Origin of the sequence: Bacillus sp. LLTC93 (assembly GCF_002993125.1) — a bacterium.
GTDB classification, from domain to species: Bacteria; Bacillota; Bacilli; order Bacillales; family Bacillaceae; genus Bacillus; species Bacillus zhangzhouensis.
Map to the genome: position 1 here is coordinate 803,751 of NZ_PVME01000001.1, position 56,187 is coordinate 859,937.

The window sequence follows — 56,187 nt, forward strand, 5'->3', positions numbered from 1 at the left end:
TTTTTCTGCAGCACGTTTTTTCTGCTCTGATCAAGCTCAATGTCTGTAATGTAATATTTTTGATGGTTGTAAACTTTTTCATCCAAGTACAATATGTTCCCTGGAACAAGCAAATCAAATTCCGTTCCGTTATCCTCTGTTCGCATTAACGTAAAAGTGAAACTCTTTTTACCTGTTGTGTCGTCTTGCAGCTCCAACACAGCACCAACGATTTCCACAAGCTCTTTGCCGTCTTTGGTTGAGACGTGCAGCTGCCTGAAATCAATATCAGAAGGTAGTCCGTCATTTAACTCTACGTCCTTACCCTGATACTCTTTACTTGGATAAGAAGGTTTAGTTGGTGTTTCTGGTTCTGGTTCATCCGGCACATCATCAAAGGTGTCATATTGTGTAAGTTTGTAAGTAAAAATGATGCTGTTTAATTTTGTTGCATAGTTTATATCCGTGGCGTACCCAGCTTTTGAAACTGCTGCAGTAGCCTTTTTATAATCTTTTTCACCGACCACTGCCTTGTAACGACTTAAACGAGTGTATAAGCTCCCAAGATCAGCTAAGCTCTCTGCGTAAGATGGATACTTTCTAAACTTTGCTTGTATCCTCGTGACGTTCCCTTTTTTGTCTTGTTCGCTTGTCCACATGAGAACATATTTACCGTTATATGTGCCTTTGATTCCAAATAAATTATTTGCTTGTTTAGAAAGACCACTGGATCCGAAACCACTTTCTAGGCACCCTTGAGCAATGACAAGGCTCGCAAGCACATTATATTTCTTGTAAACCTTCTGCGCTCCCGGTGCTAGTTTCTTTATAAAATCTGCTGCAGCCATGACATCCCCCTTTTACGGAAAATAAAATCTTGTATCGAATACAATTTCAAAATCATTTGTGTTCTGTATCTCAAATTCATTCATACCTTTATCTAAAGACGGCAGCCTTCCTGACGTTTTTAACCTCTTATTGCCGACAACGGTATACTGTTTCAGATTCCTGACCTGCTGTGACTTTTTCAGATCGGCTTCTATTTTCAATCTTTCGTTATTCGTGTGATTGATAATCGTTATGTTTTTTCCCTTTGCATTAAGAAGCACATTATAATCATGCTGCATGGGATTAATAGGTAAGCCCGGATTGAATACACTGAAACGTTTTTTGTTTTTAAAACGGTACTGCAGATCGTCGCGTCTTTGGATGCCCATTCCTGAAAACCATCTTTCACTAGAAAAGTTTTGCGCACTTAAAGACGTGCCCTTTGACTCTGCTAGTCCTGTAATATTGTTAAAATCCACTTGGAATGATACCTGGTTTTTTTGCTTGTCCTTAGGAATCTGAAACCCTCCGTCACACGTAACCGCAAAACGCCTCCCAGGAAGAAGATCACATGAGATGTAATACCAGGAGGGCTGAACGACAAGATCATAAAACTCATGTCTGTACTGATAAAAGTTTGCCGCGATTTTAGCATCAAGCAATATCTCAACCTTGATAGACCTTTCTTTGTACACTATGTCGCGCGGGTGCTGCGTCGGTACAAGTCCGTTAAACCTGGTTAACTGTACAAGCTCCCTGTCAGTGCTCGGCGCGTCAGGTGCAAAGCTAAGCAATTTAAAATAGGGCAGTAACCCCGACAAAGGTCGCTCCCCCATTCCGTCTCTGAAATCAAAATACAGATTCATTATCTTTTCAGCCCTCCTTTATATGCATTCTGTTCGTACTTTTGAGCGCTCTTTTTGTCTAGAATAGATGTGTCTCCTTGATTAAAAACGATGTCTGCTAAATGCTCACCGCCAATAATGACAGGCGCAGGATGGATTTTGATTACTTGCCCTGCAGCACTTACGCTTTCATTGTTGGTCTGTAGATTATTTGACAGAAGACTAATTAGGGCATCTAGCTTCTGATTTAGAATAGGCGTGTCAATTTCATTTTTCACAGTCAGTTCGGCGCGCATTGTGTTTATTTCATCTGCGGCTCCCTGGATGTTAAAAGCCATTCTATTAATTTCAGACTTAAAGGACGTCATAGCACCTTGCGCCATTGCTGCTGTGCTCTTTTTCACGTCCTGCACCTTTTCTCCAAGCCCAATGATAAACCCATCGCCAAAGTTCACACCTTCTGCAATGGTCTTCTTTGCAGGAGACTTAGAATCTATTGATTTTTTAAGTGATTGGATGGCGACTTTACCAATGGTCCAGGCAGCTTTCCAAATTGTCCCGCCTGTTCCTCCCATGCTGCGAATGCCGTTAGCAAAGCCTTTAGAAAAGTCAGCACCCGTGCTAGTTGTTTTCACACTTGATAAGCCTTGTTTTCCTGATTGTGCTACGGTGCTACCCGAATTACTAGCGTTTCCAGCTTGGCTGCGGATTCCCGATGCAAATTGAACCCCTGCTTTTTGTCCGCCCCCGCCATCGGTTGTTTTCGCAAGCTGGGCTGTTGCTGTCGCGCTCACCGAAGATGCTGCAGACGTATTGGCGCCCTTTGTGCTTGTGATGCCCGCACTGTGACTTTGTCCTTTTGTTACACCTGCTTGCGTGGCTTGCGTGGTATTTTTGTTTAGATTGGATAATGCTGTTTGATTTACGTCGCTTGCTGCCATGCTTGTGCTGCCTTTTGTTGAGATTATACCTGCACTGAATGATTGGCCCTTTTGAGAGCCGGATGTATTAGCCTCTGCATTGCCTTCACTTAGCTTTTGTTTTAGTGCTTGCTGCAGCACTGATCCGCTGTTAGATACGTTAACTTTTGACGAATTAATACCTTCACTAAACGATTGACCTTTTTCTTGTCCTGCAATTCTAGGGATGCCGTTTTCCTCTCGCAATTTTTGATCCAGTGTTTGTTTAAGGATTGACCCACTTGCTAACGTGTTAGGCGTGGCAGCTGTTAAGCCGTCCGCAAATTCATCGCCCATTTTCTTTCCTGATTCACGGGCAGATGTTGCACGGTTAAATTCATTTTCAGCATTTATGATCGCTTCGTTTGCTTTACTTGCTGATTCTTCTGCTGAAAAACCCAAACCCTCGTTAAACTCGATGAGTGCTTGCTTCGTTTTTTCTAACGCTTCTTCTTTGCTATCTCCAAGTTTTTGTAAGAACGCTACTTGTCTTTCAGCCCATCGCGCTTGGTATTTTTCTTCTTGTTCCTCTTGATTGGTGAAAATACCCATTGAATTACTTGAGTATTCTATTTGTTTTTCTAGTGCTTTTCCTGTTTCTAAATCCAGCAGTTTCCCGTCTTGAGCCATTTGATCAAATAACGCTTTTGAATTGTTTTTATACGCTTCTAGGTTCTCTGCAAGTGACTGTTGATAGTCAGCGTTACTTTTAGCTTTTAGCGTTTTGTGCTGTGCAGCTGTTATAGCTTCTTTTGCTAGAGCCTCGTCTAAAACTTTATTTCTGTAGTCGCGATCTTCTTTAGCTGCCTTCTGTCCCTCTTTATAAATACTGCTGATTTGATCATTGTAGCTTTTGGCATTTTTAAAAGAGAGTTTTGTTTGACTCTCTGAAACTCTCTGCTGGATGGCTAAAGCGTCCTTTTGGTTTGCGGCAAACTTACTTGTTGACTGTTGAAAAAATGAAATTATCTCTTCAAAAGTTTTCTTTTGTGATGCATTCATTTTCGATGTCATTAAGCCTGTTTCATCTTTCAATTTTTCTAACTGCCGCATCTTCTCGCGTACTTTTTGAACATCTTTGTCAATGTCTCCAACCAATTGATCGGACCAATCTTCTCCGATTTTCTTCGTCTCTTTCTCCTGATCTTCAAAGAGACCCTTGAGAACCGCGATAGCTTCGGTTTTGAATCCTTCTAGCTCTTTAATCAAAGAAGAAGACATTTCTTGATACGTAGACAATAGATTACTAGCCATCTTGTTTGCTTCTTTTCCTGAAACCTGTGTTAACTGAAACAGCTGTGATGTGGCTTTTTCACGTAGACTCACGTATGATCCTGCCGCTTTTTGTGTCGCTTTAGAAACGCCCTCACCATATAGAAGAGCCGATTCTTTTGCTTCTTCTTGTCGTTTCTTTTGGTTTTTCAGCTGTTCATTATACGCATATGTCGCAACGGCAATACCGCCTAAAAGAGCCGTCCCCCCCACAATGGCAAGCCCTACAGGACCTGTAAATGCTAAGAGCGCACCGATACCCATTGTTAGCGTTGCGACTGCTGTTGTGGCACCCAATACACCCGTAGCAAACAACGCAGTTTTAGCAACCGTTTGAGCTGTGGCAGAATCCATTTTGTTAAACATGGAAACGATGTCTGCTCCTTTTTCAGCTAGGTTACCAAGCGCAGGAAGTAGACTTTTCGTTAGTTTGATTTTTGCTCCTTCTACAGCAGAATTAAAGGCAACGATACTGCCTCGTGCATTATCTAGCATCGTATCTGCCATATCTTGAGCAGCACCGTCTGATTCCTTCAAAGCCTTTGTGTTCTCTTTTAAAGCCTTGCTGCCTTTTTGTAAGAGAATAGCCCAATGTTTATAAGACTCAGCGCCTACAATGGTTTTAAGGGTTGCGGCTTGCTGCTCTTTCGTCATGCCTTTCATGCCCTTTTCCATTTCTGCAACGACTTCCGGCATGCTTTTCATATCTCCGGCCGCATCAAAAAATGCGAAGCCTAAGTTATCAATTACCTTCTGAGCTTTTTTTGCAGGTGTTGCCAGACGAATCAATGATGTACCAAACGCTTGACCTGCGATAGAACCTTGTAAACCTGCATCACCAAACGCCATTACTGCGGCCGCTGACTCTTCTAACCCCCATCCCAATGAATTAGCATTAGGTGCTAGAAACTTCATCGCCTCGCCCATCTGCTCAACATTTGTGTTTGCGTTCGCTGCACCGTATGCGATAACGTCCGATGCGTGACCTGCTTCCTCAGCCTTCATCGCAAAGGCTTGCATCATATTAGAGGAGATATCGGCGGCGGCAGCTAAATCTAGTTGACCTGCGGCGGCTAAGTTCAACATACCTGGCATCGCTGCGTAAATGTCGTTTGCTTTAAAACCAGCCATCGCCAGAAAGCTTTGTGCGTCAGCTGCTTGACTGGCAGTAAAGACGGTTGTTGCTCCTAGTTCCATTGCTTGCTTTTCTAGCTTTTTTATTTCTTGAGCTGTACCACCTGAAATAGCTTGGACTTTACTCATTTGCTTTTCAAAGTCCATACCCACTTGTACTGCATCTTTTAGTGGGAGGGCCAAGCCAGCAAAAGCAACACCTGTAGTCATCGCTACCGAAGCACCCGTGCTTCTCATTTTGTTGCCAACTGTATTCATTCTTTGGCCCATTTTATAAAGCGAAGAAGAGGTTCTTTTTATCTCAGCTTCCATCTTCTGAATTTTGTTGGTCGTTTGTGTTAACGCATTTTGCGTTTTATTCATTTCAGCTGTTGCATAGTTCAACCGACGTGCAAGATTTTGTGTCTCTTGCGCGTCTTTCCCTTTCTTGATGGCTGAATCTGCATACGCTCTTTCAAGCGCTTTGACCTTCATTTTATGCTGATCCAATTGTTGTGAAAGGGTTCTGACTTTCGTCTGTGAGGTTTTCAGTTCATTGCCCCACACACCGACGGCAGTCCGATTCTTTTCAAATTCAGACTTTATATTCTTCATTTGAACGGCAATTGCTTTCATTTCCCCGTTAAATTGGGACGAATTAGAATACAGCTTTACTTTAATGTCTTTGCTCAATCCCTCACCACCTTTTTACAGTCCCGGTATCTGATCAATGTACAAAGGCTTATCCGATGCTGCAGCGTTCTTACTTGGCTTTTCCTTGCTTGCTTCTTTCCTGCGTGCAAGGCGTTTCAGATGATATACAATGTCCATTTCGTCAATCTGATTTTGAGTAAAGCCAATGTCCTCTAATGCGTTATACATATCAAGGACAGCATCGGACAAACTTACTCCCCCGGCTCTGCTTCCTCTGCGGTTTCAGGATTCAGAATCTTGCTCGCTTCAACGATATTTCCGATGACATAGTTTGCAGTTGCGTAGATTGTTCTATATAAAAGTCTTGAATCAATGCCTTTTTCAAATTCTTCTGCAGTGAATTTGTTTCCGAACACTTCACAGATAAACTCAGATTGTCTACTTGTATAAATTCTTTCAGGATCATTCGATTCAAGGTCTTCTGTTATTTCTGCCGCAGTCCTAAATAAAGCACCCGTGATAAAGTTAGGTGTGGAAAATTTCTTTTTCTTTCCGTTTAAATGCAAGGTGATTGTCAATGCTTCCATGTTATTGCCTCCCGATTACAAAATAAAAAAAAGAGCGTTATTAAACGCCCTTCCCAATGTCTACTGAACTTGTGGAATCCTCTGTATCTTTTCCCTTTGCAAACGACGCCCCGTCGTACACAACTTGTTTAAACCATTCATCGGGATCAAAGCCTTCGTCGAATTCAGCTTGAGCCTTCCATCGGTTTTTCCCCTTCTTATTTTGAAGCGTCATGAAACCAGCTTTAAATTTTGCTGTTTCAGGATCTGCTTTACCTTCTGTGGTTTTATTTTCATTAGCCAGCAATTCAGGTAGTCCCTTTAAGAACCAATAAAACCTATGCCCGCCTGTAGATGTTTTCGCTCTAAACCCGAAAGCCAAGAAAATAGCCTTATCATCAGAACTGGCAAAAGAAATTCCATTCTCGACCTTATGACCGAAAATCTTGTTTTGCACCTCAATAGGTAAATCTGCTAGTTCAGCTTCAAGGTCAATGTCCCCCATGTTGTTAAATGAATCATAGACGCCATTATCAGCCCAAAATTTAGATTGCTCTGATTTAGGATCTACTTTGACGTTTACAGCTCCTGGCAGTCTTTCAGGCTTTGCATATTCAAGTCCTTTGTCATCATCCTGAATAAGCTCAGCATAATGAAACATGTCTAATCCGTAGATTGTTTTCCCCATCTGTTTTCCTCCTAGAAAAATGTTTTGACGTACCTCATGCCTCTGTGAAAGATTTTTGTATCTGTTTCGTAAAGATCCACTGAATCATATCTTCCGTAACCTAAATCTTTCATAAGACGATCTATTAATTTCGCTATTTCTGTTTCGTTTTTCCGTGTGTCTGCTTTTGAAAATATGCTTAACTGGAATCGAACCTCACTTGCTGCGGAATGGTTGTCTCTGTACTCCTGATCCCTATTTGTAATCTCTGAAAATACAACCCTGGGGAATGCGGCCACATCATCGGCCACAAGATTATGAAATCCACCTGTGACAAGCTGCTTTAATTCATTGTTTTTTATTAACGCTGCACTCAATTCTTTCTTTGCATCAAGACTCATTTAATAGGAGCCGTGATAATTCTTTCCATGATCTTCACAGCTTGTCCCTCCCCCTCGATTGCACTTTTTTCAATGAATGGATGCGGCGGCATTTTAGATGTGCCCCACTCTAAAAATCGCCCTCTGTAAGCGACTTTTCGATTTGGTCCAACGGTTACAAACAGCTCACCATCTTTGGCTTCTCTTGCAGCTGAAACGGTGATGTTATCGACCATGTGAGGCTGTTTTTTTGAACTCTTATTCACGTTACGTTTTTGGTGCTCTGCTATTACTTCTCCGCCAGCTTTAAGGGCAATCTTTTCGGCTTTTTCGACGTCGTCACCTATCTTGTTGAAAAATCTCGTTAGATCATCAAATCCATCAATATCCATATCAGCCATTTATGCCAACCTCATTGCATGTGACTTCAAGCCGCTTCTTTTTATTATCAACGTCGTTAAAATCCATTACTTCGAAAGTGCGGTATATTGGCTCTCCTGCGTCATCGGTTCCCCTTTGATGAAGGATTCGCATGTCTTGCTTAACGTCTTCCCGATATCTTATTGTAATTTTCTTCGGTGACTTGACCCCTAAAGCTCCGGCCACAAGCGTGTCAGATTTTGAGCCGGAAAATCCTTCAATCGAACCCCATGTCTCAAAAACATTCTCATAAGATTCATTCCATTTCATCTCGTCGTCCTGCTCCCTTTTCTTAACTTGAAAAGTTAATCGACGATTCAACTCGCTTATCTTCTTCATCCTCTTCTGCCTCCACATAGCGAAGTTGGGTTAGTTGGTCCCGAATAGTAAAAGGGATGGATGAGCCGGAAACGCCTGACTCATACACCCCTCGATTTTCGTACCAATGAGCAACAAGCATGCCTGTTACAAGCGCATACTGTGCATTTCCTTCCACATAACGTCCTATACCATTTTTGATATATCCCTTTGCTGCAGTAAGTAAGGTTTTAAGCAAGGCGTCATCTTGTTCAGTATCAATTTTTAAATATTCATCTTTCAGCATTTTTAAATCCATAGCAGACCGCCTACTTATTCAGAGTATTTTCTTTCCCCTCAATTTGGTCTAATCGAGACTCTAAATCAGTGATCCTTTTTTGTACCTCTGAATTGATGTTGTCCCATTTAACGCTACCTTTACCGATTGTTCGGGAGTTGACAGATCCATCGCCTAAATGATCATTCTTAATAGACCCAGTTTCAATCACTGCGGGATCTCCTTTGTCACCTTTTGGGCCTTGTTCACCTGGATCACCCTTTAAACCCTTCACATAAAGAGGATTTTCTTCGCTATTGTCTTTCACCGTAACTGCTGTGATAGGTTTACCATCAGGGCCCGCCTCTGCAGACGTGAATACTCCATTACTTTCGTTTAGATAATCTTTTGCCATTTTTAATCCATTCCTTTCAATTGTTTATTCTTTGTTCAGTTTGCTTTTCAGCTCTTTTATTTCGTCTTCCATTCCTTTGAGCCTAGTTTCAATAGACGAATTAAGATGCTCCGGCATGACGCTTCCCGTCCCGATGTTTACCGATCGAACTGCTTTTTCGGCCAGCATTTCATGTGTTACGTTTCCAGGTGCAGCTGATCCGCCGCCACCTAGATTAACTTCCTCGCCGTCTTTGACGATTTTTCCGCCTGCAAATTCTAAAACACCACCGATGACAGTTCGATCCCCGCCGTCAGTGGTGTAGTTTTTTGTTGTATATCCCATCGTGTCCTCCTTATTGGATCGTAATTTGTCCAAATACTACCGCTTCGTCATCCCATTTTCGGACGTCTTCTCGTTCAATCGCTCTGACTTTCGTAGTATTCGTTTCGAAGGCTCCTGCCCCTACGTCTGTAGAAGCGATAGATTGTTGCTGACGATCAAACAGAACAATCGCTTCTTTTAAATTACCGATGATGATTGGCGCTTTACCCTTTTGTGTTTTCAAGACTTTGTTAGAAATATTTACAACAGGTCGGCCGTCAAAAAGTTTCTTTGTTGGATTTGTAGGATCCGGCTGCATTAAATATTTACCTTCTCCGTCTTTAAGTGTATCTAACCAGTTGTATCCGTCTTGGTTAGTCATCACGATAGAACCTGGGGATACAAGAGGATCAAGTGTGACATTTAAAGCTTTTTTAATTCCATCCAATCCCTCAATCTCTACCTTTTTCAAAGATTCAATTACATTCAAAATCAGGCTATTACGGGTAACAACTGATTTTTTTGCAAACCAGTTAGCAACATATCTCATAATCGCTTGATCAGAATCGCTTAACATTGAATTTGATAAGGTCATGATGCCTCCAAAATCTTCAATAGCATAATTCATTTTTGTGAATTTTGGCTGATCAGACTCAGGTAATTCTTCTAATTCTTCAAGACGGGCAAACGGCACCATATCAGAATTCTTTTCTAACAAACGTGATCCTGAACGGCCCGTAACTGGTTCAACCGTTACATATTGCTCTAGTGGTTCATAAGTTCGTTTAAGTTCATGGATTAGCCTTCCAATGTCTTCAGGAATCAAAATCCCGCCATCTTCATCATTTTTGCCTGACATTGCTCTGAATTCCTCACTATCCAAAAGGTCACGCTCTTCATCGGTAAGTCTTTTTCCTCTTAATTTCTTTAGAAAAGTCTTGCGATATTGCTGCTGCCTTTCTTCTTTATCTCCCTCGGCGCCTTTCCGTCCCTCCGGGTTACGTTCTAGCTCAGGCACAAAATTTTCACCGCCAGGTAAATCAGGCACGTTCAGTGATCGTCCTTCTACCATCAATTCAATTTGATTTTTAAGCTCTTTTGCATCATCAAGGAGCTGGCGCGCTTCCTCTGCTCTTCCTTCTGCTAGTGCTTTATCAGCTTCTTCTTTCTTTTGTGTAAACTGCTGACGTAATTCAATTTCTTTTTTTGTCATTTTTATTTTTCCTCCTCATAGAACGCAAAAAAGCCTCACTCTGGAAGATCAAGGCTTAATAGCTCCAATTCAATTTTTAAAGTTTCATCCGTTGGTACGCTTCGTTGTTCTCTCATTTCTTCTACTTTTTCTAAGCTACGTGCACCTACTACAGCTTCGGTATCGCTATAAGCTGGTGTCGTTACAAGAGATATGTCATAAATGCGATGAATGCTGTTTATTCTTCGTTCGTATATGTCTTCATCTTCATTTATGCGCCACTCGTCAGGTTCTTCGCCGTTATAATCCAATGAAAATGCAAAAGAACATTGATTAATAACGCCGCTGCGTATATTCTCACAGAGATCACGCGCGTAAGACGTATCAGTAGGCTTAAATCTAAATTTAAGACCTATACCATCTATTTCTAATTCAAGCCGTCCTGATTCCCCTGAAACGGTGTTTCTTGCTAGTGGAAAATCTGCTCGATGATTGAACAGCGCAACGACGTTTGATAGATCGGTAGATTCTAAAGCATTCCTGCTTATGATTTCCTTGAACCATCCCAAACGCTCGGACCATTTTTCAAATTTCAAAGCATAGCCTTCCACATATTCGGATTGTCCTTCTCCATCGGAACGGATCTCAATTGGCGTCGTGAGCAGCCTTACTTCTTTTTCTTTACTCATTCTTGCTGTCACCTCCCTTCATGGTTGAACCTGCTTTAAGTCGCTGGTACTCTTCCATAAAGTCAAGGAACACATAATTCAAGCTGGAAAGATATTTCTCGCCATGCTCGATAGGGTTTCTCTCAATCAAGTCGCGAATCTCATTTTTATTTAAAAGACCCGCTTCACTCATGGTCTTAAAATACTCTGCTTGAGTTTTACTGTCGCCGCGCAGCTCACTATCAACATTGAATTTTACATAATGGCCCGCTTTTTGATCATTGTCAGTAAACAGCTTAATATTTAATTCTTGTTCAAAATTCACGATCCACGGTTGCAGTGTATTTTTTACGTATTCCAAGGATTGATGCTCAATGTTTGAAAATGTAGCTTTATCAAGTTCATTGAGTTTATGCAAAGGAACTTTGTAAATCATGGCAATTTGAGCTTTATTGAATTTCATCGACTCGACGAATTGTGCTTCTTGTAATGGCATGGCGATAGATTGATATTCTAGTCCATTATCAATAATGGCTATGTTTTCACCTTGGTTGACCCGCAGCCATTCTTTACGGACGTTCTCTTTTGGTTTTTCATCCAAGAAAGAAGGAACCTTTAGGATGCCGCGCGGCGTGGCTTCGTTTTTATATAGTTTTGCGTTATATTTTGTGGCAGCTGCTTGAGCGCCTATATGCTCTCTCACTACCCCTATAGGTGACTTTCCGTGAATACCATCCGTTGATAAACCTTTAAAATGCAGCACTTGGTGTTCATATAGTTCCATCGTTCTTCCGTTAACGTTGGTTTGGTACCATAGCCTCCCTGAGTCGGGATGGATGTATGCTTTTGTTGCATCCGGCCGCAACGGGTAAAGATTTTCAGGGAAACCATGTGCCCCAAATTCAATCATCGAATAGGCATTTCCCCATGTGAGGACATGCGTCATCATCAGCTTTTTCCAGACATAAGCAGTCATGTATGGATTCGGCCTTGCGTAGATCATATAGGCTGATGGATGATTAGGGTTTCTGTTGACTCCTTGAAATTCTTTTTGAAATGTGTGTATCGGCAGCTTTGCGATGTCATCAGAAAGTACGTTGACACATGCGAAAATGTCAGGCTGTTCAAATGAATTACTTTCACTGACTCTTTCACCACTGGCCGTTTCTCTACCTCCAAACAGATTGATCAACTGGCTGAAACCGTCTAACGTTTTTGAGCCGGATCGTTTTTCAAAAAACTTGTCTATAAACATTTATTTCACCTCTCTTTCTGCCGCGCGTGACTCGACAGCAAGTAGGCATAAAACATAAAAAATACACCCGTCAGAAATAGACCGATGTTTGTATTTACCCGATACGCTGCCAGCAGAATAAAGGTGCACCCTCCGATAAACAGCAAGTCGTTTAATATTAATTTCAGAAGAACAATAAATTTTTTCACTCTCTCACATCCTAAAAACTGAAATTTCCTAAAAAGTGATCGTTTAAGTTAACACTCGCGCCCATATTGTGATACATGGCCCTAGCAAAAGCATTCATCACTGCTGCAGCTGGATCTATTCTTTGCGGTGATTTCGCTTTGTCTAACATGATATTTTCTTGCGCGTCTTGTTTAATGATTGCATTATTATACGCAAAAGTTAAAAGAGGATCGTTCCCATGAATGACCTTGCCCTCATATACCTTTTGTCTGTAGTCCTTTGTCGGTAAAGAAAGATGTTGAATCCTTTGCGGCAGCTCAACCATATTAAATCCCTTACTCTCAAGCCGTTGTGCAAGGTGCAGCGCATTCCATTTGTCGTAAGCAGCTTCAATGACCCTCAATTTGTTGACGTGAGCAAATTCAATAATCCACCTTTCGACAAATTGATAATCAACCGCCTCCCCCGGTGTGAATGTCATCCAACCTTGATTGCGCCATAAATCATAAGGCACTTTATCAGTAGCCATTTTTTCTTTTGCTTTTTCTTCTGGAATGAAAGAATGTTGGCCCACATAATAAAAACCATCAAGAACGCCAACCCACCCGACAGAAGTCAAATCCGTTGTCATAGATAAATCTAAACCAAGATAGATTGCCATTTCCTTTAGATCAGGTATTTCACCATGACAGGCCCGCCATTTAGACATTTTCATATAGCCATTGTCTTTTTGGTCAACCCAGCCATTCATGTTTTTTGTCAGAAAACTTCTCATCTTTTCAGGCACATCGAGTGCAACTTTTAACGCTGCCCTTAGTGATTCCATCCCCTCAGGGTAAGTCGCTACAATCGGGTTTGCCTTAATCCAATTAGACTCATCCTTTATATCGTCTTCGGGATCAAGCTCACAGATCATAACAAAATAATCATCGTTTTCAATTTCAATGCCGGGATCTAGAATCTTGGAAACGTACTGATACTCTTTAAAACACGGCCCGTTTAAGTTGAAACCTGCAGTAGTAATGATAATCATCAAAGGGCTACGGCGGGCTACCATACCGCTATCAATAACATCATATATTTCACTTGTTTCATGAGACATATATTCGTCGACTATCCCTAGTGATGGGTTTTTTCCGTCTCCAACCTTTCGTGCTTCACGGGATAACGGTTTGATAATTGAATTTGTTGCGTATTTTGTAACCTGCCCGTTAGCGTCTGTGTATTTCCCCTCTAAAATAGGTGCGTGCTGTAGTTGCTCAAGGATTGCTTGGTAGACTTCATTTGACTGCTCCCTTGACCAACCAGCAATAAACACACGATGCTTTTCTTTAGTGGGAAAGATTTCATATGAAGCCATGATAGCCAGTAATTGTGATTTCGCGTTTTTTCTCGCTAACTGAATATAAGCCTTTCTAAAACGCCTGGCACCATTGATCTTTTTGTAAAACCCATAGATATTAGCAGCCATGAATAGCTGAAAGTCTGTAAGCTCAATAGGTTTACCAGCCAATACGCCTTCAACATGATTAAATTGCTTGGCCCATTCATAAAAATCAAGGACTGCTTCTGCGTCAAAATAATACGGGCAGTCTTCTTCCGCTAGCCGCTCTACGTCTTTGATGAACCTATGAACAGCCCACTTGTGCTTTTTGCCTGCTTTTATGTCCCCTGTTTGAATCTTTTCGCAATATGACCATACACGCTCAATCAAAACCTCTGCGGTCATTTCCTGCGTTAGCATTACATGCGTCCTCCAAAGCGTTCTTCTTCTTTTGACTTCGGTTTCCCATCATCTTTTTTCGGAATGACAAGTTTGCAGCGAGAGGAAATGGTTAATCCTAAATCACTTGATGCTTGTCTGCATTGTTTAAACAGCTTGTCTTGATTTATAAGAAGATCACTATAAGCAGGATTCGCAATTTCAAATTTTTCACCATCTGAATTTTCGGTGAGTGCTGTAATCGGCGTATCCAATATGATTTCTGTTATTTGTAAATATTGTTTTCGAGCAAACAAAAAACGGGCAAGCGCATCTACATCTAAATTTGTCATAATTCCGATGTTTTTGAGCTCGTCCGCTATCTTTTTGAATTCTCTTTTTAAATCTTTTGGTAAATAAGAAGGAGCTTTCACTTTGTCATCTGGTGCCTTTATTTCTTGCTCTCTTCTTTCTTCAATCTCTTTCTTGGTAAGGTTTTTCTTGCCTTTTACTAGCAACAAGTCAACTGGTTGTCTCGGCCTTGCCATCCCCTCACCTCCTTCCGAATTTTCATTTAGGGAATTTCTCGCGATGTTGAGGGAGACGCGGTCTACGGCAAATCGTTTCTAGGGATTTAACCCTGGGGGGTGCCTTCAACATCAACGCGAAGCTGATTCATGTCTCTTTCTAAATCTGCTCGTATTGAATCCATTTTCTTATAATGTTGATCAAGTAAACTTTTATTCCTCGTCATTCGAATGGCAATGTACAGCTTTCTGATTTTGTTTTGCTGCTTTCTGATTTCAGCGTTTGTATAGTAGGATGTGTACTCAGCTTTACACCCTGGACATACAAGAAAGTGACGTTTGATTCCACGGCCGACCTTCATAATCCTAGAACAGTATTTAATTATGAAGATTGTTCCGCAGTGATCACATGTGCATTTTTTATAATCCATTTCCAAACCCTCCATCTTCTTTAGCGGTCTTCCTACTGTGACAGGACGCACACAGCGGCTGCCAGTTAGAAGAATCCCAAAACAATTTTTTATCTCCCTTATGCGGTTTGATGTGGTCTACTACTGTGGCCGCAATACGTTTGCCTTGTAGCATGCAAGTTTGACACAACGGATGCTTTACTAAATAACCTTTACGCGCTTTACGCCATCGGCTATTATATCCACGACGTGCCGATGATTCACGGTGCTGGTCGTATGAAGGCTTCGATGTCTTATGCTGCTCACAATATCCTTCGCGCGTTAGTTTAGGACACCCGAGTTCATTGCATGGCTTTAATGGTTTTTTCATTTGGTTTCCTCCCCAAAACAAAAAGCACCCCGAAGGATGCTACTTTGTGGTTTACCTATATTCCGTTCTACTTTATTCTTTTAATTAAAAAGTTGTTTTTTTAAACACCTACTTCAGAATAATTAATAATAAACCTAGAAGGATCATATTTTTCTATACTTAAGAGCCATTTTATCGGCTCTTCTTTTTTATTAGAGGGGTTTAGCCAACAAACATCTGATATACCCGGAATACAATTATAAAAATGATTAAAGTTATTTCTAGCCTTATCATCGAGAGAGATTATGAACTTATCCTTTAGAATAGCAGCTTCCAATAGATGCATATCTTTTAAGGTTGCCATAACTCGCTGTTTATCTTTAATGCTGTGTATTTTCAGACGAAGATTCTCAACTGTTTCATGATCAGGAATTTCAATAATTCTTCTTTTATTATATAGCCTAGAATAAAACTTTGCTGTAAAAGTTGATTGATGATCAAACCATTCTTTTTTTAGATCTTCAGTCATACCAATTTCATTTTCGGTTTGTAAAAAAATCTCTAAAAAATCTGCTACACGTCTAGAAATTTCAGTTTTTGGTGAAGCAGAAGTTAACACACACGCATCTATGATATAACACTCTGCCATTTAAAAATCACCAGCCTGAATAAATTTAATTTCTGCTTCTAACTCAACGTCGGAGAAGTCTAAGGGCCAATCACCAAAAGTACCATTTGAATCTAGTTCTGTACTTTCAACTTGCGTTTCACCGTTCACCATTCTAAACCAATTTAAACTTACATGTTCACGATTGATTTTTTTATTCGCTACTTCAGTTTGAATACCCTTAATTATCAAAGAGCTATGAGTTTCGATAACAACTCTTACTCCTCGAGAGACAGCCTCTTGGATTATCTTCGAAAAAATATATTGTCCTCTAGGGTGTAAATGTATCTCCGGTTGTTCAATATAAACAATTTGTCCTGGTTGAGCATAGACTAACGCAACCAAAACTGGCAAAGTTTGAGATACCCCTAAACCAACATCAGCAATATTTACAAAATTATCCTCATCATCATCCAGATTTGTGCTTACGTTTATTTCTATTTGAGTGTCATTTATTTTTTTTGTACCAATTTTGTTTGTTAAATCTAACATCCCCAAATATTTTTCGACTTCAATAGCTTTTTCATTATCTTCATTTTTCCACATATTTAATATACTAGCTACGTATCTTTCAAACTTACCAGGAAGATTTACAAAATCATTTTTTCGGTTAAGGCTTGTAACTGGATAAGTTCTTTCCGGGTTCCCTCTTAAACCTGGTAAGTGAATGAGATTCTTGATAACTAACTCTGGACGTGGTAATCCTGGAAAAGAAATTCCTCTTTTTAAATTCTCATCGAGATCAAAAATCAGTTCTAGATTAATAAAGCACCTATTTCTTTTTACCTGTAAATGTGTTTTTTCTTTTTGAGTTTCCAGATGCTCATCAATCATTTTATAAACTCTACTAGGTATTTGTTCTCGCATCTCTTCGATAGTCATATCATAATCAATGCTTACGTGGTCATATCTTGGCTCGCCATCCTTGCCTTTCTTAAGTTTAGTGATATATGTTGCGTTTTTGACAATTAATTCATCATTGGTCTTAGCATATGTAAATTTGCATGTATGCTTATTATCAACTTTAAAGCCTACTTCAAAGTCTTCAGCTTTATTATCCTTTGATTTATGTAGTAATTGTTCAAAATTCGTAAATTTCGCTAAAGGGCCGTTTAGTAATAAAGCTCCTGGATCATAACTTTCTTCAATAGTTTGTTTTAATAATAAAATAGGTTGAATAAAACTAGACTTCCCAGAACTATTGGTACCTACTAAAATTGTTAAGGGTTTCAATTCAATTTCCTGTTCATGATAAATTGATTTATAGCCTTTTATACTTATGTTTGTTAATGTATTACGCAACTTGGGTTTTTTTAGTGGCATGCAAAAGTCCTCCTATAAACATCCATGAATATTTTTATTCTCTTTTATATCGACTCATAAGTGAGGAATTTTATACTCTGCGGAATTTGTCGAACGAAAAAGCGGCCTCTATAATAGAAGCCGCTCTCAATTTACCACTAATACCATCATAACCGCTCTCAGACAAAATGCTTTGCCAAAATCGTGCCAAAAATATGCCATTTATAAAGTGTCTATATCTCACCCTCAAATTCATAGACTGATCTCAACAATATTTCTAAAAAATTAATTATTTTTTCAGTATCTTCCCTTGAAGATTTTTGTGTTTCATGAGCTGCTTCATTCCCGTTTTCCCTAACCGCATCAAGCCATTTTTTTGTACTTTTAGGAACAACAGCATTATCCACTAAAAACTCAACATAATACACAAAATTTTTGCCTTTTTTAGCTTCTTTTTCAATCGCTACATTCATAATCATTTTTCTAGCTAGAATACTTGCACCTGTATAAGCATGGACTGAATAAGAATCACAAACCTCCTTATATAATTCTTGTACATCACTTGGAAGGTGTTTGATATTGCGCATACTATTTGCCGGAGGATACTGCTGGTTGAATTCATCTAAATATGTAGCTTTATTACAATTTGGACATATAAGTATTCTAGGTACAACATGATACTCACTTATATTATATTCACTAGTTATATATCCAAAATTTGGTGCAGTTAAAGAATTACAGTAACCACAGCTAAATCTTTCTCCCTCCATAGCCACAGTGTTTATCCATCTTTCATTTTCATAATGACGCATATTATCCCTTCCTTATCCAAATTATTCATATATTCTATTATCCACATAATCCATCAATTAGCCATATCTATTAGTCTGTCCAACTGGATAAATCGCTGTATCCTTTGCCCCTCTTGCTTTTCAGCAATTCCCTTAAAATGAGTTGGACATTTTCTCATTATGGTTAATTGAAGAAAAAGAACGCAAAAAAAGACCCACCTGCCATTTGAACAGATGAGTCTTATAAGCCGAAATCGTCCATTGCTTTGTCCATTGCGTCTTGTGTAATTCCAATGTATCTCAATGTAATGTCAGGACTAGAATGGTTAAATATTTCTTGTAATAAGGCAACGTCTTTATGTTTTTTATAATTCCAGTAGCCAAATGTTTTTCTGAGCGTATGAGTACCTATACTATCAAGCCCGACATAGTCCGCTGCCTCTCTCATAATGTTATATGCACTGCTGCGGCTGATAGGTTTGTTGAGCCCTTCTCTACTTTTAAAAAGGTATTCTTGATCATCTTTGTCTTTGATATATTGATCTATCGCTTTTCGAAGAGTTTTGTTTATTTTGATTCTTTTTTCTTTGCCTGTCTTTTGTTCTCTTAGCGATACATATTGCCTCCTTACATCCTTCACCCTCAATTCCAGCAGATCGGATATGCGCAAGCCTAAATTGATTCCGGCCACAAAAAGTAGCAAGTTCCTTTTGTTCCGCTCTCCAAGATATTTCTTTATATAATGGATCTGATCAAGGTCCCTTATCGGCTGAACAAAATTCATGATTTATCCCCCTGCTTGTACACTTCTTCTCTCAAAGCAAAGGCCAGTCTATAATATGCTTTATTTTTAACACGATAATAATTCCTTTGGCTGAGACCCATTTCCGCGTAAATTTCGTAATCAAACATTTCTTCATCCTGCATATAGAGCATAACTAATATGCGCCGCTCTTTTTGCGTTAGACGATTAATGCACCTCTCAATTCGCTTCATATATTTTTCCCGCTCAATCTCCCAATCCATTTTTTTAAGCGCTGCTTCTTCTGTGGAGGAGTGGAACTGATTTGAAAAACTCGGCGGCGTAATGGTGTATGTTGTTGTGATCTTTGGAAGAAAGTCTTCCGGCGTTTGCAACCTAAGCATTTTATATTTTCCCATCATCTTTTCCATTTTGAATCTTGTTTTTTCCTCGTCAATTTGAGGGATATCTAAATTCATTTGATCTGTTTGTTCTTTTGGATTCTTATCATTTTTATTAGTCATCCCAATCACTCCTTTTATTTTCGACGCATAGCCCCGCCATTGGCTCGTTTTAACCGCTGCATGTTTTGCCCCATGAGCTCTTTTATCTCTCTTTCTGTAAGCTCCTGCGGTCGTTTCTTCGGCTTTTCCTTCTTCATGGTGCCGCTCCTTTTCGACAAATAAAAAACGGACACCAACCAGCACCCTTAAAAGGTGTTGATCAGTGTCCGCAGGCTCTCCGTCTTGGACTTATTTAAATGTTTGTTAACTCAATTCGATTCCGTAATTCTCTCCAAAATCTTCAATGTACTCTTTCAAAAAAACATCTAACGTAGAGTGAAAAAGCATATCGTCTTCTACACCACATATAAACTTTTCAATGTCTTCTTCGTTTAGTCCTAATTCAATTATTCCTCTCCGTTATCTCGTTGATATTTCATGAAAGCCCTAAATGCTTGTCTTGGATCAATGTTCATTTCTTCACCTCAAAAGCTGGCGTGTAGATATGGCCTTTAACGCCTGTCCAATTGGTGTTCTTGTATAACGTCATCTTGATACGGTGCGTGCCAGCTGTATGGTTGACGATGTAAAACTCTTTTGCAGGCGTGGCGGTCTTGAAAGATCCAACAAGCCTAAAACGCTGATCTTTCCATTTGCCACCTACTTGTTTTTGCAAAGTTAAACGATAATATACCGTTTCAGAACCCGTTTTGCGTGCTGTAACGTCGATTGATTTAGCTCTCGGCGTGTAAGAATTGGCATCCGTTGATACGCTGACTGTATGCCCATCAATTGTTTTATAACCGCTCGTTACTGCCTCAGCAGACTGCGCATAAAGCACCGCCGCAATAATAATAGTTAGTGTGATTAGTAGTTTTTTCATTGTCATTGGCCCCTTTTCGATTTAATTTAATGAGAATGATGGAACTGCTCGAAATTCAATGTTTTTGTGTTGTCTTGACCAATCGTTTATAAATGGTTTGGAATTTCTGTAAAGAGACTCAAACATTTCTTTGAGAATATCTCTATGAAACTTCCATATCATTAACTCTTCATTCAACGATCCTTCAATATCTTTACGTTCCCATAAGTTCCAATCATCCCATGCATCACTTTCCAGCCAACTTTCTAAATCATAATCTGATTCAAAGACGAAGAAAGAATCGCCATCATCGATCGAATACAGTAGAAACAATTCATCGTGCATGTTACCTTCCTCCATAGATTCTGATGCTGAACTAGGGTCCAAGGTTCGAATTACATTTAGGTTTCTTGTGTTTTGCTCATCCGTTTTTTTCAGCTCGGCTTTTATAAATTCAACCGCTTCCCTAAGCGTTTCAAATTCCTTTAACACATGTTTACTCATTCCGTTTCCTCCTAAGCCGCTAGGCTGTTTTATCCTCCGCACATTCCTTCGCATTCGTTCAAAAAGTGGTCTATATCAAGCTGATCCTCGTTAAAATCAACTTCTTCCAAAGGTTTACCTGACTTGTGCAGGAAAGCATTATTTTTAAGTCGTGGTAGTTTCCTTATAAGGCGGTCAATTTCCACCGCATCTTGCCATGACTCTTGATCTTTCATTTTCATATCACGCCACGCGTTGAAGTCATGAAACGGGCATCCGATACAACTTGATTTCGCAGGTGTTCCGAGTCCTTCACGCTCAACATATGTAATGCAGCGTGACCGATCTATAAAAGCCACATCGACCAAAGGATGCTCTGCCACTTGCCAGCTTTCCCGACTTGGCTTAACCCTTTGTATTTCATCGGTGCTTATGCCTTTCCATAGGTGGACAACTTCTTTAATCCTTTGTCTCGGCTTGTACCCAAGCAAAGAACGGATTTTTCGATTTACCGGTAATATCTTGTATTCGTTTGTACACTGGCGGCGAGCGATGCCGATTTCTCCATTCTTATCTTTTGTGAAAAAGGGAATGCTTGCGAATCTATTTCCTGTCTCGGAACCTTCTACAATGTCATCACGAATATTTCCGTTATCACAGAAGATGATTTCCCTGCCGTAAGTAGCCTTTATATGCTTGTTTATTTTCTCGATCCAGTTGTAAACGTGCTTTGGCTCCCATCCGGTATCCGAAAAGATGATGTAGTCTGGTATTACCCCTTTAATCTCTCCTTTCAGAGCCATCAAGAGTAATGCAGTTGATTGAGTGCCGCCGCCGTATGATAAGACGTGTATATGTTTTTTGCCGTCATCGTATTGCTGCTTAATCATTGCATCAACCCAGCGACAGCAATAATCCCCATGAAAGCCAGCAGTGTGAAGACGACAGGTCCGTTTGACTCACGCTTTGCCATAACGACATTCCCCTCAATGATTAGGTCAGGGCAGTAGTCAGCAAGCACTGGTACGAAAAATTTCGGCACGCCTATATATGCAGCTGCATCATCAATCGTCATCGCTTTGTTTTTGCAGGCTTTGACGGCCTGCGAAAGCTCGACATGTTTAGGTAAATTCATGGTATTTCCTCCCCCGCAGGGGATGAACCCCTGCTATCGTTTAGTTTTATAACTGAAATCAAATCTAACTCGGTCAAAACTCCCTTTAATCGTTTCAATGATTGTGTGACCGTGTTCGGGAGCCTCTATGTAATGCGCTGTGTTGTTGATCCCGTCCAGCACGATCACTTGTACCTTGCCTTGTTCAACTAATGTTGTGAAAGGCTCGTTTTTTGTTAATGAGATAGTCTGCGGTCTATTCACAATCTTCACTCCAATGTGATATAATTAAAGTTCCTAAGTTTAATTACTCACATTGAACTGATGTGAATTCTTACCGCTGAGACTCGACGGATTGATCTGTGCGCTGCCAACGCCAGTCTTTACGTTTGAGTCTCTTTTTATATGGCTTGGGTGGATGTTGCTGCCTATAAGCTGTTAGTTCTTCCTCTGACATAACCCACGCTTTGACTGGACCCGATTTGTATGGATTTTTTACTTTTTCCAATAAGCTCACCTCCTCTTATTCGTCACGCTGCGGAACGTTGAGATTATAGATTCTTTCGAGTTCTTTGTCTGATAGTTTTTCGCAATATTCGCGACCAACGTTTGTGAGACTCAACCACTCGATCATTAACTCTCTTTCGTCACTGGTCATCACTTGATGCCTCCTCTCTTTTTGAGGTGGCGAACTGCTGCTGTTTTTAGCTGTGTCGGACAATCTTCATATCTCGCAATCACTTCCAGCTGACGCGCTGTGGCTTTCTCAAATGGCAGCAACAAGGCGCTTTTTTTCTTCACGTAGCTTGTCCCCCTTTCCAAAAATCCCACCCTTACGTGGTTCGATCTTGCCTAACTCGGCTTGATCTATAATCAGCAACAGGATGTCATCGACATTGCGGGCTAAACGATTGGCCATGTGTCTGATCGGCTCATGATCCTGCCACATTTGTCTAAATAAAATGATGTCTTTCTCATCCCATATGAAATCACTGTGCGGACAAGCGTAGTAAACCGGTTGTTGTTCAAACAGCTTGCGTAGATCTCTTTTTTTGTAGCTCATTGCGCTTTTTTTGATATACATAGGCTCGTTTGCGCCGACACCGTTCGGACGCTCCTTGATCTTTCCACGCTTGCTGAAATCAATCATCAGCAACAATACTTCTTCTGCCGGACGGTTAAATAACTCCGCCATTTCATCGACTGATCTTCCTTCGTACCAATAATCAAGAAAACGTTTAAGACCGACAATCGTCCATTCGAAATTCATATGTTCCAAAATGATTCTAGTGACACTCATTTCGCAATTTCCTTTCTGCGCCCAACCTCTTTATGCACAATATGCACAGATGTCGTCAGATTCTTTTCTACGAGCCAATAAAGTGGGTTCAACCCATTTATTACCAGAATCTTCCTTTCGGCTCTTGTGGGCTTTCTACCGCCTTTTTTCATGATGGTTCCTCCTTGTGTTTTTCAAAGTCACTCAGACTTGCTTGCAGGTGATCTATTAAACTATCAACTTTCTCAGATGTGATTTTGCTCATGGTTTACACTCCCTTAGAATGGCAATACTTCTTTGCGCTTGTCCGATGTGTCTTTAAAAATGATGTATTGCTGCTTTTGGGTGATGCGTGATACTAGCTTGCTGTCATACATTTGATACAGCTTTTCGCTAGTGAGGTTTGTTGTATAGATCGTCACTTTATCCTGCCGAGCAGATGTTACTTTGTAGATGAGACGATGAATGAAATCACTGGCTTTACTATCCGAATGTTCTGACCCTGTTTCTGCACCGATGTCATCTATTACGAGATAATCGGCTTCACCCATCAACTGAGTCACATATGCTTCTGTGTACTTGCTCTCTTTGTTGCTGAATGAATCTTTAATAGCTGTAGCAGCATCTTCCATATTGATAAACAAACAGGATCGCCCTTTGTCTTTAGGGTTGTCGGGATCAGGAGGCACATTAAGTTCTCTAAGTGCTGCATATGCAAGGTGACTCTTCCCCACTCCCGGATGGCCCTGCAAAAAAATGTTGAACACTTCACCTTGTTGCAAGTGTTTAACAAGATCCATCATGCGATTTTTATTATTTGTCTCTTCTGGCTCAGAAACATCGTAATTATCAAACGTTGCTCGTGAGACAGTTCGATCCCTGAACATGCTTCGTTTTTCCAACGTGTTAAATTTTTTCTGCCGCTGGCTATATTCAATTTGGCTTTCTAAGTCTTTTTGCAATTTCTTTGACTCTTCTTCCAGTTCACATCGAGGGCAAATAACTTTCCCATTCATGACCATCATTCGGACAGGTTTTACAAAATCTTCACTGCCACGGGTGTATGTATGCTTATTACAGTAATCAGAATGGAAGGTCATTTTGTCGGTTATTTCGGCTGCCACCGCCTTTATGCTGAGCACGCTTTATCACCTCATCACTGTTGTTTAAGTAACCTTCGAATTTTGTTCCGAAAAGTGTTTCGGGACGAAGGAATTTACTCATGTCAGGGTTATCACGCCATTCAAAGCATTTTGCTAAGATGACCTTTTTAAAATCCTCGAATCTGAATCCCTCGTTCCATCTTGCTTTTATTAGTTGCTGTGTCTTTGGTGTTGTGTGACGATAATTTTTGTCAGACATTTGGTTTAGAAGATCCGTTATGAGTTTGAATGGGATTTCTGATTCATCCGCAGTCGGGTTCCCCGACAATATATCTTTATTATTCTTCTTATTCTTCTTATTATTATTCTTCTTATTGTCCACTTGTCGTCGGCGTATCGTTGACGAGTCGTCGGCGTATCGTTCAAACAACACCTTGATACTGTCATTTTTCACGTATTCATAAACCAGTCGAATTAGCGATTTATCTTTGATTTCTCTTAACTCCTTTGCAACACAATCCAGTACTGGTTTTCCACCTTTATTCAGGTTGTATTTAGCCCAATTTTTTATAGCTAATTCTCTTGTTTCGTTGTTATAAACAATTAGTTTATGGTGGTTTTCGAATCGATCCATAAGGCTGTTTATTGATTCGATGGAATACCCTAAATCAAAAGCCATTTGTTTTTTTGTAATTGAGTACACACCAATTTGAGTAGTATTTGGATTAGTAATAAGATACAAATAAAAGTACCTGTCCTCTGGTGTCATTTCTTCAGTAACCTTCGGATCATTCCAAAATGTTGTATAGACTTGGCGAAATTTTGCCACGAGTTACTCACCTCTTTTTATGATTAGGCTTGTCCTTCAAAAAAAGGTGAAACAAATGTTTCAAGCCTCTTTAGTTTTTTTGTTCTTTTCTTTTTTTACTGGTGTGTAATAAGGCGCCACAGCCTCAGTAAAAAGTTTTTCTCTGTCTTCTGTTCCAAAGAAAACTTCTCCGAGAAACAGGTTGCTTTTTCTCTTTTGCTTTTTCTTAGCCATAAAGATCACCTCGAAACATAATATGCAATGTGGACAATAGGACTGCCCTCCGAATTTTGATCACTATAGGAAGCACTCTCTTTAAAAAAAATAAGCCGGTGGCAAATTTAATTTTTCACTTAGTTGAACTAAAGAAGAGTGCGACGGATTAGCTTTCCCTTTTTCCAACTTACAAATATAAGAGCTAGAAAACCCTGTAACCAAGCCAAATTGCCGTTGAGTTTCATTTCTTTCTGACCTTAGTTTTTTAATCTTTTCTGCAAAAGTAGAAGTTTCATGGACCATCGTTTTCACCTCCTAAACGCTTCTTATAGGAAGCGAAAATAAAATATATCATCCTTCTGCTTTTAGTGCAACCATAAATTTCATAAATGTTTCTTATAGGAATCTTAAACATGATATAATTAATATGTTGTTACTAATCAGTGGCGTTAAATCGAGGTGACTTTATTTTATGGATAACAAGAAAAATGAGTTAATCGGAATAAACTTAAAAAGACTAAGACAAGAGTATAAACCCAAACTGTCTATTAGAAAGCTTGCTCAAGAAGTTGGTTTAAGTAACGGCTATCTATCAAAACTTGAAACGGGTAAAATCAAAAGTCCTTCTTTGGAAGCTTTGACAAAACTTGCAGATTTTTTCAATGTTGATCCCACCTACTTTGTGACTGATCCGAGCGAACTTGAAAAAATGGGTAAAGAAGCTGAGAAAGTAGTTTTCGCGAAAGAACTAACTCTTGAGAATATCAAAAATGCAAACATTATAGATGCAGATGGCAAACAAATAACAGATGATGAGCGTAATTTCATGTTAGATGCCCTTAAAAATTACAGAGCTTCTAAGGCTAAATTTTTTGAAGACGATTCACCTGAAGAGGATTGATTTTGATCTTCTTTTTTTATTGCTTCTAAGATTTCCATTAATTCTTCATATTTTATAGCCATTTCTCTTCCCTCCAAGGAACATTTGTTCTGTTTATATTTTAATCCATATTAGAAATATTTAAAATAATTTCCTGTTTTCGTTATTTTTGAAAACAGGAAACTTCCCCAGAAAACACGAAAGACGATACCTGATTATAGGTAGCGTCTTTTTCATATCTTATATTTACATTCCAGGTCTTACGTCTTTTGTTTCATATACTGTCTCTGGGTTGTTAGTGATAAGTGAGTGAATTTCCGAAACAACTATTGTTGCTCCTAGTGTAAGTGTTAAAACAATTACATTGAAACGTTTAGTCATGTATAGCACCCCCTAACTCTTAGAGTGTATACTTAAATCCAATTCTATTCAATTCATTTTTTGGGAAACTTGCCCTAAAATAATCTTTGGTTTTCGAAAAATAATGATGTGATAATAGCAATTTTTCTGTTGAAGATTCTTTTATTCCATCAAAAAAAAGCGCATATTTATTATATCTCTCATCTTTGTAATATTTGCTTAAATCCCCATCATGTTTTAATAACATGGAGAATTCACTTACTGCGAATTCGTCATGAATTCTTTTATTCCAGTACTTTTGAAGAAACGATATTTCTTCTTTATTTTCCAGAATTTCAGCCTGTCTATCAGGAAATTTCGAATAAAGTTCAATACATTTAAGATAATAAGAAATTGACTGTTCATAGGATTCTGGAAAATACGAAAGACCTAAAATGTGATAAGCAGTAATGTTGTGAGCTGTGCTGAAATTCCTATCCAAAATTCTGTTAGCGATTTTTCGTGATTGTATTAATTCTGTTTTTTGCTTCAAGTAAATATTGACTTGAATTTCATCTACCCTAGCACCGTATGCCATTTTTAGAAACGGATCATTAACCTGAAACAACAAGTCATTTATTTGATCAATCGTATAAATAGTTAAATCATAATGGCCGTTCAAATAATAGTAATAGACTTGTAAGACCTTCACCATAATTTCAGTTTCCAAAAAGGTGGTTTTGAAATTTCTCAGGTTATCTAAAAAAGTATTACTTTCGAATATAAATCTTGACTCTAACATTAACGAATATAAAGAACATAATTCCTGAGTTTTTGAATTTCTTTTATTTTTGTACTCCTGTGCAAGAACACTTGTATAATCGTACAATTGCTTGGAATAACAATATTCTAAAGCAGCAGGAAAATTTTTGGAACTAATGCCTTCTCTAAAATAATTAAAAATAAGTTCAACTTCGTTCTCTTTGTCAATGTAATTAATGATCTTATGAACAATCCAGAACGAGACATCCTTGCCATTTAAAAATTTGCTTAAATAACTACTGCTTATACCCAGTTTTGTAGCAACTTGTTTTTGACTTTCTTTAGACATTTCGATTGAGTTCCGTAAATACGTCCGTAAGTCTTTCGCGATTGTACTTGTCATATATGATCACCTTATCATTGTTAAATTTAACATATAGTACAAAAAAATGTTGTCGGAAATTGTCGCAGAAGTATGAATTTTTGCTCTAATATATAAGTAATTATTTCTCATAGTACAATTATAATCCTTTTGTGTAACTTATTAACAGATGACTTTTGGAGTTATTTTAATTGATCGAGGAATTAATTTGCAAAAGGTATGCTTAGCATTCGAAATATGATTTCGAACAGTCTTTTCGCTAATAAATAGCTCGCTTGCAATTTCTTTTGTTGTTTTATCTTGGACGAGCAATTCAAATACTTCTCTTTCTCTTTTGGTTAATAGCGGCTTGGATTGAAACTCTTTCTCCTTCAAGTATTGTAACCCTCCTTGCTAAGGTGAGAGCTCTAGTCTCTATAGAATGGGATTCTGTATAGTCGAGATATCATATGCCGCGTACCAGAGGTAGGTGACGTTAAAATCAAGAATTCCCGCAGATCAGCGTCCAATTTCCTCCCCTTCAACCCGCACAAAAAAGGACGAGTCTCCTACCCGAGACATCGTCCTTTGTCAAACAAGCATTTAAAATATAGAAATGGCTCCTGTTAAAAGCGCAATGAGTGTTGTAAACAGGGCGGTTAACACCGTCCATAACAGTGCGTATTTTTGCAAATCACCAATATCTTTGTTCAGCATACTGACAAGCAGTAAGGTTGAGGCCACAAGAGGACTTAGTAAATGGACAGGCTGTCCGATAATAGAGGCACGCGCAATCTCCACCGGATCAATTCCATAAGCTGCACCGGCTTCAGCCAAGATTGGCAGCACTCCGAAATAATAAGCATCATTTGAAAGAACAAATGTAAATGGCATACTCGTCAAAGCGACAATTAGCGGGAAAAATGAGCTGTAGGAATCCGGAATCATATAAATCACCAAATTGGCAATTGACTCCACCATTTTTGTTCCCGAAAAGATTCCTGTGAAAATCCCTGCTGCAAATACAAGCGTAATAACCGTTAATGCATTCCCAGCATGCGATAAAATTCTCTCGCGCTGGTCTTCAACCTTTGGATAGTTGATCATGAGAGCGATGACGAATCCAATTAAAAAGAGGACAGGAATCGGTACGATGTCTAAGACAAGCGTGGCCATGACAGCAATCGTCAGGAAAAAGTTGACCCAAATCAGATTTGGTCTCTTCATATCCTCAACGCCATCCTCAATTGACGCAGCTAATTCAGGAGAGATGGATACCTCTTCTTTGTGCTGAATCTCAGCAATACCAATTCGCTTCCGTTCTTTTTTCCCAAGTACATATGCAGTAAAAAGTATAAAAAGAGCGCCCCCTAACATCGTCGGGAGTAATGGAATAAAAAATTCAGCGGCATCTAATCCAAGCGCAGCGATTGCACGAGTAGCTGGACCACCCCAAGGCGTCATACCGCTCATAATTCCTAATGATAATAATGAGATCGTTCCTAAAATCAGAGGGTTCATCCCAATTCTTAAGAAAAGTGGCAACATAGCTGACACTGTAATCATGTACGTTGTGGTCCCATCACCATCTAATGCAACAAGCATAGACAAAATCGCTACCCCAAAAGCAATTTTGACAGGATCACCTTTCACAATACGTAGAATGAGTTTAATCAGAGGATCAAATAATCCCGCATCCAGCATGACACCGAAGAACAAAATCGCAAATAACAATAAAGCAGCTGATGGTGCAACCGTTTTGAGTCCATCAAGCATCATGTCCCCTAATCCGCTGTTAAAGCCCCCGATCAATGCAAATATGATAGGTACAACGGTTAGAGCTACCACCGGATGCATACGTTTTGTCATAATGAGAAATGTAAATGTTAAGACCATCAAGATCCCTAAAATAGCTAGCACTTTATATCCCTCCATCCTCTTCTTTACACGATCAACAAGCGCCCCTTTGCACTTGTGATCTGAATGTTAGCGCTTTCTATTTCAAGGATATAATAGCTTTTTTTATAATGAAAATATTGATTTTTTCGTTTATTCAATAAATTTCTTTTATAATCAGCCTTGCTGGCTTCTTAAAAACTCAATGAATGCTTTCACAACAGATAAATGAAGGGAGTCTGGCTGGTACATAAGCCATGTATCTCTTAAAACAGGCTGTCCATCTTTATACGAAAGCCCTTTTACAAATAACTCATCACTTGGTCTGAGACAAATTTCTGGGACAATGGCATAGCCCAGTCCATGCTTCACCATCTCTTTCGATGTATCCTGACGGTCTGTCTCCATTGTCACAAGCGGCGGCATAGTGAATGTTTCCTGCCACCATCTGTTAATCAATCGTTTTAATGAACTGTCCGTATGATAATCAATGAGCGGCAGCTTCGGGAGATCCTTTAGCTGTATTTCTGATTTTGAAATGATACAAAGCCGCTCTTTATCGAGCAAAAACCGCTCTCCATTCCAGTCGTAATCTCCTCTTAAAATCCCTAAGTGCACACTCGATGTTCCTAACAAATCCATTACTTTTGTGCTCCAGCCCGTGTTCACCATAAATTGAACATGTGGATACTGCTTAGAAAATTCTCTTAAAATTTCTGGCAGTTTATACTGGGCAAAATTACTTGAGACCCCTAACCGGATCGTTCCTTTGACCTTTTCTTGCATATTGAGCATGCCATCTTTCGTTTGCTGGAGCTGTTTGAGCATGTCATTTGCGTATTCAGCCAAGTACTCGCCCTCTGACGTAAATTCAATCCCTCGTTTTCTTTTGAAGAAAAGCTTCATATCAAACTCCTCTTCAAGCTGTTTCAATCGATAGCTTAAGGCAGGCTGCGAAACAAATAATTTTTCTGCCGCCTTTGTGATGTTCTTTTCTTCATAAAGTACCTTTAGAAACCGCCAATCCTTTTCATCCATTGTTTGCCCTCCTTTTTTACTAGTTATAAAATTTTTTTATCGATTCCTTTTAAAATAATGTATTTAACTTATTTCTTATTATACTTTACCATTTTGGTTAGATAAACAGTTAATTAAAAAATTGAGGGTGAGAGCAATGAGAAAAGTTCCAATCACAATCATGCGAGGCGGTACAAGCAAAGGGGTATTCATTCAAGCAAAAGATGCACCCTATGAACACGATGAGCTCGAGGCATTTCTTTTAGACATTATGGGCAGTCCTGACCGGCTGCAGGTTGATGGAATCGGCGGAGGTAATTCTTTAACAAGCAAGGTGGCGATTATTGACAAAGCCACTCGTCCAGATGCTGATGTAAACTATACATTTGCACAAGTCAGCATTAATGAAAGATATGTCGACTTTAAAGGAAACTGCGGGAATATCTCATCAGCTGTAGGCCCATATGCCATCATTAAAGGGTTTGTTCAAGCGGTTGAGCCTATCACGACTGTACGTATTCTCAATACCAACACGAATAAAATCATTGTGGCAGAGGTAGAAGTTGAAAATGGTGAGGTTAAATTTGAAGGACATGCAGAAATTCCAGGAGTAAAAGGGACAGGTTCTCCCATTTATTTATCCTTTGAGAAGCCTGAGGGCGCTGTCACAGGTAAAACCTTTCCAACTGGGAACCGCATTGATACAATTCAAACAAAGTTCGGAGAGATTCCCATCTCGATCATTGACATCGCAAACCCGATTGCCTTTATTCGTGCGAAGGATATTCATTTAAAAGGAACAGAATTGCCTGAGGAGTTTACTGAAGCATTACTGAATGATATGGAGGAGATTCGTTCCATTGCTGCTGAAATGTGTCACTTCGCTCCAAAGGAAATGGCGACATTACAGTCTCCAGCTGTTCCAAAGCTTGCGATTATTAGTGAGCCAGCTGATTATGTAGACACAAATGGAATCTTGAGAAGAGCAGCAGATATGGACATCATCGTTCGTATGCTATCGATGCAAAGACCGCACCAAGCACTTGCCATTACCGGGTCTGTCTGCGTGTCAGCCAGCTGCTTTATGGAACAAACGCTTCCTGCACAGATTTATCACGGTCAAAATGAAACGCTTCGAATTGGGCATCCTGCTGGTATCATGCAAACTGAAATTGACATGTCCCAAAACAGAGTCAAGGTCATTCGAACCGCAAGAGAAATTCTGGACGGAGTCGTCTTTACGAAACAAGACTATATGGTTCAGCCTCACATTAAAAGAGAAGCCTAAAGCAGACGAGAACATCGTCTGCTTTTTTTAATGCTGGGGCGGTGCATCAATATCTCCGGCAGAATGGGCTTTTATATGCCCTTGCTCATCTTTTAACTGGAGATGACCATAGTGGTTGACCCCGCAGCAAATACCTTCCTGCCATGTTTGTTTTTCACGATCTAATGAGATACGAAGCGGTTGATTCAGACGAAATAACCGTTTGTTGTAAAGGGCAGTGAGTGCTTCAAATCCTTCATTCTGCCAGCGTGTATGGTATTTTTCAAAAGCCACTGCCAGTTCTTTCACAAGCTGATCAGCTTTCACCTCTGCAAGCTCTGATAAGCAAATGGTTTTGTACGGGACATGTTCCGGCTTTGTCTCTACATTGATGCCAACACCGATATAGATGGCGCTGCGGTCCGCTTCAATCAATGTGCCGGATACTTTTGCTTCATTAATGAGAATATCATTTGGCCATTTGATCGCCAGCTGATCCTCAGCTCTCATGAGTGGTTTGAGTACATCATAGATCGCTAGTGCCGTCACCGGGGCAATCGTTGATTGGGTGGAGAGATTTTCTGGCGGCATGACCGCCATGGTCACAGCGACATTCCCTGTAGGCGTTTCCCACGGTCTGCCGAGCCTCCCTCTTCCTGCTGTCTGCTGCCGGGCATAGACGGCAAATGAAGGCACTTCTCCTTGTTGAATAAGCCTTTTCGCTTCATTATTTGTACTATCAATGGTGTCATATTGAAAAATCTTCATGTGTTCTCCTTTTGTTTCTTCTTGATATGATTTTTTTATTATAACAAAACGAAGCATACACGTTTGATCAACCGTTAATTTCGCTGAGCCTGAAATGTCTCTTTTTCTTTTTCTGTAAATGGGACAGATGCGCCTGTGTCTTTACTAATTTGCACCATGGTCACAGAGCCTGTAAAGCATGGTTCCTGCTGTTCATTTTCTCCTAGGTAATGAAGGATGAGGGAGCTTGATCCGACTTTTTCCGGCTTTACATACACACGAAGCCTCTCACCGATCTCCACTTGTTTGATGTAATCACATTGCAGGTTTGCAACGACCGTGATGGTCTCTCGCGCGCGTTTCATTCGTTTATCAACAAGCCCTGTTTTTTGAAAAAAGGCAATCCGCGCCTCTTCGAAATACACAAAAGGGGTGACATTGTTCATGTGGCCAAACATATCTGTTTCTGAAAAACGGACAGTCGTTTCCACATAAAATCGAAAGGATGCTCTCCATTGTTCAAAGGGTTCTTCAATATATGACGGCAGTCTCATTTGATCTACTCCTTATTCGCAAACAAACGCCTCTCCCGTATGGAAGAGGCGTTTGTTATGTGTTGCATCCAGCCTCTTTAAACACTCATCATGATTGGCAAAGAGGACTGAATGTGATGTTATTCTGCGTGATCGCTTCCGAAGAAGTTACGGAAAGCTTGTAAGGTTGTATCTCGGTTTAGTGCTGCAATTGACGTTGTCAGCGGGATTCCTTTCGGACAAGCCTGCACACAGTTTTGGGAGTTCCCGCAGTTCGCTAGACCGCCATCACCCATAATTTCTTCTAGACGGTCAGACTTATTCATCGCACCTGTCGGATGTGCGTTAAATAAACGAACTTGTGAAAGCGGTGCAGGGCCCATAAAGGAAGACTTATCGTTCACGTTTGGACAAGCTTCAAGGCAGACACCACATGTCATACATTTAGACAGCTCATACGCCCATTGACGCTTCTTCTCAGGCATTCTTGGTCCAGGCCCAAGGTCATATGTGCCATCGATCGGCACCCATGCTTTGACTTTTTTCAAGGAATTAAACATGCGGCTTCTATCAACCTGCAAGTCTCTCACAACCGGGAATGTCTTCATCGGCTGGAGACGGATCGGCTGCTCTAACTTGTCAATCAAGGCTGTACACGACTGGCGCGGTGTTCCATTAATGACCATGGAACAAGCTCCACACACCTCTTCAAGACAGTTCATATCCCAGTTGATGGCCGTTGTTTTTTCACCTTGTTTATTGACTGGATTACGTCTAATTTCCATGAGTGCGGAAATGACGTTCATATTCGGACGGTAAGGGATTTCGAATTCCTCATCATAAGACTTTCCATCTGCTGTATCTTGACGTGTGATAATGAATTGAATCGTGTTTTTTTCACTCATCTTATTTCTCCACCTTTTTCTTCGAGTAATCTCGTTTACGAGGTGCAATTAACGATACATCGACGTCCTCATAGTGGAATGCAGGCTTCTGATTTTTCCCTTTGAACGTAGCCATCGTTGTTTTTAGGAATTCTTCATCGTTTCTTTCTGGGAATTCCGGTTTATAGTGTGCGCCTCGGCTTTCATTCCGGTTGTATGCCCCGATCGTAATGACTCTTGCCAGCTGAAGCATGTTGTCAAGCTGACGCGTGAAGGCAGCGCCTTGGTTGCTCCATGATGCTGTATCGTTGATGTTGATATGCTTATAGCGCTCCATCAGTTCTTCAATCTTCTGATCTGTTTTTAAGAGTTTGTCATTGTAACGAACCACTGTCACGTTATCCGTCATCCATTCTCCAAGCTCTTTATGAAGCACGTACGCATTTTCTGTTCCATCCATGCTAAGGATGTTGTCCCATTTCTCCTGCTCTTTCTTCACGGCGCTGTCAAATGTTGCAGAAGAAAGGTCTTCTGCTGACTTTTCAAGACCGTTAATGTATTTCACAGCATTTGGTCCTGCGACCATTCCGCCGTAAATTGCAGAAAGCAATGAGTTCGCTCCAAGTCTGTTTCCGCCATGCATAGAGTAATCACATTCTCCGGCAGCGAACAAGCCTTTAATATTTGTCATTTGATCATAATCGACCCATAGTCCGCCCATTGAGTAATGAACAGCAGGGAAAATTTTCATCGGAAGCTTACGCGGGTCATCCCCCATGAATTTTTCATAGATTTCAATGATTCCACCAAGCTTAATATCAAGCTCTTTTGGATCTTTGTGAGAAAGATCAAGGTATACCATGTTCTCTCCGTTGATGCCAAGCTTTTGCTCAACACATACGTCGAAGATTTCACGCGTTGCAATGTCACGCGGTACAAGGTTCCCATATGCTGGGTATTTTTCTTCAAGGAAGTACCAAGGCTTCCCGTCTTTATATGTCCAAACACGTCCGCCTTCACCACGAGCCGATTCACTCATGAGACGAAGCTTGTCATCTCCTGGGATCGCTGTTGGGTGAATTTGAATGAATTCTCCATTTGCATAATGAGCACCTTGCTGATAAACGATTGATGCAGCTGATCCAGTATTGATCATGGAGTTCGTTGATTTACCGAACACGATTCCAGGACCGCCTGTTGCCATGATAACTGCATCTGAACGGAAGGATTCAATTTCCATTGTCGTCAAGTTCTGCGCCACAATGCCTCGGCATACTTCCTCGTCATCTAAAACAGCGCCAAGGAATTCCCAGCCTTCATATTTCGTGACAAGCCCTGCTACTTCATAGCGGCGAACCTGCTCATCCAGTGCGTATAATAGCTGCTGACCCGTTGTGGCACCAGCAAATGCTGTACGGTGGTGCTGTGTTCCCCCGAAGCGGCGGAAGTCCAGTAATCCCTCTGGTGTTCTGTTAAACATAACACCCATACGATCAAGTAAGTGGATAATGGACGGCGCTGCTTCACACATTGCCTTTACTGGCGGCTGGTTGGCTAAGAAATCTCCGCCATATACCGTGTCATCAAAATGCTCATAAGGTGAATCCCCTTCACCTTTTGTATTCACCGCTCCGTTGATTCCGCCCTGTGCACATACTGAATGCGAACGTTTTACAGGTACGATTGAAAATAGTTTAACAGCTGTTCCCGCTTCTGCTGCTTTTATAGTTGCCATGAGACCAGCTAAGCCGCCTCCGACAACGATGATGCTAGAATTACTCATTGTAGCCCCTCTCCCTCTTCTACTAATCTATTTCCTCTTAAACAAAAGCGAAAATTGCTCTTAGCCCTACATATGAAAGCGCTATAAATATACCTAATGTCACATATGTGGAGATTCTTTGTGAGCGTGGTGAAACGGTAATTCCCCAGCTGACAGCAAATGACCACAAGCCATTAGCAAAGTGGAAAATAGTAGATAAAACGCCGACAATATAGAAACCTAGCATAAATGGAGAGCTTAAAATATTCGCCATCATGTCATAGTTTACTTCCGCTCCAAGCTGCGCTTGAATTCGTGTTTCCCATACGTGCCAAGTGATAAAAATCAATGTGATGATACCAGTAACCCTTTGCAGTCTGAACAACCAGTTTCTTAAGTAACTGAAGCGAGACGTGTTGTTTTGTGCCGTAAAGGCTATGTACACCCCATAAACAGCATGATAGATCAGTGGTAAGAAAATCACGAACAGCTCAAGTGCATACCTGAATGGAAGCTGTTCCATAAAGTGTGCAGCTTTGTTAAACGCCTCTGGTCCATTCGTCGCAAAGTGGTTAATCACTAAGTGCTGTACTAAAAATAGACCGACCGGAATGACGCCAAGCAAAGAATGCAATCTCCGATAAAAAAATTCTTTGTTCCCCGACATTACTTTACCCCCTAGTAAAAAAAGTGCAATTGCTTGAAATTTGTCTTACCCCCGCTTCTTTCAAATGTAAGCACTTTATTCAAATTTATTGACAATTTCATTTTACTCCTATGTCAAATAAGCGTCAAGAAACCGCGTACATAAATTAAAATTTTCCGAAATTTAAAAGTTTTAAATCAAAATTCGTTTTATTACAATAAGAATTTCTTAGACTTCAGGGAAAACTCTGTCATCATATGCCCACATAAGCTATAATAAATTGTTGAAAGAGGGGAGCCGTACAATGAATAAATTTGAATCTAACTTAGAACAGCTAAAAGAAATTGAAGTCAATGGATTTGCCTACGAGCTGATACGCGAAGTTCTGCTGCCTGACATTCTTGGTCAGGATCATTCATCTATGATGTATTTTGCGGGTAAGCTACTTGCTCGTAAATTCCCTCAAGAGTCATGGGAGAAAATCCCCGAATTTTTCCATGATGCCGGATGGGGGACTCTTACGATGGTCCATTCTAAAAAACAGGAAATTGAGTTTGAGCTCGAAGGTCCACTTGTATCGAATCGACTCACCTATCAAAAAGAGCCATGCTTTCAAATGGAGGCAGGTTTTATTGCTGAACAGATTCAGCTTCTCAATGAGCATGTTGCTGAATCCTATGAGCAAGTGAAAAAGCGTGCTGATAAAGTCATTTTAACCGTTAAATGGGATTTAAGAGACCCTAGCTAACACTTCTTCTGAAAGGCGAGGACTACCGGTCACGCCTTTTTTTATATGTCTCCTTCTATCATAGCATACTTAGTGAATAGGTTTATGCACATGTTCCATTCTTGATATGCACCCGGTACAAATATAAAAAAGAGATGCACTCTTTCATGGAGATACACCTCTTTTTATTTTTTAAGAATGAGCAGCTGCGCTCACTTTCGATAAATCAAATGCATCATGCAGGGCTTCCACCGCTTTGACCATATCATCACGGCTAACCACTGTTGAGACTTTGATCTCAGACGTACTAACCATTTTTACTTGAATGTCTTTTTGAGCTAAAACGGCGAACATTTCAGCAGCGACGCCTGGGTTTGAAACCATACCAGAGCCAACGATGGATACTTTGGCTAATTTGCTTTCTGTCTCAATCTGCTCATAGCCGAGCGCCCCTTTATATTCTTCTAGCACTTCAACTGTTTTGGACAAATCATCCGTTTTCACAGAGAAAGAGATGGAAGTCTGATTTGTGCTTGAGACGGACTGAATGATGATATCAACATTGATATTTTGCTTAGCAAGCGTCGTAAAAATGGTCGACAATGTTGTTAAACCGCTTGAAAGGCCGCACACCGTCACGCGTGTCATCTGATCTTCAAATGCAATTCCTCTTACGACTAAATTTTGTTCCATGGATGATTCCTCCTCAATTAACGTACCCGATTCATTTACAATACTAGAACGGACTTCTAGTGGGACTTGATAATTTTTCGCAAACTCGACGGCTCTCGGATGCAAAACGCCTGCCCCTAAATTGGCCAGCTCGAGCATCTCATCGTATGAAATTCCTGCAAGTTTTCGCGCGGACGGTACATAACGTGGATCTGTCGTAAACACACCTGGTACATCTGTGTATATATCACATTTGTCGGCTTTTAATGCAGCAGCAAGTGCTACAGCCGTCGTATCTGATCCACCGCGTCCAAGTGTTGTGATATGTAGGTCATCTGCAATTCCTTGGAAGCCTGCTACCACAACGACTTTCCCCGCACTTAGTTCCTCTTTGATTCTTGATTCATCGATGTCCACGATTCTTGCATTTCCGTGCACCTGCTCTGTTTTCATACCAGCCTGCCAGCCTGTAAAGGAAATGGCATCATAGCCTTTTGCTTGCAGCGCCATCGCTAATAATGAAATGGTCACTTGCTCCCCAGTTGTTAGCAGCATATCCATTTCTCTATTGCTTGGATCATCTGTGAGTTCTTTGGCAAGGTCTACTAGAACATCAGTTGATTTGCCCATCGCCGACACAACCACGACCACATCATGACCTGCCTTACGTTCATTGATGACTCTCTCTGCGGCTTTGCGAATTTTTTCTGTCGATCCAACGGATGTTCCGCCAAATTTTTGTACGATTAGTCCCATGTCTACCACCCTTTTTCAAAAGATCACGTGTGAGAGAAGAGCAAGAAGCGGCTTTGGAGACTGCCCACTCACTGCAAATAAAAAAAGCAATGAGAGAACAAATCTCCCATTGCTTTGAAATCATCAAAAGATGCAAACAATGAGATAGCCCTCCAAGAAATAAATTCTTGACAGCCCTACATTTCTTCAATGTACAGCCAGCGAATAAAATGAGTGGATTTTATTCACTTCGGCGACGCTCCCCTTTCAGCCCTCTTCCTAGATCCCATCGATCTCTGAAGGCCTACTCTTGAAGTTCGCACCTCTATCTTCAACAAACAACACGTTCATTTATTAAATTAGTCACATCTTAACAGACTTTTGGAAAAAGTACAATCTATTTTTTTAATGCCTCCATTAAAAGTTCGGCCGTTTGTTTCGGAATGCCAGCCTCCTGAAAATCTTGGACAGAGGCTTCTTTCATCTTTTTCACAGAGCCAAAATGTTTGAGGAGCTGTTTTTTACGCTTTTCTCCAATGCCTGGTACATCATCTAAAATAGACTGGAATGCATTTTTTCCGCGTAGCTGCCGGTGAAAGCTAATGGCAAACCGGTGCACTTCATCTTGAATACGCTGCAATAAATAAAAGGCTTGACTGTTACGCTCCAGCGCAACAATTTCAAGTGTATCACCCATCATGAGATTCGATGTCCGATGTTTTTCATCTTTCACAAGACCTGCCACTGGAACAGACAGATTCAATTCATTTTCAAGCACGTCTATGGCTGCGTTGATTTGGCCTTTTCCTCCGTCAATTAAAATTAAATCTGGCAGCGGCAGCTCATCCTTTAACACACGTGTATATCGTCTTCTGATGACTTCGCGCATGGATGCATAATCATCTGGCCCTGCGACAGTTTTGATTTTGTATTTCCGGTATTCCTTTTTATATGGCTTCCCGTCCTGAAAGACAACCATGGCGGAAACAGGGTCCGCTCCTTGAATATTTGAGTTATCAAATGCCTCGATCCGGTATGGCATATAAATATTAAGTGCATCCCCGAGCTGCTTCACCGCTCCAATCGTCCTTTCTTCATCGCGCTCAATGAGCGAGAATTTTTCTTTCAGGGCGATTTTGGCGTTTTGGTGTGCAAGTAAAAGCAAATCCTTTTTCTTTCCTTTTTTCGGCTGGTGAACGTTCGTCTCAAGCAATTGCTCGATCATCTCTTGATCTACGCTGTCTGGCACTAAAATTTCCTTCGGCAGGAAGTGGTTGTTCTTTTCATAAAATTGCCCCAAAAACGTGAGGAATTCTTCCTCAGGGTCTTGATACATAGGGAACAGGCTGACATCACGTTCAATCAATTTCCCCTGTCTGATGAAAAAGACTTGGACACACATCCAGCCCTTATCATAGGCATACGCAAATACATCTCGATCTGATAAATCACTCATTGTCATTTTCTGCTTTTCCATCGTTGAGTCGATGTAAGCGATTTGATCTCTCAGTTCTTTTGCCCGCTCAAACTCTAATTGTTCGGCCGCTTCCTGCATCTTTTCGGTTAGTTCTTTTTTGATTTGCTGGTGCCCTCCATTTAGAAACCTGGTGATTTCATCCACGAGCTGTTTATTCGTTTCTTCAGAAATGTCATACACACATGGCGCGAGACATTGACCAAGATGATAATAAAGACAGACACGATCAGGGAGTGTCGCACATTTTCTTAGTGGATATAAGCGGTCAAGCAGCTTTTTGGTTTCTCTTGCTGCTTGTACGTTCGGATATGGACCGAAGTATCTCCCTTTATCCTTTTTCACATTGCGGGTAACGATCAGCTTAGGGTGCCGTTCATTCGTAATTTTAATAAAGGGATACGTCTTGTCATCCTTGAGCATGACATTGTATTTTGGGTCATACTTTTTAATTAAATTTAGCTCTAAAATCAGTGCCTCAATATTAGATGAGGTCACAATGTATTCAAAGTCCTCAATTTCACTGACAAGCCGCTGCGTTTTGGCATCATGAGATCCAGTGAAATAAGAGCGTACTCTATTTTTTAAAACTTTTGCCTTCCCCACGTAGATGACCGTATTTTGTCTATCTTTCATTAAGTAACAGCCTGGTCGATCAGGCAGGACTGACAGCTTTTCTTTGATCAGTTTGTTCATATTTTCATCCGTCCTTGTTTTCCTCTTTCACTCCTTCTAGTGTATCACGAACATTTGTTTTATACCATGTTGAAAGAAAAGCGGCTCTCGTCTATACGAGAACCGCTTCAGTGGTCATGCCTCATTGGCATAGATGGATTTATAGATGTTTGTTGACAAGCTCAGCTAGTGCTTCTTTTGGTTTGAAACCAACAGACGTTTCTACGACTTCACCGTCTTTTAAAACAAGAAGTGTTGGGATACTCATCACGCCGTATTTACCAGCAGTTTCTTGGTTATCGTCTACATCAACTTTTACAATTTTCATTTTATCGCCCATTTCTTGATCAAGTTCTTCAAGAACTGGAGCAATCATTTTACAAGGTCCGCACCATGGTGCCCAAAAGTCTGCAAGAACAACACCTTCTGCAGTTTCTTGTGAAAATGTTGCGTCAGTAGCTTTTACGATTGCCATTATTCATTCCTCCAATGTAAATTATGATTTTTAGTATAGCATCTACCAATGTGACTTGCGAATGAAATGCTTACGAATCTTTTTTTATGAAATGAATTAAAAAACAAACCGTATAATCGCACCAATAACAACAATCGCACCGATGATCATCAGAATGGTTCTAAGCATATGACATAACTCCCTTTCCGCTTCATTTACAATGTATGATGCCCCAACATTCTTCTCATCAAACATCGAAATATGCGATCAAGTCAGATCGACAGTCATCATCACAACCGACATAGGCGGGAGATCTATGGTTAATTCGCCGGATTTTGCCGTGAATTGATGGAAATCCGCAGGCTGAACGGAATGAGGATCATCAAATGTATTGTGCGCATTCATCCGATCAGCTGTCAGCACGCGGCCAGTGGCAGTGGTTTGTGGATCAATCCCCTCTATTGCAAGGGATACCTCTGCTTTTTCATATGGATTCAGATGACAAAAACTAATATGCATCTTGTCAGATGAACGCGAGGCTGACACACTGACCTGAGGAATTTTTTCACCTCGGCGTTCATACGGTGGTGAATCAAACTCCACTTCAAGTGCTTCTTCCTCTTGATGCACTTGAAACATGTGAAATACATGATAGGTAGGGGTCAGAATCATCTTTTCGTCCTTCGTTAACACCATCGCTTGCAGGACATTGACCGTCTGGGCAATATTCGCCATGTGAATCCGCTGGCAATGACGGTGAAATATATGAAAATGCAGCGCACAGACAAGGGCGTCTCTCAGTGTGTTTTGCTGATATAAAAACCCTGGATTTGTCCCTGGCTCTGGGTCATACCATGTCCCCCATTCATCAATAATCATCCCAATTCGCTTGTCTGGATCATAGCGATCCATGACCTTCCCATGATCCATGACAAGCCGCTCCATCTCATAGGCCTTTTTCAACGTTGTAAACCATTCATCCTCATTAAAATCAGTCGCAGACCCTTTCTTCTCCCATGTACCAGGAACGGTATAGTAATGCAAACTGAGCCCATCCATCCATGGTGCAGCCCGTTCCATTAATACTTTTGTCCAATTCACGTCATTTGAGTTCGCGCCGCAAGCGATTTTGTAAATACGGTTACCAGCAAACTCTCTCACATACGTTTGGTAGCGTTTATATAGGTCTGCATAGTATTCAGGCGTCATATTTCCACCGCATCCCCAGCTTTCATTGCCTACGCCAACATAAGTCAGCTTCCAAGGCTCTTTTTTTCCATTTTGAATACGCCAATCGGACATAGGAGTTCCCTTAGGAAATGTGATGTATTCTACCCATTCAGCTAATTCTTGAACAGTCCCGCTTCCAACATTGCCGCAAATATAAGGCTCACATTCAAGTAACTCACACAATCGCATAAATTCATGTGTACCAAACGCATTTGATTCAACGGTACCTCCCCAATGAGTGTTCACCATCGGCTTTCGTTCACTCAGATTACCAACGCCATTTGCCCAATGATACTCGTCTGCAAAACAGCCGCCCGGCCACCTAAGCACCGGGATATGTAATGCTTGAAGCGCCTTTAGCACATCGGTTCGAATCCCTTCAATATGTTCAATTGATGAGTCTTCTCCTACCCAAATCCCGTCATAAATCCCTCTTCCTAAGTGCTCTTGAAAGTGTCCATAGATGTGTTTTGAAATGCGTCCGATCACGTCATTGACTTTTACTGTCCCCTTCACTTGTCAACCGCTCCTTTGTTTCATAATGACATACAAAAAAACCCAGAATACCTAGGCATTCTGAGTGTATGAGCGTTACGAGTGGATATTCATCTTTTTTAACTCTTCATTCAAAAGCGGGACCACTTCGAACAAGTCACCAACGATTCCGTAATCGGCGATTTTGAAGATCTCAGCTTCTGGATCTTTGTTAATCGCAACAATGACTTTACTGTTAGACATTCCAGCTAAATGCTGAATCGCGCCTGAAATCCCGCAGGCAATATAAAGATCAGGTGTGACGACCTTACCAGTTTGACCAATTTGCAGGGCATAATCACAGTAATCTGCATCGCAAGCTCCACGCGAGGCACCAACTGCTGCGCCCAGCGTTTGGGCGAGTTCTTTTAGCGGTTCAAAGCCTTCTTTGCTCTTGACCCCTCGCCCTCCAGCGACAATGACTTTTGCTTCGGATAAGTCTACACCTTCTGACGTTTTTTTAATGACTTCCTTCACGATCGTTCGCAGGTTCTGAATATCTACAGAAATTGAAGTGACTTCTCCCCCTCGTGACGCATCCCGCTCAAGCGGTGCCACGTTGTTTGGTCGAATGGTAGCCAAAAGTAGACGATCCGTCGAGATGACTTTTTCGAAGGCTTTTCCAGAGTAAATCGGTCTAGTGAAAACGAGATGTTCTCCGGCAACGCTTACATCGATCGCGTCTGAAATCAATCCTGTCTGCAGGCGTGCTGCTATTTTTGGTGACAAGTCTTTTCCAATAGACGTATGGCCAAAGAGCACTGCATCCGGATTGACCTGATCTAATATGGCTTGAAGCGCCTGCGCAAAACCATCAGATGTATAATATGAAAGGTGCGGATGCTCCACAATCATGACATGATCCGCTCCATAGTAAAGCAGTTCATCTGCTTGTTCTTTGACGTGATCCCCTATTAACACGCCAATGACCTCACCGCCATCAGCCACTTGATGAGCGGCAGCAATTGCTTCAAATGTCACATTTCTTAATTTACCGTCACGACTTTCTCCAAGTACAACAACTTTTTTACTCATCTTTTAAGCTCCCCCTTGTTCTCGTGATATCGTAAAGTGGATGTTTAGATGACTTTTGCTTCATTTCTTAGTAGATCTGTCAGTTCTTTGACTTGATCCTGAAGCTCACCGCTCAGCACCTTGCCACCCTCTTTTTTCTCCGGTAAGAAACGTTCAATCGTTTTGATTTTATATGGCACATCGTCTTCATCGAGATCTAAATCATCTAGTTCTAATTCTTCTAAAGGCTTTTTCTTTGCCTTCATAATGCCTGGTAATGATGGATAACGAGGCTCATTAAGACCTTGCTGCGCTGTGACGACAAGCGGGAGCTCGGCGGAAATCACTTCCACGTCACCCTCTGCATCCCGTTCAATTGAAGCAGAATCGCCATCAATTTGAATGCTTGTAATCGTTGTGACATATGAAAATCCAAGTAATTCAGCAAGGCGCGGGGCAACCTGTCCAGACCCACCGTCAATCGCCACATTTCCTGCTAAGATCAAGGAAGCCTCTTTATCCTTGAAATAGTGATATAGAATGGTAGAAGCGGAATATTGATCCCACTCCTCCAAGTCATCTTCAACATTTAATAAAACAGCTTGGTCGCAGCCCATAGCAAGTGCTGTTCTTAGCTGTTTCTCCGCATCCTCACTGCCAACTGTCACGACAGTCACTTCTCCCCCGTGCTCATCCCGAAGCTGAATCGCTTCTTCTATTGCGTACTCGTCATAAGGATTAATAATGAACTCTGCCCCATCTTCTTGAATTGCACCAGACTGAATGGAAATCTTCTCTTCCGTGTCAAACGTACGCTTCATCAAAACAAATATATTCATTCATTTCTCCCCCTTGTGTCGTACTGATCCCTTATTCCCCTTTAAAATTCGGTTTGCGCTTTTCGATAAAGGCTTGGATGCCTTCTTTGGCGTCATTTGATTGGAATACCTCACCAAACTTTTTGGCTTCCAGCTTCATTCCACCATCATATGAGTACACTTTTGACGCATTCAATAACTCAAGCACATACTCGAGCGTTTTAGGGCTTTTCGCTGCAAATTTCACCGCTAGTGTTTTGGCTGCATTCAGCGCTTCTTCCTCTGTTTCTGCCAGCTTTGAAACAAGCCCGCAGGCAAGTGCTTCTTCACCTGTAATCGGCTCAGCTGTTCCCATCATTTCAAGTGCTTTAGCAGACCCAACATACCGAGGCAGGCGCTGTGTTCCGCCGAATCCTGGAATGATGCCAAGGTTTAGTTCCGGCAGCCCAAGCTTCGCATCTTTTGTTGCGATTCGAATATCACAGGACATCGCCAGCTCAAGGCCGCCGCCTAATGCTGCTCCGTGAATGGAGGCAATGACTGGTTTTGGACATTGTTCAATTCGTTCAAACACTTGCTGTCCTCGGTCTGCAAGACTCGCATAATCAGACTCTTTCTGCAAGGTCGTAAATTCTTTAATATCGGCACCTGCTGAAAAAAATCTGCCTTCTCCATGGATCACAATGGCTCTCACTTCTTCGTTTTGTTCGAGCTGGTCAAACATGTCATTGAGCTCAGTGAGCAGTTGAGAAGATAAGGCGTTTGCAGGTGGATGTTGAATCGTGATGAGCGCTATTTGTTCTTCTTGGTGTAAGCTGAGTATCTTTTCCATGTCAATCATCCTTTTTCAATTGTCTTTAAGATTGATGTATTCCGTTTAAGAGAAGATCATGTACGTTTTCTGCAAGTGCAGTCAGATCATACTTTTGATCATTCATGACCCATGTTGTAGCGGTTTCATCAATCGTCCCAAATACCATTTGTCTCGCTAAGCGGACATCTAGATCTTGTCTGAATTCTCCCGTTTGCTTTCCCTCTGTTAAAATCGAGTCAAGCATATTTAAATACCCTTTCAGCACCTCATTGATTTTTTGCCGCAGTTCAAGGTTTGACTGTCTGAGTTCAAGCTGTGTCACAAGGGCCAAATGATGATCTTGCGAAAGCAGGCGAAAATGTTCCTGAATCAGTAGAAGAAGTTTTTCTTTGGCAGACGGTTTCTTTTGAATATCTGTTTCCATCCGTTCGATGAATTGTCCCATTTTTTCTTTGAATAATGAGATCAGAATATCCTCTTTGTTTTTAAAATAGAGATAAATCGTTCCGTCTGCTACCCCTGCTTGTTTGGCAATCTTTGAAACTTGTGATTGATGATAGCCGTTCTCTGCAATCACCACAACTGCTGCATCAATAATTTGCATGTACTTCGGTCTTTTCTGCTTCAATGTGCTTCGTCCCTTTCTAAATTGAATGAACATTCATTCATATCTTTATGTTAAAAAGAAACGAGTGATTTGTCAAGTGCCCTTCTACTTTCTTTTCAACCTTTAGCATACCAGAGCAGACAGTCACAATTCAAATCATCCGGCCAATAGACCGGATGATACAGGTTATTTTTTAGATTGGTCAACAGGCGCTTCAGAAGAAGATGATTGCTTTCTTTTTTCTTCTTCAATTAACACTCTGCGCAAGATTTTCCCTACGGCCGTTTTAGGCAGTGACTCTTTAAATTCATAGACACGCGGCACTTTAAATGAGGCAATTCTCGTTCTGACAAAACGATCGAGCTCATCCTCTGTTAAATAGGCATCCTTTTTCGGGACAACAAATGCTTTCACTGTTTCTCCCCTGTACGGATCTGGAATACCTGCCACGACGACTTCTTGTACAAGCTCATGCTCATAAAGGGCTTCTTCGACCTCTCTTGGATAAATATTATAGCCGCTCGCGATGATGACATCTTTTTTCCGGTCTACTATATAGAAGAAACCGTCTTCATCCATATACCCAATATCTCCGGTGAAAAACCAGCCATCTCGTAACACAGCCGCTGTCTCCTCTGGCTGATTCCAGTACCCTTTCATGATTTGCGGCCCTTTGACAATAATTTCTCCATGCTCATATGGCTCTTTGAGTCCCCCAGTTTCCTCGCAATAAATGCCAGCATCTGTATTGGGCCAAGGACAGCCAATACTGCCAGTTTTATTCGCTCCCCATAAGAAGTTGGCATGGGTAACTGGTGAGGTTTCTGAAAGACCATATCCCTCCACTAACCGTCCTCCTGTTAATTTTTCAAAGCTTTGTTTGACTTCAACAGGAAGAGCGGCAGAGCCGCTTAAACAAGCCTTAATGGACGACAGGTCATACGTTTCAATATTCGGGTGATGCAGCAAGGCGATATACATCGTTGGTGCTCCTGGAAACAACGTCGGCTTCTGTTTTTCAATGGTTTTGAGGGTATCAGCCACATCAAAACGAGGAAGAAGAATCATTTGATGACCTTCTTTGACTGCAAGGTTCAATACGGTGGTCATTCCGTACACATGAAAAAACGGAATGATGCCAAGAATCCGTTCTTTTCCGCGGTTCGTTTTATACATCCAGGATGCACACATTTCTGTATTGGCTAATATATTTTCATGTGTGAGCATGACCCCTTTTGGTAAACCGGTCGTTCCGCCTGTATACTGCAAAACAGCGACATCCTCTTTCGGTTGAAAGGCTCGCTGTGGAATCTGTTCTCCTGACGATTCTTTCATCACCTGCGAGAAGTGATGAATGGTATCACTTTTCTCGACTTGGATGACCATTTTGTTTTTTCTTCTTTGGACAATGGGGAACAGAATGTTTTTCGGGAATGGCAAATAATCTTGTAGTTTGGTGATGATCAAGTGCTCCATACTTGTCAGCGCTTTCATTTTATAGGCCTTTGGATACAATAGATCGAGTGTGATTAGCACTTTGGAGCCGCTGTCCTCCATTTGATACTCGAGTTCTTTCTCTGTATAAAGCGGGTTCGTTTGAACAACAATGCCGCCTGCGATCAAAACAGCATAATAAGAAATGACCGATTGAGGACAGTTTGGTAGCATAATAGCTACTCGGTCGCCTTTTTTTACGCCAATTTTCATCAGATGATTGGCTAGTTTAAGTGCGTCTTCTTGTAACTGTTCATAGGTGATATTTTTTCCTAAAAAATGAATGGCTGTATGCTCAGGTGCTGCCTCTGCAGAGCTGAATAAGTAAGATTGTAACGTTTCATTTGGGATGGTGAGTTCGTGGGGAATTTGATTCGGGTAATGCAGAAGCCATCGTTTATCTGACTGCATAAAAACCCTCCTTCCTGAACTTTCGTACTATTGTATTATAGCAAACTTTTCCTTAAGGCAGTTTGCTTTTTTCAAATAGAGCTTGGTTCAATTACACACCTTCATTTTTTCGCCTGTGTTTCTATAGTTGCTCTTTTTCCTTCATGATGCCACTTTTCATATAATCCTCCGATCGCATGGAACGACTCATTGACTCTGTCTACGATCTGTTTATGGATACTAGGGTCATTAGGTAAATGTGTATGAATGTTGTCGACTTGATACTTTTTCATCATGTCTAGGTAAACAGTGAGAAAGATGGTATCTTCTAAAATCCAGTAAATAACTTCATCCGCCTCTGTTGTTCTTTTATGAAGCACTTGCACTCCTCGTTCATATTGAATGAGGATATAGCCATTTTGAACGATCTCGATATAAGGACTCAAATCATCAAAAAACCCAGTCGTTTGAAATGGACGTGCGATATACGGTTCATATATGTCTCGAGGAAGTGATGTCTTTTGGAGACAAGTACCAATTCGCTTCATCAGTTCGTCTTTTTGCTGAATTTGCTTCATCATGATTCGCCGCCTTTGATGAGATAAAAGCTGTCAAGGGGTTCCCTGACAGCTTTCTAATATTGTATTCTTCATTTCACAGGAACATGTAAACGGCGCCAATGACCGCAAAAGTGCAGGCAACTACGATTAATACTTTTGCTAGCTTTTCCATGTCGTCTCCTTAAATGCCGGCTGCTACTACGTAAGACAGCCCAACTGAAATAATGAGTGAAATAAACCCGACCGCTCTATTATCATTCTCAATCTCTTTGTCTACTTTAAATCTTGGTGTTAAAAATTCAAAAATAAAATAGCTGACAAGCAGCATCACAAAGCCATATACGCCCCATCCAACCATTTGAAGAAGGGAGTTGTGCTGTGCGATGGAATGCTGAAACACATTCGCAATCCCAAAGATCTTCCCGCCGGTTGCCATGGCAACCGCTAAGTTCCCCCGCTGGATCTCTTCCCAGTTTTTATAGGAGGTCACGAGTTCAAAAATGGTTAGAAATAAGACAAGACATAGGACGGCCACGCTGTAATAGGCGGCGATTTCCACAAGTTCATTTTCCCAAAAGGCTTTCATGCGTTTTCTCCTTTTTACTTTAATTCGACGATGGTGACACCTGATCCTCCCTCGCCCTGTTCTCCAAAACGAGCATTTTTCACACTTCTGTGCTGTTTTAATAATTCCTGGACCCCTTTTCTTAGGGCACCAGTTCCTTTTCCATGGATAATCGACACGCGCGGATAGCCAGCTAATACAGCATCATCTAAATATTTCTCGACCCTGCTTAAAGCATTCTCATAACGCTCTCCTCTTAAATCAAGCTCAAGCGATACATGATAATCTTTCCCTTTGACCGCCGTAATGGCTTTCTCTTGCTTAAATTCGGGTGCTGATTTGATAAATTCCATGTCTTTTTCATTTACTTTCATTTTCAGAATGCCCATTTGGACACCCCATTCTTTGTCACCCGTTTGTTCGAGCAGTGTTCCTTTTTGTCCGAATGTGAGCACTTTGACTTCATCGCCTGGTTTTAGTTGTCTTTCTGCTTTTTTCGCTGGCTCTGGTTTTTTCTTCCGGTCAAACTCAGGAACAGCTTCTTCAAGACGCTTTTTCGCATCGATAAGTTCATGTTCTTTGAACGAGCGATGCTCACTTTTAATGGACCGCAGCTCTTGAATGATGTCTTCTGCTTCTTTGGCTGCTTGTTCGATTTTTTCTTTCGCTTTTTGTTCGGCCTCTTCAAATAGCTTGTCTTTTTGCTCATTCCATTCCAGAATTTGTCTTTGAAGTTCCTTATGAAGCTTTTCAGCTTCTTTTCTATAGGCTTCTGTCTCATGCAGTTCTTCTTCTGCGTGTTTCTTACTGTCTTCTAATGAAGCAATCATTTGGTCTACTTCATTATGCTCTGCATGCATATCCGCTTTTGCCCGGTCAATCAGATGGTCAGGCAAACCAAGACGTTTGGAAATTTCAAACGCATTACTTCGTCCAGGTACACCGATGAGCAAACGATACGTTGGGGATAAAGTTTCAATATCAAACTCTACGCTCGCATTTGTGACACCTTCTCGGTTATACCCGTATGCCTTGAGTTCAGGATAGTGAGTCGTTGCGATGACGCGCGCATTTGTTTGATGAACTTCATCTAAGATACTCATCGCAAGTGCTGCACCTTCAGCAGGGTCTGTGCCTGCCCCTAATTCATCAAATAACACAAGTGAATTCGAGGTTAAATTCTTTAAAATATCCACAATATTGACCATATGTGATGAGAACGTACTCAAGCTTTGTTCAATGGACTGTTCGTCTCCAATATCAGCAAACACTTGGTCGAATACAGCCACTTCCGATCCTTCTTCAACTGGAATATGAAGACCCGCCTGCGTCATGAGTGTCAGCAGCCCTAGTGTTTTTAAGGTGACTGTCTTACCACCTGTATTTGGTCCAGTGATCACGATCGTTGAAAAATCCTTACCAAGCTCAATGTCATTTGCCACGACCTGATCCCGAGGCAACAGGGGATGCCTTGCTCGTTTTAAATAAATTTCTCCTTGATCGTTTACAGAAGGCTTTGTTGCTTTTTCTGTCTTTGCATATTTGGCTTTGGCAAAGATAAAGTCTAACGTCTGAAGTTCCTTTACATTATGAATCAGTTCGTGAATATGCTCTGACACGCTCTCTGTCAGCATTTGCAGGATCTTTTCGACTTCTTGCTTTTCTTTTAAACGAGTTTGCTGCAAGGTGTTATTTAGATCAACAACCACTTGAGGCTCAATAAAAAGTGTTGCCCCGGAAGAAGACTGATCGTGAACAATTCCACCATAGTTCGAGCGGTACTCTTGTTTCACAGGAATCACAAAACGATCATTACGAATGGTCACAATCGTGTCTGAAAGCATTTTTGAAGCAGATTGTGAACGAATCATCGATTCTAATTTGTCACGTACTTTTGATTCTAGTGAGCGTAATTGGATGCGTAACGAACGAAGTGCAGGCGTTGCATGATCAAGCACTTCTCCATTATCACCAATACAACTCTCGATTTCTTTTCTGACTTCTGGAAGTAAAATAAGCGTTTCTGCATATGTATGAAGGCGTGGTATGTCTACACCATCTTCATACATGGACGTGAGAAAGTGCTTCATATTCTTCACAGCATACAATAGTCCTGCAATTTCCATCAGCTCAGAAGGGTTTAATGTACTGCCGATTTCTGCCCGTTTGACTGCGCGTCTAATATCCGTTAACCCGCCAAACGGCGCAGACCCCTTTAAACGGATCACATCTTGTGCTTCTGCTACCTCTTCCAGCAAATGCTGAATGGTTTCTATATCCGTGAGCGGCGTTAAATCCTGCGCTCTTTCTTTTCCTAAAGTGGATGCGGTATAGGACATCACTTTTTCTTTTACTTTATGAAATTCTAATGATGCTAACACTTTTTGTTGCAGCATTGTACAGCCTCCTAACGACTACCTGTCACGCGTTAAAAACTTTTTCATCTCGTTAAGAGAAAAAGTATTCACGACATTTGCTTTTGGTGTCCAGCCTTTTCTTGCAGCTGTTACACCGACTTCCATATGATCCAACATGGCGATGTTGTGCGCATCTGTGTTGATCATGATGTTCACTCCCGCTTCGTTTGCTTTCATTAAATGCTCTGTTTTCAAATCAAGTCTTGATGGGTTGCTGTTAAGCTCTAGTGCAGTCCCAGTTTTCTTCGCAAGCTCTATGAGTTGATCAATATTTAAGGCATAGCCGTCGCGTCTCCCGATCAAACGGCCTGTTGGATGTGCAATTAAATCCACATGTTGATTTTGCAGGGCGTTTTCGAGGCGCTTCATGATGACTTCCTCAGGCTGAGAGAAGCTAGAATGGATAGAGGCAATTACAAAATCCATGTCTGCTAAAAAGTCATCATCATAATCTAACGATCCATCCGGCAGAATGTCCATTTCGACCCCTTTGAAAATGTGAAAATGCTCGAATTCCTGGTTGAGCTTGTCAATTTCTTTGGCTTGCAGACGCAACCGTTCTTTTGTTAAGCCGTTTGCCACTTTTAAGTATTGAGAATGGTCTGTGAGGGCCATATATTCATAGCCTTTTGCGATACATGCTTCTGCCATTTCACGAATAGAGAATGCTCCGTCACTCCATGTCGAGTGCATATGAAGGTCGCCTTTGATATCATTCAATTCTACAAATTGCATACTTTCTTTATACGTATCAATCTCTGCTCCGGTTTCACGAATTTCTGGTGGAATGAGCGGAAGTTGAAAATGGGCATAAAAAGCGCTTTCGTTTTCGAACGTTTTCACTTCGCCTGTTTCAATCGTTTCAACACCATACTCACTAATACGCTCCCCGCGTTCCTTCGCAAGCTGTCGCATTCTAATATTATGATCTTTTGAGCCAGTGAAATGATGCAGCGTTGTAGCAAATTGCTCTATTGTGACAAGACGGAAGTCCACACTGATCTCAAAATCAAGCGCAAGTATCACAGATACCTTCGTATCTCCGCTTGCAATGATGTCTTTTACATCATCAAGTGCAACGAGCTGCTCTCTGACCTGTTCTGGTTGATCTGTTGCAATGATATAATCTAAATCTTTGACCGTTTCACGTGCACGTCTTAAACTGCCAGCTCTTGAAAAACGGATGATTCCCTCCATCTGTTCCAGCGCATGATCAATCCGCTCTGCGACATCTAATGCAAAGCCAATTGGCAGTCGTTCAGGCTGCTTTCCCGCTTCCTCAAGGGCTGCAAGAATTTTTTCTTCTGTTTTTTTGCCGAAGCCAGCGAGCGCTTGAACTTTCTCAGCTTCACACGCTTCTTTTAGAGACTGTGCATCGCTTACACCAAGTTCTTGGTAAAGCTTAGCAATTTTCTTCCCGCCTAATCCTGGCAATTTTAAGAGCGGGACAAGTCCTTCAGGCACTTCCTTTTTTAATTGTTCGAGTGTTTCTGATTGTCCTTTTTCGATATACTCTGTGATGACAGCAAAGGTCCCTTTCCCAATGCCGGGTAATGCTAATAGATCATCTATTTGAGAAAGGCTGCGTTCATCTTGTTCAAGTGCCGCTGCTGCTTTACGAAAGGCAGATATTTTAAAAGGATTATCTCCTTTTAGCTCCATATATACAGCAATTGTTTCAAGAAGTTTGATAATATCTTTTTTATTCATCTCTCATCCTCCAGCCGCTTTGGCATCTTCCTTTATAAATATACAAACTTTTCCTTCATCCTACAACTTTCTGTCATGGAATGAGAAAAAACTTCTCCAAGAAAGGAGAAGTTTTTAAACTCCATACGTCGTCCATAAGTCTTTGACAAGACCGGACAGATAGGGGGTGTTGCCTACGATCACATCTGCTAACATTGATTTGCTCAGCATTGTTTGCAGCGCATCCACTGGAAGTAGTGCAGCGACAAACAATAGAATAAACACAAATAGATATGTTTCGAGAAATCCTAAAACACCGCCAAGCAGTTTGTTGACCTGTTTAATTACAGGTATACTTGCAATGGTTGTGAGCAATCCGCCAATAATGGCGAGCAGGATTTTGGTCAAGATAAACAGAATGATAAACGCAATGGTATTATAATAAGCTGTTTCTAGATTCCCACTAAAGAAAGCAAGCTGCGCTTGACCACCACTGAAATTAGGTGCTGGAATCCACGTAAGCTGTGGTGCAAGTGACTGATAAAACATGGAAGCCACTAAAATAGAAACAACAAAGCTAATCAATTTAATAAATTGAAGAATAAACCCGCGTTTTAGACCGACAAGCGTTCCCATAAGAAGCAAAAACAAAATGATGATATCGATCACGGTAATTTCATTCCTTTTCTTTAAGTTGAACCTCTAGTTTTTCGTATTGCTCTTTTAATTTCAAGTAGTCGTGGACGACATTGACTGCTGTCAGTACAGCTAATCTGTTTATATCAAGGTATGGGTTTTTTTCATTTATTTCTCTCATTTTATCATCAACAATTGAAGCAACATGTCGCATATGCATCTTTGTTTCTTGACCGATGATCGTATAGGACTGTCCATAAATTTCAACTGTTGTTTTCGTTTTACCGCCGTCAGACAACGTTTCTCCTCCATTCCACGAGAATCCTAGTCTCTATCATAACATGTTTAGACATTGAATGGAAAGACGAGCCCTTCCCTGTTATGGTACACTTTAGAAATCAATGATATCAAGGTAAAAAGGAGTTATCCACTGTGCCCCAATCCGTCTTAAAAGCAACATCAGAAGACATGAAGAAGATGAAGAGCGTATATGCTCAACATTTAACTGACACTTTGCCGCCAGGCGCTCTGTTTCAAGCAAAGGTTCCTGGCTGTACGATTACAGCATATCAATCTGGAAAAGTGCTGTTCCAAGGACAAAAGGCAGAAGCTGAAGCAAGTCAGTTCAGCCATATAAAAGCAGCTGATACAAAAAGTAAAAAAGCACCTGCTGTCACAAAATACAGCCCGCCGTCTGGCATTGCTTCCATGTCGGTTATCGGTTCAGATGAGGTGGGTACAGGTGATTATTTTGGACCGATGACGGTCTGTGCGGCCTACGTTGATTCCAGCAAGCTTACTCTGATGAAAGAGCTTGGGGTTAAAGACTCAAAAGGACTAAAGGATCCGCAGATTATCAACATTGCCAAAGATCTCATCAAAACCATTCCATTCAGCCTTCTCGTGCTCCGTAATGAAAAGTACAATACCATGCAGGAAAAGGGCATGAGCCAAGGGAAAATGAAGGCACTGCTTCATAATCAAGTGATCACCTCTGTGTTAGAGAAACTGGATGGGAAACAGCCAGAAGCGATTCTCATTGACCAATTTGCAGAACCCGGTATTTATTTCAAGCACCTTGCAGGAAAAAAGATCATCCGAGAGCGTACGTACTTTAGTACAAAAGCGGAAGGCATCCACTTGTCAGTTGCTGCGGCTTCCATTATCGCAAGGTACGCCTTTTTAATTGAGATGGATAAATTATCAAAAGCAGCTGGCTTTGACATTCCAAAAGGAGCCGGTCCTCATGTTGACAAGGCAGCCGCAAAGCTCATCAAGCTGCACGGCGAAGACGCTTTACGCCAATTTACAAAGCTGCATTTTGCCAACACTCAAAAAGCGAAAAAATGGTTATAATCAAAAAAGAGCTATAGCCTTTTTAGGCCATAGCTCTTTTCTTTATCCGCGCAAGACGGCTTGATACGTATCTTCTAATGCTTTCAATACGTTTGTATGAACAGCCGTAACTTCTTCCTCTGTCAACGTTTGTTCCGGGTTTAAATATTGGAGAGAGAACGCAACAGATTTCTTGCCTTCTTCCATATGTTCACCCTCATACACGTCAAAAACGGAAAGGTCTGTCAATAAACGGCCACCTGCTTCATAGATGACTCGCTCCAGCTGTCCGCTTGAAATATGCTGATCTACAACAAGCGCAATATCTCTTGTCACAGCAGGGAATCTCGGAATCGCTGTATATTTCATATCCTCTGTTTCAGATGTCATCACATCTGTTAAATCAAATTCGAATACATATGTTTCTTTTAAATCTAATTCCTTTTCAATGACTGGATGAAGTGCGGCAACAAAGCCAATCACCTTTCCATTTAAGTGAACATCTGCTGTACGTCCTGGGTGAAGACCTTCACGCTCTGCTTGAACATATGTGATTTGCTCTGATACACCAAGCTTTTCAAACAGACCTTCTGCAATTCCCTTCGCTACATAAAAATCAACGGCTTTTTTCTCGCCCTGCCAAAGGTTTTTATGCCATAAGCCTGTCAGTGCACCAGCCACATGCTCTTTCTCCACCGGCTTTGCACCTTCAGCTTCTGCTAAGAAAACAGAACCCGTTTCATAAAATCCAAAGGAATCAGCCTGTCTTGCCAAGTTATATGCAACAGAATCAAGTAAGTTTGGCAATAGACTTTGTCTTAGCACACTGCGTTCCTCACTCATCGGCAGTGAAAGTCTCGTTTTATAAGCCGGATGCAATGCAAAGGCTGTGGACTTATGCTGATTCGTCAATGAATACGTAATCGCTTGAGAAAGCCCTGCACCCTCTAAGAAACGTCTCACCTTTCTACGTTTCACTTGGTATGGCGTGAGACCGCCAACTGTACCAGCTGTCGCAGGCAGTGTAGAAGGAATATTATCATAGCCGTATAATCTCGCTACTTCTTCAATGAGGTCTTCTTCAATCGTAATATCCATTCTGCGAGAAGGAACTGTCACGACGAGAACGTCATTTGA

70 protein-coding genes and 1 riboswitch (2 of these 71 running past the window's edge) are annotated in these 56,187 nt (G+C 41.0%); of the genes, 4 read left to right on the forward strand and 66 right to left on the reverse strand.

Annotated elements, in window-relative coordinates; all coding sequences use genetic code 11:
- The 40 genes from C6W18_RS04320 to C6W18_RS04490 all read right to left on the reverse strand — a co-directional run.
- Positions 1–827 carry the 5' portion of a phage tail protein gene (locus tag C6W18_RS04320; RefSeq protein WP_105926172.1) on the reverse strand. 907 nt of this gene lie to the left of the window's left edge, so 827 of the gene's 1,734 nt are visible here — the first part of the coding sequence; its start codon is at positions 825–827; its stop codon lies beyond the left edge, outside the window.
- 12 nt (positions 828–839) lie between these two features.
- On the reverse strand, positions 840–1,673 hold the full coding sequence (locus C6W18_RS04325) for a phage tail domain-containing protein (protein WP_105926174.1): 834 nt from the start codon (positions 1,671–1,673) through the stop codon (positions 840–842).
- Positions 1,673–5,689 carry a phage tail tape measure protein gene (locus C6W18_RS04330; protein WP_105926176.1) on the reverse strand — a complete coding sequence of 1,339 codons (4,017 nt, stop codon included), beginning with the start codon at positions 5,687–5,689 and terminating at the stop codon, positions 1,673–1,675. The genes C6W18_RS04325 and C6W18_RS04330 overlap by 1 nt, the downstream gene beginning before the upstream one ends.
- 15 nt (positions 5,690–5,704) lie before the next feature.
- Positions 5,705–5,899, reverse strand: a complete 195-nt coding sequence (locus C6W18_RS04335) for a hypothetical protein (protein WP_017367766.1) — start codon at positions 5,897–5,899, stop codon at positions 5,705–5,707.
- 2 nt (positions 5,900–5,901) lie between these two features.
- Positions 5,902–6,237, reverse strand: a complete 336-nt coding sequence (gene gpG, locus C6W18_RS04340) for a phage tail assembly chaperone G (RefSeq protein WP_105926178.1) — start codon at positions 6,235–6,237, stop codon at positions 5,902–5,904.
- A 40-nt stretch (positions 6,238–6,277) separates the two neighbouring features.
- Positions 6,278–6,904 carry a major tail protein gene (locus C6W18_RS04345; protein ID WP_087977469.1) on the reverse strand — a complete coding sequence of 209 codons (627 nt, stop codon included), beginning with the start codon at positions 6,902–6,904 and terminating at the stop codon, positions 6,278–6,280.
- A gap of 11 nt (positions 6,905–6,915) precedes the next feature.
- A complete protein-coding gene (gene gp17, locus C6W18_RS04350; protein ID WP_105926180.1) occupies positions 6,916–7,284 on the reverse strand; it encodes a tail completion protein gp17 in 369 nt (122 codons plus the stop codon).
- On the reverse strand, positions 7,281–7,664 hold the full coding sequence (locus C6W18_RS04355) for an HK97-gp10 family putative phage morphogenesis protein (RefSeq protein WP_105926182.1): 384 nt from the start codon (positions 7,662–7,664) through the stop codon (positions 7,281–7,283). Before C6W18_RS04355 ends, gp17 begins: the two co-directional genes overlap by 4 nt.
- Positions 7,657–8,022, reverse strand: a complete 366-nt coding sequence (locus C6W18_RS04360) for a phage head closure protein (protein ID WP_105926184.1) — start codon at positions 8,020–8,022, stop codon at positions 7,657–7,659. Before C6W18_RS04360 ends, C6W18_RS04355 begins: the two co-directional genes overlap by 8 nt.
- Positions 7,976–8,299 (reverse strand): head-tail connector protein, encoded by a 324-nt coding sequence (locus C6W18_RS04365; RefSeq protein ID WP_105926186.1) that lies wholly within the window; start codon positions 8,297–8,299, stop codon positions 7,976–7,978. The genes C6W18_RS04360 and C6W18_RS04365 overlap by 47 nt, the downstream gene beginning before the upstream one ends.
- Positions 8,300–8,309: 10 nt before the next feature.
- Positions 8,310–8,672, reverse strand: coding sequence for a collagen-like protein (locus tag C6W18_RS04370; protein ID WP_105926188.1), 363 nt, complete (start codon positions 8,670–8,672; stop codon positions 8,310–8,312).
- A 24-nt stretch (positions 8,673–8,696) separates the two neighbouring features.
- Positions 8,697–8,996, reverse strand: a complete 300-nt coding sequence (locus tag C6W18_RS04375; protein ID WP_105926189.1) for a hypothetical protein — start codon at positions 8,994–8,996, stop codon at positions 8,697–8,699.
- 10 nt (positions 8,997–9,006) lie between these two features.
- Entirely contained in the window at positions 9,007–10,188 is a 1,182-nt protein-coding gene (locus tag C6W18_RS04380) for a phage major capsid protein (RefSeq protein WP_105926191.1), read from the reverse strand.
- A 35-nt stretch (positions 10,189–10,223) separates the two neighbouring features.
- A complete protein-coding gene (locus C6W18_RS04385; protein WP_105926193.1) occupies positions 10,224–10,856 on the reverse strand; it encodes an HK97 family phage prohead protease in 633 nt (210 codons plus the stop codon).
- Positions 10,849–12,090 (reverse strand): phage portal protein, encoded by a 1,242-nt coding sequence (locus C6W18_RS04390; RefSeq protein WP_105926195.1) that lies wholly within the window; start codon positions 12,088–12,090, stop codon positions 10,849–10,851. Before C6W18_RS04390 ends, C6W18_RS04385 begins: the two co-directional genes overlap by 8 nt.
- 5 nt (positions 12,091–12,095) lie before the next feature.
- Entirely contained in the window at positions 12,096–12,278 is a 183-nt protein-coding gene (locus C6W18_RS20245) for a hypothetical protein (protein ID WP_095409137.1), read from the reverse strand.
- A gap of 11 nt (positions 12,279–12,289) precedes the next feature.
- Positions 12,290–14,002, reverse strand: coding sequence for a terminase large subunit (locus C6W18_RS04400; protein WP_105926197.1), 1,713 nt, complete (start codon positions 14,000–14,002; stop codon positions 12,290–12,292).
- Positions 14,002–14,508: a phage terminase small subunit P27 family gene (locus tag C6W18_RS04405; protein ID WP_105926201.1), complete on the reverse strand. Its 507-nt coding sequence runs from the start codon at positions 14,506–14,508 to the stop codon at positions 14,002–14,004. The genes C6W18_RS04400 and C6W18_RS04405 overlap by 1 nt, the downstream gene beginning before the upstream one ends.
- An 86-nt stretch (positions 14,509–14,594) precedes the next feature.
- Positions 14,595–14,918 (reverse strand): hypothetical protein, encoded by a 324-nt coding sequence (locus C6W18_RS04410; protein WP_017367781.1) that lies wholly within the window; start codon positions 14,916–14,918, stop codon positions 14,595–14,597.
- Positions 14,908–15,267, reverse strand: coding sequence for an HNH endonuclease (locus tag C6W18_RS04415; protein WP_017367782.1), 360 nt, complete (start codon positions 15,265–15,267; stop codon positions 14,908–14,910). The genes C6W18_RS04410 and C6W18_RS04415 overlap by 11 nt, the downstream gene beginning before the upstream one ends.
- Positions 15,268–15,367: 100 nt before the next feature.
- The gene (locus C6W18_RS04420; protein WP_017367783.1) at positions 15,368–15,895 is read right to left on the reverse strand and encodes a hypothetical protein; all 528 of its coding nucleotides are present in this window, start codon (positions 15,893–15,895) and stop codon (positions 15,368–15,370) included.
- Positions 15,896–17,236 carry an AAA family ATPase gene (locus tag C6W18_RS04425; protein WP_017367784.1) on the reverse strand — a complete coding sequence of 447 codons (1,341 nt, stop codon included), beginning with the start codon at positions 17,234–17,236 and terminating at the stop codon, positions 15,896–15,898. It abuts the gene before it with no gap.
- 212 nt (positions 17,237–17,448) lie between these two features.
- Positions 17,449–18,027: a DUF4145 domain-containing protein gene (locus C6W18_RS04430; protein WP_017367785.1), complete on the reverse strand. Its 579-nt coding sequence runs from the start codon at positions 18,025–18,027 to the stop codon at positions 17,449–17,451.
- A 220-nt stretch (positions 18,028–18,247) separates the two neighbouring features.
- Positions 18,248–18,790 (reverse strand): site-specific integrase, encoded by a 543-nt coding sequence (locus C6W18_RS04435; protein WP_105926203.1) that lies wholly within the window; start codon positions 18,788–18,790, stop codon positions 18,248–18,250.
- On the reverse strand, positions 18,787–19,272 hold the full coding sequence (locus C6W18_RS04440) for an ArpU family phage packaging/lysis transcriptional regulator (RefSeq protein WP_189318024.1): 486 nt from the start codon (positions 19,270–19,272) through the stop codon (positions 18,787–18,789). Before C6W18_RS04440 ends, C6W18_RS04435 begins: the two co-directional genes overlap by 4 nt.
- Positions 19,273–19,286: 14 nt before the next feature.
- On the reverse strand, positions 19,287–19,409 hold the full coding sequence (locus C6W18_RS20430) for a hypothetical protein (protein WP_262982629.1): 123 nt from the start codon (positions 19,407–19,409) through the stop codon (positions 19,287–19,289).
- Positions 19,410–19,723: 314 nt separating this feature from the next.
- A complete protein-coding gene (locus tag C6W18_RS04450) occupies positions 19,724–20,134 on the reverse strand; it encodes a hypothetical protein (RefSeq protein ID WP_105926205.1) in 411 nt (136 codons plus the stop codon).
- Between the two features lie 21 nt (positions 20,135–20,155).
- A complete protein-coding gene (locus tag C6W18_RS04455) occupies positions 20,156–20,617 on the reverse strand; it encodes a hypothetical protein (protein WP_105926207.1) in 462 nt (153 codons plus the stop codon).
- Positions 20,618–20,646: 29 nt separating this feature from the next.
- Positions 20,647–21,486, reverse strand: coding sequence for a phosphoadenosine phosphosulfate reductase domain-containing protein (locus C6W18_RS04460; RefSeq protein WP_105926209.1), 840 nt, complete (start codon positions 21,484–21,486; stop codon positions 20,647–20,649).
- The gene (locus C6W18_RS04465) at positions 21,483–21,731 is read right to left on the reverse strand and encodes a hypothetical protein (RefSeq protein WP_105926210.1); all 249 of its coding nucleotides are present in this window, start codon (positions 21,729–21,731) and stop codon (positions 21,483–21,485) included. The genes C6W18_RS04460 and C6W18_RS04465 overlap by 4 nt, the downstream gene beginning before the upstream one ends.
- Positions 21,732–21,764: 33 nt before the next feature.
- Positions 21,765–21,974: an XtrA/YqaO family protein gene (locus C6W18_RS04470; RefSeq protein ID WP_035701916.1), complete on the reverse strand. Its 210-nt coding sequence runs from the start codon at positions 21,972–21,974 to the stop codon at positions 21,765–21,767.
- A 70-nt stretch (positions 21,975–22,044) separates the two neighbouring features.
- Positions 22,045–22,218: a hypothetical protein gene (locus C6W18_RS19940; RefSeq protein WP_189318025.1), complete on the reverse strand. Its 174-nt coding sequence runs from the start codon at positions 22,216–22,218 to the stop codon at positions 22,045–22,047.
- Between the two features lie 15 nt (positions 22,219–22,233).
- Positions 22,234–22,368 carry a BH0509 family protein gene (locus C6W18_RS19860; protein WP_142392784.1) on the reverse strand — a complete coding sequence of 45 codons (135 nt, stop codon included), beginning with the start codon at positions 22,366–22,368 and terminating at the stop codon, positions 22,234–22,236.
- Positions 22,368–22,511, reverse strand: coding sequence for a hypothetical protein (locus tag C6W18_RS19945; RefSeq protein ID WP_189318026.1), 144 nt, complete (start codon positions 22,509–22,511; stop codon positions 22,368–22,370). Before C6W18_RS19945 ends, C6W18_RS19860 begins: the two co-directional genes overlap by 1 nt.
- On the reverse strand, positions 22,477–23,010 hold the full coding sequence (locus C6W18_RS04475) for a hypothetical protein (protein ID WP_105926212.1): 534 nt from the start codon (positions 23,008–23,010) through the stop codon (positions 22,477–22,479). Before C6W18_RS04475 ends, C6W18_RS19945 begins: the two co-directional genes overlap by 35 nt.
- The gene (locus C6W18_RS19950) at positions 23,007–23,162 is read right to left on the reverse strand and encodes a DUF6906 family protein (RefSeq protein WP_189318027.1); all 156 of its coding nucleotides are present in this window, start codon (positions 23,160–23,162) and stop codon (positions 23,007–23,009) included. Before C6W18_RS19950 ends, C6W18_RS04475 begins: the two co-directional genes overlap by 4 nt.
- A 105-nt stretch (positions 23,163–23,267) precedes the next feature.
- Positions 23,268–24,131 (reverse strand): AAA family ATPase, encoded by an 864-nt coding sequence (locus C6W18_RS04480; protein WP_223251620.1) that lies wholly within the window; start codon positions 24,129–24,131, stop codon positions 23,268–23,270.
- The gene (locus C6W18_RS04485) at positions 24,073–24,921 is read right to left on the reverse strand and encodes a conserved phage C-terminal domain-containing protein (protein WP_105926216.1); all 849 of its coding nucleotides are present in this window, start codon (positions 24,919–24,921) and stop codon (positions 24,073–24,075) included. Before C6W18_RS04485 ends, C6W18_RS04480 begins: the two co-directional genes overlap by 59 nt.
- Positions 24,922–24,981: 60 nt before the next feature.
- Positions 24,982–25,134 carry a hypothetical protein gene (locus C6W18_RS19955; RefSeq protein ID WP_017367805.1) on the reverse strand — a complete coding sequence of 51 codons (153 nt, stop codon included), beginning with the start codon at positions 25,132–25,134 and terminating at the stop codon, positions 24,982–24,984.
- A gap of 81 nt (positions 25,135–25,215) precedes the next feature.
- Positions 25,216–25,419 (reverse strand): helix-turn-helix domain-containing protein, encoded by a 204-nt coding sequence (locus C6W18_RS04490; RefSeq protein ID WP_105926218.1) that lies wholly within the window; start codon positions 25,417–25,419, stop codon positions 25,216–25,218.
- A gap of 169 nt (positions 25,420–25,588) precedes the next feature.
- On the opposite strand from C6W18_RS04490, the gene C6W18_RS04495 reads away from it, so the two are divergent.
- Positions 25,589–26,017, forward strand: a complete 429-nt coding sequence (locus C6W18_RS04495) for a helix-turn-helix domain-containing protein (RefSeq protein ID WP_105926220.1) — start codon at positions 25,589–25,591, stop codon at positions 26,015–26,017.
- Between the two features lie 225 nt (positions 26,018–26,242).
- Here the strand turns inward: C6W18_RS04495 and C6W18_RS20435 are convergent, their stop codons facing one another.
- The 5 genes from C6W18_RS20435 to C6W18_RS04515 form a co-directional block, all read right to left on the reverse strand.
- Positions 26,243–26,377 (reverse strand): hypothetical protein, encoded by a 135-nt coding sequence (locus tag C6W18_RS20435; protein ID WP_255222349.1) that lies wholly within the window; start codon positions 26,375–26,377, stop codon positions 26,243–26,245.
- Between the two features lie 19 nt (positions 26,378–26,396).
- Positions 26,397–27,500, reverse strand: a complete 1,104-nt coding sequence (locus tag C6W18_RS04500; protein ID WP_105926222.1) for an AimR family lysis-lysogeny pheromone receptor — start codon at positions 27,498–27,500, stop codon at positions 26,397–26,399.
- Positions 27,501–27,641: 141 nt separating this feature from the next.
- Complete coding sequence (locus tag C6W18_RS04505; RefSeq protein ID WP_061409000.1) at positions 27,642–27,854, reverse strand: helix-turn-helix domain-containing protein; 213 nt, start codon at positions 27,852–27,854, stop codon at positions 27,642–27,644.
- A gap of 207 nt (positions 27,855–28,061) precedes the next feature.
- The gene (locus C6W18_RS04510; protein ID WP_105926224.1) at positions 28,062–29,378 is read right to left on the reverse strand and encodes a CitMHS family transporter; all 1,317 of its coding nucleotides are present in this window, start codon (positions 29,376–29,378) and stop codon (positions 28,062–28,064) included.
- A gap of 153 nt (positions 29,379–29,531) precedes the next feature.
- Positions 29,532–30,392: a LysR family transcriptional regulator gene (locus C6W18_RS04515; RefSeq protein ID WP_105926225.1), complete on the reverse strand. Its 861-nt coding sequence runs from the start codon at positions 30,390–30,392 to the stop codon at positions 29,532–29,534.
- Positions 30,393–30,528: 136 nt separating this feature from the next.
- On the opposite strand from C6W18_RS04515, the gene C6W18_RS04520 reads away from it, so the two are divergent.
- The gene (locus C6W18_RS04520) at positions 30,529–31,659 is read left to right on the forward strand and encodes a 2-methylaconitate cis-trans isomerase PrpF family protein (RefSeq protein ID WP_105926227.1); all 1,131 of its coding nucleotides are present in this window, start codon (positions 30,529–30,531) and stop codon (positions 31,657–31,659) included.
- A gap of 27 nt (positions 31,660–31,686) precedes the next feature.
- Here C6W18_RS04520 and C6W18_RS04525 read toward each other — a convergent pair whose 3' ends face one another.
- From C6W18_RS04525 to C6W18_RS04545, 5 genes are all read right to left on the reverse strand, one after another.
- Positions 31,687–32,406, reverse strand: coding sequence for a biotin--[acetyl-CoA-carboxylase] ligase (locus C6W18_RS04525; protein WP_105926229.1), 720 nt, complete (start codon positions 32,404–32,406; stop codon positions 31,687–31,689).
- A 74-nt stretch (positions 32,407–32,480) separates the two neighbouring features.
- The gene (locus C6W18_RS04530; RefSeq protein ID WP_105926231.1) at positions 32,481–32,939 is read right to left on the reverse strand and encodes an acyl-CoA thioesterase; all 459 of its coding nucleotides are present in this window, start codon (positions 32,937–32,939) and stop codon (positions 32,481–32,483) included.
- Positions 32,940–33,058: 119 nt separating this feature from the next.
- Positions 33,059–33,823, reverse strand: a complete 765-nt coding sequence (gene sdhB / locus C6W18_RS04535; RefSeq protein WP_034320843.1) for a succinate dehydrogenase iron-sulfur subunit — start codon at positions 33,821–33,823, stop codon at positions 33,059–33,061.
- Between the two features lies 1 nt (position 33,824).
- Complete coding sequence (gene sdhA, locus C6W18_RS04540) at positions 33,825–35,585, reverse strand: succinate dehydrogenase flavoprotein subunit (protein WP_105926233.1); 1,761 nt, start codon at positions 35,583–35,585, stop codon at positions 33,825–33,827.
- A 37-nt stretch (positions 35,586–35,622) separates the two neighbouring features.
- Positions 35,623–36,231 carry a succinate dehydrogenase cytochrome b558 subunit gene (locus C6W18_RS04545; protein ID WP_034320848.1) on the reverse strand — a complete coding sequence of 203 codons (609 nt, stop codon included), beginning with the start codon at positions 36,229–36,231 and terminating at the stop codon, positions 35,623–35,625.
- Between the two features lie 283 nt (positions 36,232–36,514).
- On the opposite strand from C6W18_RS04545, the gene C6W18_RS04550 reads away from it, so the two are divergent.
- Positions 36,515–36,958: a YslB family protein gene (locus tag C6W18_RS04550; protein ID WP_003216293.1), complete on the forward strand. Its 444-nt coding sequence runs from the start codon at positions 36,515–36,517 to the stop codon at positions 36,956–36,958.
- A 171-nt stretch (positions 36,959–37,129) separates the two neighbouring features.
- Here the strand turns inward: C6W18_RS04550 and C6W18_RS04555 are convergent, their stop codons facing one another.
- From C6W18_RS04555 to zapA, 15 genes are all read right to left on the reverse strand, one after another.
- Positions 37,130–38,365: an aspartate kinase gene (locus C6W18_RS04555; protein WP_105926234.1), complete on the reverse strand. Its 1,236-nt coding sequence runs from the start codon at positions 38,363–38,365 to the stop codon at positions 37,130–37,132.
- A 137-nt stretch (positions 38,366–38,502) separates the two neighbouring features.
- A riboswitch (Lysine riboswitch) is annotated at positions 38,503–38,680 on the reverse strand.
- Between the two features lie 61 nt (positions 38,681–38,741).
- Positions 38,742–40,514 (reverse strand): excinuclease ABC subunit UvrC, encoded by a 1,773-nt coding sequence (gene uvrC / locus C6W18_RS04560; RefSeq protein WP_034320852.1) that lies wholly within the window; start codon positions 40,512–40,514, stop codon positions 38,742–38,744.
- Positions 40,515–40,653: 139 nt separating this feature from the next.
- Positions 40,654–40,968 carry a thioredoxin gene (gene trxA / locus C6W18_RS04565; protein ID WP_034320855.1) on the reverse strand — a complete coding sequence of 105 codons (315 nt, stop codon included), beginning with the start codon at positions 40,966–40,968 and terminating at the stop codon, positions 40,654–40,656.
- A 246-nt stretch (positions 40,969–41,214) separates the two neighbouring features.
- Positions 41,215–42,693, reverse strand: coding sequence for an alpha-N-arabinofuranosidase (locus tag C6W18_RS04570; protein ID WP_105926236.1), 1,479 nt, complete (start codon positions 42,691–42,693; stop codon positions 41,215–41,217).
- Positions 42,694–42,768: 75 nt separating this feature from the next.
- Positions 42,769–43,746 (reverse strand): electron transfer flavoprotein subunit alpha/FixB family protein, encoded by a 978-nt coding sequence (locus C6W18_RS04575; protein ID WP_105926238.1) that lies wholly within the window; start codon positions 43,744–43,746, stop codon positions 42,769–42,771.
- A gap of 44 nt (positions 43,747–43,790) precedes the next feature.
- Entirely contained in the window at positions 43,791–44,564 is a 774-nt protein-coding gene (locus C6W18_RS04580; protein WP_034320864.1) for an electron transfer flavoprotein subunit beta/FixA family protein, read from the reverse strand.
- Positions 44,565–44,595: 31 nt separating this feature from the next.
- Positions 44,596–45,375 (reverse strand): enoyl-CoA hydratase, encoded by a 780-nt coding sequence (locus C6W18_RS04585; protein WP_105926240.1) that lies wholly within the window; start codon positions 45,373–45,375, stop codon positions 44,596–44,598.
- A gap of 25 nt (positions 45,376–45,400) precedes the next feature.
- Positions 45,401–45,985, reverse strand: a complete 585-nt coding sequence (gene fadR / locus C6W18_RS04590; protein ID WP_034321098.1) for a fatty acid metabolism transcriptional regulator FadR — start codon at positions 45,983–45,985, stop codon at positions 45,401–45,403.
- Between the two features lie 165 nt (positions 45,986–46,150).
- Positions 46,151–47,869, reverse strand: coding sequence for an AMP-binding protein (locus C6W18_RS04595; RefSeq protein ID WP_105926242.1), 1,719 nt, complete (start codon positions 47,867–47,869; stop codon positions 46,151–46,153).
- 101 nt (positions 47,870–47,970) lie between these two features.
- Complete coding sequence (locus C6W18_RS04600; RefSeq protein ID WP_105926389.1) at positions 47,971–48,426, reverse strand: Imm63 family immunity protein; 456 nt, start codon at positions 48,424–48,426, stop codon at positions 47,971–47,973.
- A 163-nt stretch (positions 48,427–48,589) separates the two neighbouring features.
- Entirely contained in the window at positions 48,590–48,994 is a 405-nt protein-coding gene (locus C6W18_RS04605; RefSeq protein WP_007501637.1) for a DUF350 domain-containing protein, read from the reverse strand.
- 14 nt (positions 48,995–49,008) lie between these two features.
- Positions 49,009–51,366: an endonuclease MutS2 gene (locus tag C6W18_RS04610; RefSeq protein ID WP_105926391.1), complete on the reverse strand. Its 2,358-nt coding sequence runs from the start codon at positions 51,364–51,366 to the stop codon at positions 49,009–49,011.
- Positions 51,367–51,387: 21 nt separating this feature from the next.
- The gene (gene polX / locus C6W18_RS04615; RefSeq protein WP_105926244.1) at positions 51,388–53,100 is read right to left on the reverse strand and encodes a DNA polymerase/3'-5' exonuclease PolX; all 1,713 of its coding nucleotides are present in this window, start codon (positions 53,098–53,100) and stop codon (positions 51,388–51,390) included.
- A 114-nt stretch (positions 53,101–53,214) separates the two neighbouring features.
- The gene (locus C6W18_RS04620; RefSeq protein ID WP_105926245.1) at positions 53,215–53,748 is read right to left on the reverse strand and encodes a CvpA family protein; all 534 of its coding nucleotides are present in this window, start codon (positions 53,746–53,748) and stop codon (positions 53,215–53,217) included.
- A gap of 7 nt (positions 53,749–53,755) precedes the next feature.
- The gene (gene zapA / locus C6W18_RS04625; RefSeq protein WP_034320877.1) at positions 53,756–54,013 is read right to left on the reverse strand and encodes a cell division protein ZapA; all 258 of its coding nucleotides are present in this window, start codon (positions 54,011–54,013) and stop codon (positions 53,756–53,758) included.
- Between the two features lie 134 nt (positions 54,014–54,147).
- Between zapA and rnhC the strand changes: the two genes are divergently transcribed.
- Positions 54,148–55,071, forward strand: coding sequence for a ribonuclease HIII (gene rnhC / locus C6W18_RS04630; protein WP_034320879.1), 924 nt, complete (start codon positions 54,148–54,150; stop codon positions 55,069–55,071).
- 42 nt (positions 55,072–55,113) lie between these two features.
- Here rnhC and pheT read toward each other — a convergent pair whose 3' ends face one another.
- A protein-coding gene (gene pheT, locus C6W18_RS04635) for a phenylalanine--tRNA ligase subunit beta (RefSeq protein ID WP_105926247.1) crosses the window boundary here: on the reverse strand, positions 55,114–56,187 show its 3' portion. The gene runs 1,341 nt beyond the window's last position; only the last 1,074 of its 2,415 coding nucleotides appear in the window; the start codon falls outside the window, past its right edge; it ends in the stop codon at positions 55,114–55,116.

Excerpts from the sequence above, each read along its gene's own strand:
- C6W18_RS04325 (WP_105926174.1), bottom strand. The coding sequence starts at position 1,673 with ATGAATCTGTATTTTGATTTCAGAGACGGAATGGGGGAGCGACCTTTG.
- gpG (WP_105926178.1), bottom strand. The coding sequence starts at position 6,237 with ATGGAAGCATTGACAATCACCTTGCATTTAAACGGAAAGAAAAAGAAA.
- C6W18_RS04345 (WP_087977469.1), bottom strand. The coding sequence starts at position 6,904 with ATGGGGAAAACAATCTACGGATTAGACATGTTTCATTATGCTGAGCTT.
- gp17 (WP_105926180.1), bottom strand. The coding sequence starts at position 7,284 with ATGAGTCTTGATGCAAAGAAAGAATTGAGTGCAGCGTTAATAAAAAAC.
- C6W18_RS04355 (WP_105926182.1), bottom strand. The coding sequence starts at position 7,664 with ATGGCTGATATGGATATTGATGGATTTGATGATCTAACGAGATTTTTC.
- C6W18_RS04360 (WP_105926184.1), bottom strand. The coding sequence starts at position 8,022 with ATGAAGAAGATAAGCGAGTTGAATCGTCGATTAACTTTTCAAGTTAAG.
- C6W18_RS04365 (WP_105926186.1), bottom strand. The coding sequence starts at position 8,299 with ATGGATTTAAAAATGCTGAAAGATGAATATTTAAAAATTGATACTGAA.
- C6W18_RS04370 (WP_105926188.1), bottom strand. The coding sequence starts at position 8,672 with ATGGCAAAAGATTATCTAAACGAAAGTAATGGAGTATTCACGTCTGCA.
- C6W18_RS04375 (WP_105926189.1), bottom strand. The coding sequence starts at position 8,996 with ATGGGATATACAACAAAAAACTACACCACTGACGGCGGGGATCGAACT.
- C6W18_RS04380 (WP_105926191.1), bottom strand. The coding sequence starts at position 10,188 with ATGACAAAAAAAGAAATTGAATTACGTCAGCAGTTTACACAAAAGAAA.
- C6W18_RS04385 (WP_105926193.1), bottom strand. The coding sequence starts at position 10,856 with ATGAGTAAAGAAAAAGAAGTAAGGCTGCTCACGACGCCAATTGAGATC.
- C6W18_RS04390 (WP_105926195.1), bottom strand. The coding sequence starts at position 12,090 with ATGTTTATAGACAAGTTTTTTGAAAAACGATCCGGCTCAAAAACGTTA.
- C6W18_RS04400 (WP_105926197.1), bottom strand. The coding sequence starts at position 14,002 with ATGCTAACGCAGGAAATGACCGCAGAGGTTTTGATTGAGCGTGTATGG.
- C6W18_RS04405 (WP_105926201.1), bottom strand. The coding sequence starts at position 14,508 with ATGGCAAGGCCGAGACAACCAGTTGACTTGTTGCTAGTAAAAGGCAAG.
- C6W18_RS04410 (WP_017367781.1), bottom strand. The coding sequence starts at position 14,918 with ATGGATTATAAAAAATGCACATGTGATCACTGCGGAACAATCTTCATA.
- C6W18_RS04415 (WP_017367782.1), bottom strand. The coding sequence starts at position 15,267 with ATGAAAAAACCATTAAAGCCATGCAATGAACTCGGGTGTCCTAAACTA.
- C6W18_RS04420 (WP_017367783.1), bottom strand. The coding sequence starts at position 15,895 with ATGGCAGAGTGTTATATCATAGATGCGTGTGTGTTAACTTCTGCTTCA.
- C6W18_RS04425 (WP_017367784.1), bottom strand. The coding sequence starts at position 17,236 with ATGCCACTAAAAAAACCCAAGTTGCGTAATACATTAACAAACATAAGT.
- C6W18_RS04430 (WP_017367785.1), bottom strand. The coding sequence starts at position 18,027 with ATGCGTCATTATGAAAATGAAAGATGGATAAACACTGTGGCTATGGAG.
- C6W18_RS04435 (WP_105926203.1), bottom strand. The coding sequence starts at position 18,790 with ATGAATTTTGTTCAGCCGATAAGGGACCTTGATCAGATCCATTATATA.
- C6W18_RS04440 (WP_189318024.1), bottom strand. The coding sequence starts at position 19,272 with ATGACTAATAAAAATGATAAGAATCCAAAAGAACAAACAGATCAAATG.
- C6W18_RS20430 (WP_262982629.1), bottom strand. The coding sequence starts at position 19,409 with ATGAAGAAGGAAAAGCCGAAGAAACGACCGCAGGAGCTTACAGAAAGA.
- C6W18_RS04450 (WP_105926205.1), bottom strand. The coding sequence starts at position 20,134 with ATGAAAAAACTACTAATCACACTAACTATTATTATTGCGGCGGTGCTT.
- C6W18_RS04455 (WP_105926207.1), bottom strand. The coding sequence starts at position 20,617 with ATGAGTAAACATGTGTTAAAGGAATTTGAAACGCTTAGGGAAGCGGTT.
- C6W18_RS04460 (WP_105926209.1), bottom strand. The coding sequence starts at position 21,486 with ATGATTAAGCAGCAATACGATGACGGCAAAAAACATATACACGTCTTA.
- C6W18_RS04465 (WP_105926210.1), bottom strand. The coding sequence starts at position 21,731 with ATGAATTTACCTAAACATGTCGAGCTTTCGCAGGCCGTCAAAGCCTGC.
- C6W18_RS19860 (WP_142392784.1), bottom strand. The coding sequence starts at position 22,368 with ATGACCAGTGACGAAAGAGAGTTAATGATCGAGTGGTTGAGTCTCACA.
- C6W18_RS04475 (WP_105926212.1), bottom strand. The coding sequence starts at position 23,010 with ATGAGTGTCACTAGAATCATTTTGGAACATATGAATTTCGAATGGACG.
- C6W18_RS19950 (WP_189318027.1), bottom strand. The coding sequence starts at position 23,162 with ATGAAAAAAGGCGGTAGAAAGCCCACAAGAGCCGAAAGGAAGATTCTG.
- C6W18_RS19955 (WP_017367805.1), bottom strand. The coding sequence starts at position 25,134 with ATGGCTAAGAAAAAGCAAAAGAGAAAAAGCAACCTGTTTCTCGGAGAA.
- C6W18_RS04490 (WP_105926218.1), bottom strand. The coding sequence starts at position 25,419 with ATGGTCCATGAAACTTCTACTTTTGCAGAAAAGATTAAAAAACTAAGG.
- C6W18_RS04495 (WP_105926220.1), top strand. The coding sequence starts at position 25,589 with ATGGATAACAAGAAAAATGAGTTAATCGGAATAAACTTAAAAAGACTA.
- C6W18_RS20435 (WP_255222349.1), bottom strand. The coding sequence starts at position 26,377 with ATGACTAAACGTTTCAATGTAATTGTTTTAACACTTACACTAGGAGCA.
- C6W18_RS04500 (WP_105926222.1), bottom strand. The coding sequence starts at position 27,500 with ATGACAAGTACAATCGCGAAAGACTTACGGACGTATTTACGGAACTCA.
- C6W18_RS04515 (WP_105926225.1), bottom strand. The coding sequence starts at position 30,392 with ATGGATGAAAAGGATTGGCGGTTTCTAAAGGTACTTTATGAAGAAAAG.
- C6W18_RS04520 (WP_105926227.1), top strand. The coding sequence starts at position 30,529 with ATGAGAAAAGTTCCAATCACAATCATGCGAGGCGGTACAAGCAAAGGG.
- C6W18_RS04525 (WP_105926229.1), bottom strand. The coding sequence starts at position 32,406 with ATGAAGATTTTTCAATATGACACCATTGATAGTACAAATAATGAAGCG.
- C6W18_RS04530 (WP_105926231.1), bottom strand. The coding sequence starts at position 32,939 with ATGAGACTGCCGTCATATATTGAAGAACCCTTTGAACAATGGAGAGCA.
- sdhB (WP_034320843.1), bottom strand. The coding sequence starts at position 33,823 with ATGAGTGAAAAAAACACGATTCAATTCATTATCACACGTCAAGATACA.
- sdhA (WP_105926233.1), bottom strand. The coding sequence starts at position 35,585 with ATGAGTAATTCTAGCATCATCGTTGTCGGAGGCGGCTTAGCTGGTCTC.
- C6W18_RS04545 (WP_034320848.1), bottom strand. The coding sequence starts at position 36,231 with ATGTCGGGGAACAAAGAATTTTTTTATCGGAGATTGCATTCTTTGCTT.
- C6W18_RS04550 (WP_003216293.1), top strand. The coding sequence starts at position 36,515 with ATGAATAAATTTGAATCTAACTTAGAACAGCTAAAAGAAATTGAAGTC.
- C6W18_RS04555 (WP_105926234.1), bottom strand. The coding sequence starts at position 38,365 with ATGGGACTAATCGTACAAAAATTTGGCGGAACATCCGTTGGATCGACA.
- uvrC (WP_034320852.1), bottom strand. The coding sequence starts at position 40,514 with ATGAACAAACTGATCAAAGAAAAGCTGTCAGTCCTGCCTGATCGACCA.
- trxA (WP_034320855.1), bottom strand. The coding sequence starts at position 40,968 with ATGGCAATCGTAAAAGCTACTGACGCAACATTTTCACAAGAAACTGCA.
- C6W18_RS04575 (WP_105926238.1), bottom strand. The coding sequence starts at position 43,746 with ATGAGTAAAAAAGTTGTTGTACTTGGAGAAAGTCGTGACGGTAAATTA.
- C6W18_RS04580 (WP_034320864.1), bottom strand. The coding sequence starts at position 44,564 with ATGAATATATTTGTTTTGATGAAGCGTACGTTTGACACGGAAGAGAAG.
- C6W18_RS04585 (WP_105926240.1), bottom strand. The coding sequence starts at position 45,375 with ATGGAAAAGATACTCAGCTTACACCAAGAAGAACAAATAGCGCTCATC.
- C6W18_RS04595 (WP_105926242.1), bottom strand. The coding sequence starts at position 47,869 with ATGCAGTCAGATAAACGATGGCTTCTGCATTACCCGAATCAAATTCCC.
- C6W18_RS04600 (WP_105926389.1), bottom strand. The coding sequence starts at position 48,426 with ATGAAGCAAATTCAGCAAAAAGACGAACTGATGAAGCGAATTGGTACT.
- C6W18_RS04605 (WP_007501637.1), bottom strand. The coding sequence starts at position 48,994 with ATGAAAGCCTTTTGGGAAAATGAACTTGTGGAAATCGCCGCCTATTAC.
- polX (WP_105926244.1), bottom strand. The coding sequence starts at position 53,100 with ATGAATAAAAAAGATATTATCAAACTTCTTGAAACAATTGCTGTATAT.